Genomic DNA, 57,671 nt, shown 5'->3' on the forward strand with positions numbered 1-57,671 from the left:
TGGCGAGCGAACGCGGACCAGGCCAGTGCCTGGATGTGAGTTAGCAGAACGGTTTGGAAAGGCCGGCCATAGCGGGTGACAGCCCCGTATGCGAAAGCGAACATTCAGGACTTGAGTAGGGCGGGACACGTGTAATCCTGTCTGAACATGGGGGGACCACCCTCCAAGCCTAAATACTCGTGCATGACCGATAGTGAACCAGTACCGTGAGGGAAAGGTGAAAAGCACCCCGATGAGGGGAGTGAAACAGTACCTGAAACCGAATGCCTACAAGCAGTAGGAGGGTCCTTGAGGCCTGACTGCGTACCTCTTGCATAATGGGTCTGTGACTTAATCTGTCAAGCAAGCTTAAGCCGTTAGGTGTAGGCGCAGCGAAAGCGAGTCTGAATAGGGCGACAGAGTTTGACGGATTAGACCCGAAACCCGGCGATCTAGGCATGACCAGGATGAAGGTGGGGTAACACCCACTGGAGGTCCGAACCGATTAACGTTGAAAAGTTACCGGATGAGTTGTGTTTAGGGGTGAAAGGCCAATCAAGCCGGGAAATAGCTGGTTCTCCGCGAAAACTATTGAGGTAGTGCCTCGGACGAATACCAATGGGGGTAGAGCACTGGATGGGCTAGGGGGTCGCGAGATCTACCAAACCTAACCAAACTCCGAATACCATTGAGTACTATCCGGGAGACAGACGGCGGGTGCTAAGGTCCGTCGTCAAAAGGGAAACAGCCCTGACCTACAGCTAAGGTCCCCAAGTCACGTCTAAGTGGGAAAGCATGTGGGATTTCCAAAACAACCAGGAGGTTGGCTTAGAAGCAGCCATCCTTTAAAGAAAGCGTAACAGCTCACTGGTCTAAACAAGAGATCCTGCGGCGAAGATGTAACGGGGCTCAAGACGTGCACCGAAGCTTAGGGTGTGGATTTGTCCACGCGGTAGCGGAGCGTTCCGTAAGCCGGTGAAGCGGTCTGGTAATGGACCGTGGAGGTATCGGAAGTGCGAATGCAGACATGAGTAGCGATAAAGAGGGTGAGATGCCCTCTCGCCGAAAGCCCAAGGGTTCCTGCGCAAGGCTAATCCGCGCAGGGTGAGTCGGCCCCTAAGACGAGCCCGAAGGGGGTAGTCGATGGGAATCAGGTTAATATTCCTGAACCTGGTGGTGTGTGACGGATCTCGTGTGTTGTCATCCCTTAACGGATTGGGATGGCCTCGAAGAGGTTCCAGGAAATAGCCCCACCGTATAGACCGTACCCGAAACCGACACAGGTGGGCTGGTAGAGTATACCAAGGCGCTTGAGAGAAGTGTGCTGAAGGAACTCGGCAAATTGCCTCCGTACCTTCGGAAGAAGGAGGCCCTCACATTGCGCAAGCAGTATGAGGGGGCACAGGCCAGGGGGTAGCGACTGTTTAGCAAAAACACAGGGCTCTGCTAAGTCGGCTTCAAGACGACGTATAGGGTCTGACGCCTGCCCGGTGCCTGAAGGTTAAGTGGAGGGGTGCAAGCTCCGAAATGAAGCCCAGGTAAACGGCGGCCGTAACTATAACGGTCCTAAGGTAGCGAAATTCCTTGTCGGGTAAGTTCCGACCTGCACGAATGGCGTAACGACTTCCCCACTGTCTCCAGCACATGCTCAGCGAAATTGAATTCTCCGTGAAGATGCGGAGTACCCGCGGTTAGACGGAAAGACCCCGTGCACCTTTACTGCAGCTTCAGAGTGGCATTAGGAAAGAACTGTGTAGCATAGGTGGGAGGCTTTGAAGCATCGGCGCCAGCCGGTGTGGAGCCATAGGTGAAATACCACCCTGTTGTTTTCTGATGTCTAACCTCGCACCGTCATCCGGTGCAGGGACCCTCTGTGGCGGGTAGTTTGACTGGGGCGGTCGCCTCCCAAAGAGTAACGGAGGCGCGCGAAGGTTGGCTCAGGACGGTTGGAAACCGTCTGTTAGAGTGCAATGGCATAAGCCAGCCTGACTGCGAGACTGACAAGTCGAGCAGAGACGAAAGTCGGTCATAGTGATCCGGTGGTCCCTCGTGGAAGGGCCATCGCTCAACGGATAAAAGGTACGCCGGGGATAACAGGCTGATAACCCCCAAGAGCTCATATCGACGGGGTTGTTTGGCACCTCGATGTCGGCTCATCACATCCTGGGGCTGGAGCAGGTCCCAAGGGTTTGGCTGTTCGCCAATTAAAGTGGTACGTGAGCTGGGTTCAGAACGTCGCGAGACAGTTTGGTCCCTATCTGCCGTGGGCGTCGAAATTTGAGAGGAGTTGACCCTAGTACGAGAGGACCGGGTTGAACATACCTCTGGTGGACCTGTCATCGTGCCAACGGTGCAGCAGGGTAGCTATGTATGGACGGGATAACCGCTGAAAGCATCTAAGCGGGAAGCCTCCCTCGAGATAAGATTTCACAGAGCCGTGGAAGACCACCACGTTGATAGGCCGGATGTGGAAGTGCGGTAACGCATGGAGCTAACCGGTCCTAATTGCTCTATTCGCGCTTGAGAGTCTCACCATCAACGACAGCCCTGGGCTGTCCGGTTATGACTCCCAGCCTTCAAAACATCGATCACCCGAACACCGCAAAACATTGCGCTGGCTCCACAGCTTGGTGGCCATAGCGTCTGTGACCCACCCGATCCCATCCCGAACTCGGACGTGAAACCAGACTGCGCCGATGGTACTATCGCTTAAGCGATGGAAGAGTAGGGCGCCGCCAGGCTTTGAAGCCAGCGCAATCACACAACGGTGCATCCAGAACCCATTCACATAACGCCTCCAACAGAGGCTCGAAACGGCCGCCGATCGAAAGATCGGCGGCCGCTTTCGTCTTGAACGGCGCGCAGCAAAACGCTCCGGAAGACGCGCGACCCCGGCGCAAGGCCGGGGTGAACGGAATGCGGGCAACATTCTCCGCTCGTCGTCCGCTGCTCGGCTCACGACTCCGTCTTCGACAGCGTGCCGAGTCCGCTGGTGTCGCCCGACCGTGACGCCGATCCGGGTTGTCGGCACCGGGCGAACCACCCTAAGGAACGCACGATCAAAGCGAGGGGAGAGGCAGATGCAGCTTTCGCAGGGCGCCAACGCGCCGCTACCGTCGGGCATGCTCGATATCGCCGTGACGTTCGATGCGCGTCCGTCCGGGCTGGATGTCGACATTTCGGCCTATCTGCTCGACGCTTCGGGTAAGGTCCGCGGCGATACCGACATGATCTTCTACAACCAGCCGGCGAGCCCCGAGGGTGCCGTCCGCCTCGATCCCGCGAGCGGACGCTTCGCTGTCGACCTTGCACGCCTGCCGCCCGCCATCGAGCGGATCGCGATCTGCGTGGTGGTGGATGGCGGCTCGGCGGGCAGCCTGCGCGCGATCACGCTCGCGGTCGGCGGCGGCCCCTCTTTCCGTCACGAGGTGGCGGGCACCGCGGAGGCAGCGATCATCGTCGCGGATCTCTATCTGCGGCAGGGCCAGTGGAAGCTGCGCGCCGTGGGGCAGGGCTTTGCCGGCGGGCTCGCGCCGCTCGCGCGATCGTTCGGCATCGACGTGGCGGACGAGCCCGCCGCGGTCCCTGCGCCCCCGATTGCATCCCCCGCACCGCCCAAGGTCGATCTGCACAAGGCCAAGGTCGAACAGCGCCTCGTCACTCTCGAAAAGCAGGACAAGAAGCTCGTCAGCCTCGCGAAGGCCGCGGGCCTCAGCCTCGCCAAGCAGAAGGGCGCGGATCGGCCGGCCAGAGTGTGGCTGATCCTCGACGTCTCAGGCTCGATGCGCGGGCTGTTCAAGTCGGGCGCGGTCGATCGGCTGGCGCAGCGCGCGCTCGCCTACGGACTCAATCTCGATGACGATGGCGAGATCGGCGTGATCCTGTTTGATCATCGCGCGACGATGTTCGGCAACGTCAACGCCGGTAATTACAGGACGTTCGCGCAGGACATCCAGCAGCGCAAGGATGTCTGGGGCACGACCGACTATGGCAAGGCGATGCAGATGCTGCGCGAGACCGCGGCACGGGAAAGCGATTTCGGCCGGACCCCGGTCTACGTGATCTTCGTGACCGACGGCGGCACCGAGAACCGCAAGCTCGCCGAGGAGCAGATCAAGAGCGCCTCGTCGGAGGCGATCTTCTGGAAATTCATGGCGATCGGGCCGATGCCGGCCGGCGTCAAATCGGGCAGCCGCAAGCTGCCGCGCGGCTTCGACTTCCTCGCCTATCTCGACGACATGCCCGGCCGCGTGGTCGACAATGCCGATTTCTTCGCGGTCGAGGATCCCGACGGGCCGAGCGATGTCGAGTTTTTCGACTTGATGTCTACCGAATATGGCGGTTGGTTGGACGCCGCGGCGAAGGCGGGCGTGCTGAAGCGCTGACGTCGCGCGTCGATCCGCCGAAGCCATTCAGATCGGACCATCTTCTCCGATCCGGATCACATTCGCGTTGCGGCCAACCCACCGCGCCGCAATCGCGCTGGGCGAAGAACTGCACGTCGGCACGACGACAGTGCTGCCAAAGCGCCGGCGGAGCCCATAGCCCCGCGAACCCGCCGGAGCCTCTCGCGGCGTTGAGCCAGCGGCCGCCAAAATGGATGATTTCCATAGGGATGGACCGCGCCCGGCGGCTTGTGCGCCGCCACCGTCCATGAGAGCGTGCCGCGACGTTTCGGGGATGGGGGACCCTATGGAGAGGATGATTCGAGGACTGTTGATCGGCCTCGCAGCCAGCATGCTCCTGCCGGCGGCGGGGCAGGCGCAGCAATCGCAGCCGCTATCGGTGAAGCCGGGCAAGCCATTCACGCACAAGCATACAAAGCTGCAATTCCCGGCCGAACTCTATGGCATTCAGCGCACGCGTGCGTCGGCGCTTGAGGCCGACGAACTCGATGTTTCGGCCGCCTATGATAGGCAGGACGAGGCGATCACGCTCTATATCTATCGCGATATCAGCGGCGCGCTGCCCGTGTGGTTCGATCGCGCGACCTGGGCGATCGAGACGCGCCCGAAGGTCTATGGCACGTTGCGGCGCTCGGCGCGGCCGTTGCCGTTCGTTCCGCCGCGCCAATCGGCGGCGGCGGGATTGATCGCAACCTATGCCGCATCCGACTCGCCGTTCCGCAGCACTGGTGTCGCGCTGATGCCGCTCGATGGCTGGTTCGTGAAAATCCGCTATTCCTCCGCCAGCCTCGATGCGGATGCACTCGACACCCGGATGCGCGACCTGATCGCCGGCCTGAAATGGCCGAAGACGGTGCGGCCCGAATCAGCGGTCGCGCCGGTCGCGGCCTGCGCGGATACCCTCGCGTTCGATGGCGCGGCGGTGCCGCTTCCGGCAACGGCCGAGGCGGCCATGATCGGCAGCGTTTTCGCGATACCCGTGGCCGGGAAAGGCAAGGCGGCGGCGGCGCGGCAACCGGTCGTCTGGTGCCGGGACGACGGCGTGGAACCCAAGGGCATCGTCTATCGTCCGGACGGTGCGAAGGACGCCTATATGCTTGCCCCGTCCGATGCCGGGCGCGGCATCATGGTGGCGACCGATCCCTTGCAGCAGGTTCTGGCAAAGGACGGCCCGCCGGGCTGGTCGATCAAATTCCAGCATCTGTCGCGCACGCTCAATTATCGGCTCATGGATCGCCTGCCTGCGCCGACGCAGGTTATCGACCATGTGAACAAGACGCAGCCGATCTCCACCGTGACGACCTGGGGCAAGAATCGCAGCGTCCAGATCAATGCCGACGTGCTGGAGAAGAAATAGACGGGCACCGTACGCATCGCCAGCGCTTCCGCCGCGCGCAATCTCGTCCTAAAGCGCCCCGCCATGAACGATCCAACGACGATCCGCCGGCTTTATGGCCGCGCCAAGGGCCACAAGCTGCGCGAGGGACAGGCGCGGCTGGTGGAGGAATTTCTGCCGGCGCTGAGCGTGCCCGAGGAAGGCGCGCTGAACGCGTCGTTGCTCTTTGGCGACGATCGCCCGCTCCATTTCGAGATCGGCTTCGGCGCAGGCGAGCATCTCGCCTATCGCGCCGACCTGCTGCCCGATCACGGCTTCATCGGCTGCGAGCCCTTCCTCAATGGCGTGGTCGGTGCGCTGCTGCACATCCGCGACAAGCATCTGCCCAACGTGCGGCTGCACATGGGCGACGCGCTGGAGGTGCTGGAACGGCTGCCCGATGCGTCGCTGCGCTTCGTCTATCTGCTGCACCCCGATCCCTGGCCCAAGGCGCGCCACGCCAAGCGCCGGATGATGAACCACGGCCCGCTCGACCTGATCGCCGCCAAGCTGCAGCCCGGCGGCGAATTCCGGCTGGGCACCGACGACCCCACCTATTGCCGCTGGTCGATGATGGTCATGAACCAGCGCCGCGATTTCGAATGGCTGGCGGAGAAACCCGGCGACTTCCTCGTCCGCCCCGGCGGCTGGCCGCAGACGCGCTACGAGGCGAAGGCGCGGCGCGAGGGCCGCGAGGTCTGGTACTTCCGCTACCGGTGCACGGCGCACTGAGCGTCAGGAGCTGCGCGGACCGTCGCCGGGCGTCAAGCGACCAGCGACTCGGGTATTGCGGCTTCCGTCTCGTCGATCCAGCCGCCGCCCAGCACGCGCTCACCGCCGTAAAGCACCGCGGCCTGCCCGGGCGAAACGCCATATTCGGGCTGGTCGAAGATCACGCGATCGCCGTCTATCCGCGCCGGCACCGGCTTGGCGAGCGAGCGCACCTTGGCGGTGACGGGCCCTTCGTGCGGTCCGCCGATCCAGTTGAACCCCGAGATGCGCGCCGCGGTGACGGCCAGTGCACGGCGCGGCCCCACCACCACGCGGCGCGTATCCGGTTCGAGCCGCACGACGTAGAGCGGCTCGGCGAGACCGCCGATCTCCAGCCCGCGGCGCTGGCCGACGGTGAAGTGGATGAAGCCGCGATGCGCACCGAGCACGCGGCCCTCCAGATCGACGATCTCGCCCGCGGTTTCGGCATCGGGACGGACCTTGCGGACGATCGATGCATAATCGCCGTCGGGCACGAAGCAGATATCCTGGCTGTCCGGCTTGGCGGCGACGCCCAGGCCAAGCTCGGCGGCAATGCGCCTGACCTCGGGCTTGGGCATGCCGCCGAGCGGGAAGCGCAGATAGCCGAGCTGCTCGGTGGTGGTCGCGAACAGGAAATAGCTCTGGTCGCGGGCCGGATCGAGCGCGCGGTGCAATTCCGGGCCGGCGGCGCCCTCGACGCGGCGGACATAATGGCCGGTCGCGAGGCAATCGGCGCCAAGGTCCCGCGCCAAACGGAACAGATCCGTGAACTTCACGCCCATGTTGCAGCGAACGCAGGGAATCGGCGTGCGTCCGGCCATATATTCGTCGGCGAAATCGTCGATCACCGACTCGCGGAACGCGCTTTCATGGTCGAACACATAATGGGCGATGCCGAGCGTGTCGGCGACGGCGCGGGCATCGCGGATGTCCTGCCCGGCGCAGCAGCTGCCGGCGCGTTTGATCGCGGCGCCATGATCGTAAAGCTGCAAGGTAATGCCGATCGTCTCGGCGCCGGATCGCGCGGCGAGCGCCGCCACCACCGAGCTGTCGACGCCGCCGGACATGGCAACGACGATGCGCCGCGCGTCGAGCGGCCGGGCAAGCTGAAATTCGGGGGTCATGATCGCTGCCCTTTACCCCCGATCGACCCCTGGGTGCTAGTGCCGGTCTCGCACGCGAGTAAACGTCGTGTTTACCTGATGCTTCTATTGCCTTTTCCAAGCACCGGCGACGCGGCCGGGCACGCTGGCGGCCGCAGTCGACCGCCGTTCGAGGACGTCGATGAACGATAACCCCATTGTGCGCCCGGTGCAGATCGTGGGACCGCTGGGCGAGCCGCTGACGCTGGAGACCCTGCCGCCGCCCGGCACCAAGCGCTGGGTGGTCCGCCGCAAGGCGGAAGTGGTCGCGGCGGTGGCCGGCGGGCTGCTGACGGTCGACGAAGCCTGCGACCGCTATGGGTTGACGATCGAGGAGTTCGCCGGCTGGCAGCGCGCGGTCGATCGATCGGGTATGCCGGGCCTTCGCGTCACGCGCATCCAGCACTATAAATCGCTGTACGAGCGCCAGCAGAAGTACTGACCTCCAGCTGCGACGGACCCATGTTTTTATCCATGCGTCAAGTGTTGCAGGGTGCATGGCGGAACTTGCGCCGGTCTTGAGAGTCTATGCTCCGTACGCCGCCACGCGGGCGGCCGTTCAGGAGGCTAGACAATGAATCTCATTCTTTGGCTCGTGATTGGCGGTGTGATCGGTTGGCTCGCGAGCCTCATCATGCGCACCGATGCACAGCAGGGCATTTTCCTCAACATCATCGTCGGCATCGTTGGCGCCTTTATTGGTGGCCTGATCTTCAGCGGTGGCACGATCAACGCCTATAATTTCTCGCTGACCTCGCTCCTCGTCTCGCTGGTGGGCGCGGTCGTCTTGCTCGGCATCGTCAATCTTTTCCGTCGCGGTTCGCTGCGTTAACGCAGCATCCGTCGAACGGCAGCGAAAGGGGCCGCGCCGATGGCACGGCCCTTTTTCGTATGCGCACGGCTGTTCCCCGGCGCGCCGAATCGCTCTAGGCAGCGACATGTCCGCGATCGATCCCCTCCGCGCCAGCGCGCTTGGCGACATTCCCCATGGCTTTCTCGGCCGGCAGGGCGGGGTTTCCACCGGCGCCGTCGCCGGCCTGAACGTCGGCATCGGCAGCAGGGACGATCCGGCCGCAGTCGCCGAGAACCGCCGGCGTGCGGTGGCGGCGGTGCTGCCCGGCGCGGCGCTCGCCAGCGTCTACCAGATCCATTCCGCCGATGTCGTCACCGTCGCGGGCGGTATCGCCGACGACCGGCGGCCGCGCGCCGATGCACTCGTTACCGCGACGCCGGGTGTGCTGCTGGGCATCCTCACCGCCGATTGCGTGCCGGTGCTGCTGGCGGATGCCGTCGCCGGCGTGGTCGGTGCGGCGCATGTCGGCTGGCGCGGCGCGATCGGCGGCGTGACCGATGCGACGATCGCGGCGATGGTCGCGCTCGGTGCCAGTCGAAACCGGATCGCCGCTGCTACCGGCCCCTGCATCGGCCGCACCTCTTACGAGGTCGGCGACGAGTTCGTCGCACGCTTCGCCGAAGCCGATCCCGAGACGGATCGCTTCTTCGGCGCCGGCCGGCCCGGCCATGCCTGGTTCGACATCGAGGCCTATGTCGCGGCGCGACTCGCCGCGGCGGGTATCGGCCGCGTCGAAATGATGGGGCTCGATACCTGCCGCGACGAGGCGCGCTTCTACAGCTTTCGCCGCGCGACGTTGCGCGGCGAGCCCGATTATGGCCGGCAGATCAGTCTGATCGGCCTTTCCCGCTGACGTTCGTCGCGCCGGCCTCGGCAGGCGCGATGCATGCCGCTCTCGGCGTCTCACGGCGATCGGGCAAAGCGCCGGATCGCGCGGCGCGCCCGCCGATCCGAACGTGCGTCGTGACGGCACATTCGCTAGGCTCATAATATTGCTCAGTCCTGGAGAGGACCCTGATGACCGACAAGCCGAACGAAGCCGACCTGACCGGCGTGACGCCGCGCAAGAACCCCAAGCCGCCGATCGACGATATCGGCGGGCGGGCGCTCAAGCCGGCGACCCTCATGATGGGATATGGCTATGATCCGATGCTGTCCGAAGGATCGCTGAAGCCGCCGATCTTCCTGACCTCGACCTTCGTCTTCCCCAATGCCGCCGCGGGCAAGCGCCATTTCGAAGGGGTCACCGGCAAGCGCCCGGGCGGTGCCGAGGGTCTGGTCTATTCGCGGTTCAACGGCCCCAACCAGGAAATCCTCGAGGATCGGCTGGGCGTGTGGGAGGATGCCGAGGACGCGCTGACCTTCTCCTCGGGCATGTCGGCAATCGCCACGCTGTTCCTGTCGATGGTGCGGCCGGGCGACACGATCGTCCATTCGGGGCCGCTCTATGCCGCCACGGAAACGCTGATCGCGCGCGTGCTCGGCCGTTTCGGCATCCACTGGCTCGATTTCCCCGCCGGCGCGACGCAGGACGAGATCGAGGCGGTGCTCGGCAAGGCGGCATCGGGGCGGGTCGCGTTGATCTATCTCGAAAGCCCGGCCAATCCCACCAACGCGCTGGTCGACGTCGAGGCGGTGGTCGCGGCGCGCAAGACGGTGTTCGGCGATGCCGCGGAGCAGCCTCCGATCGCGATCGACAACACCTTCCTCGGGCCGCTCTGGCACAAGCCGCTGGCGCATGGCGCCGATCTGGTGGTCTATTCGCTCACCAAATATGCCGGTGGCCACAGCGATCTCGTCGCCGGCGGCGTGCTCGGCCGGAAGAGCCTGATCGATGTGATCCGCGCGATGCGCAACACGATCGGCACGATTACCGATCCCAACACTGCCTGGATGCTGCTGCGCAGCCTGGAGACGCTGGAACTGCGGATGACGCGTGCGGGCGAGAATGCCGCCAAGGTCTGCGCGTTCCTGCGCGACCATCCCAAGGTGGAGCGCGTCGGCTATCTCGGCTTCCTGCAGGATGAGCCCGGGCAGGAACGGCAGGCGGACATCTACCGCCGCCACTGCAGCGGCGCCGGCTCGACCTTTTCGCTGTTCCTGAAGGGCGGCGAAAAGGAGAGCTTCGCGTTCCTCGACGCGCTGCGCATCGCCAAGCTGGCGGTGAGCCTCGGCGGCACCGAGACCCTGGCGAGCCACCCCGCGGCGATGACGCACCTGTCCGTGCCCGACGCCCGCAAGCGCGCGCTGGGCATCACCGACAATCTGGTACGGATCTCGATCGGCGTCGAGGATGCGGACGATCTGATCGCCGACTTCGCGCAGGCCTTGGACAGGGTTTGATGCACGTCATCTCCTCCCCGTCGCCTGGCGTCGGGGAGGAGGCTGGTCAAAACCGCATATCCACCCCGAGCCGCACCGTACGCGGACGGAGCGGGGTGATCTGTTCCTCGCGGGTGTAGGTGAACGGGCTGCCGAGCGAAAACCGGTTGCCGACGGTGTCGAACAGGTTGCTGACCGTCAGCGACAGGCCGAACCGCTCCCAGCCGAGCCGGCCGAACAGCTGCGTATCGACATAATTGCCCTGCGCGATGTCGAGCCGCGGGCCGACGCCCAGTCGCGACTTGCCGACATAGCGCACCGAACCCGACAGCTTGAGGTCGAGGCTGTCGCCAAGCGCGGTGCGATACTCCGCGGCACCACGCGCGCCGACACGCGCGACGTTGGGCAGCGGTCCCGACGTCGAGGCGAACAGGCCGAGCGTGGGTTCGGTAACCCGGCTATCGTTGAAGAAGACCGCACCGTCGATCTGCAGCCCGGTCGCAACGCGCCAGCCGACCCGCGCGTCGACGCTGTAGATGCGGCCGTCGCCGATGTTGACGGTCGCGGGCAGGCCCTGATTGTCGATCAGGTCGGCCTGGATGTTCTTCCAGCGGGTGTAGGCGAAGGATAGGCTGGCGTGGATGCTGGTCAGCCCCGGCGCACCGTAGCGCATGCCGGTTTCCATCGTCGCAACCTCATCGTTGCGGTAGCGCTCGATATAATCGTCGCGGATCGCAAGGCCGCCGGGGCGGAAGCCTTCCTGGTAGCGGGCGTAGAGGATGATGTCGGTCATCGGCCGGACCGAAACCGAGACGGAGGGGAGGAAGCTGGACACGTTGCGCTCGGTGCTTGCCACGCGCGCCGCCAGCAGCTTTTCAATGGAGGCTTCCTGAAGGTCGAGGCCCTCGCCGGACAGGCGGACATGGTTGAAGCGCGCGCCGCCGGTCAGCGTCACGCCCGTCACCGGCTCCACCGAAACTTCGCCGAAGGCGGTCAGCTCGGTGGCGAGGTTGCGCACGCCGGTGCGCGGCATTTCCGCGCCGAGATCGCCGAACTGCCGGGTGATGCGCGCGCGGTTGCGGATCACGCTGCCACCGATCAGCCAGCCATAGCCGCCATCCATAGCGCGGCTGAGCCGCGCTTCGGCGGTCAGCAGCCGGGTGCGGTTGCTCTGGTCGAACGCGCGCGCGATGCCGTCCTCGGCGGTGCCCACCGGCAGCGGCAGGCTGTCGAGCGGGAAGCGCGCCGGCCAGCCGGCCATGGCGCTCGGCGTCTGCAAGGTCGCATCATAGGTCTCGTCGATGCGATGGCTGACGATACCGCCGGTCAAAGTGAAGCGCAGCAGATCCCATTCGCGCGCGATGGTGACGTCGCCGAGCAGGAAATCGTTGCGGAACGGCTGGGCGATGCCGCTACGGCGGCTGAGCGATGGGCCGCCGCGCGTGGCATATTGGCTGTCCGCGCCATCGATGCGCTGCCAGATGCCGCTGAGGTCGATCGTCCAGTCGTCCCCGATCTGTGCCCGCAGCGCGCCGCGCGCGCCATAGGTGCGCGTGCGATTGACATTGTCCACGCCGCGCTGAAGGTCGTCGATATAGCCGCCGTCGCTGGCGGCATAGCCGACGAAGCGGGCGCCGAGCTGGTCATAGACCAAAGGGATGTTGAGCATCGCCGAACCGTCGATGCTTTCCGCACCATGCGCCGTCGTCGACACGCCCGCCGAGGCCGAGCCCTGGAACAGTTCAAGCTGCGGCGCATTGCCGACGATGCGGATGATGCCGCCCAGCGATCCTGCGCCATAGAGCGTGCCCTGCGGCCCCTCGAGCACCTCGACGCTGCTGACGTCATACAGCCTGAGGTCGGGGTCCGGCGCATTATAGTTGAGCCGGGTATCACCGAAATATTGCCCCGAGGTCGCCTGCGTCGGCCCGGTGAAGCTCGAATCGGCGATGCCGCGGATGAACAGCTTGTTGCGCCCCGGGCCGATATGCGTCGAGGTGACGGTCGGCACCTGCGCGGCGAGCGCATCGCTGCCGCCGGCGGCGCCGTTTGCCTCGAACACACTGCCGGCAACCACCGTCGCGGTGCCGGGAAAGGCGGGAACGGAGACGTTGCGCTTGCTGGCGGTGACGACGAGGTCGGCGATCGGCGGCGTCGGCAGCGCCACTTCCTCGGCCGGCGCGCGCATCGACGCCGGGGCGGGCGGTGCCAGCGGCTGCAGGCGGCGGATGATCCGCCAGCTCGTGCCGTCGATCGGCACCGCCGCCGCGGTCGTGCCTTCCAGCATCCGCTGAAGCGCCTCGGCGGGCGCCATCCGCCCCTTCACCGCGCGGACGCGGCGGTTGGCGATCGAAGGGTCGGCGATGCCGATGCTGATGCCGGCCTGCTGGCCAAGCGCAATCGCCGCGTCGGCCAGCCGGCCCGCGGGGAGATCCACCGGCCGACGGCCGGGGGACGCATGCGCCGTGGTCGCGCCGGACAGCGCAACCGTGGCGGCAAGGACGAGCGCGAGGGGTTTCACGGCTTGTTCGTCAGCGTCCACCCTTGATCGTTGCGCTGCACATCGACCCCCAGCAGCGGCCCAAGCCTCGCGAACAGCCGGTCATTGCCGCCTTCCAGCGTGATCACGCCGGTGAACGGACGGCCGGCGACGGCGGGCGCTGCGGAGACGCGCATCCCGGTATTGCGCTGCAGGTCCGCGGCGACATCGGCGAGGCTGGCGCCGTCATAGAAAAGGCGCCCGCTGCGCCAGCCGGCGACGCTGTCGACCGCGACCTCACCCACCACCGGCGCGCGGCCATCGGTCACCCGCAACTGCCTGCCCGGCGGCAGGCGCACCGCTTCCGCGGCGGGATTGTAGATCACCAGACCCTCGGACACCGCCACTTCGGTCCGCCCGCCGCCGCGGCGCACGTTGAACGCGGTGCCGGCATCCTGCAACGTCGCGCCGCCCGCTTCGACCACGAACGGATCGCGCGTGTTGTGGACGACGAAGAAAGCGGCCTCGCCCGAGTCGAGCCGTGCGAAACGCGGGCGATCCCGATCGGTGACGAGTGTGGTGCCGCCGTTGATCGCGATGCGGCTGCCGTCGGCAAGCTCGATCGTCCGGCGCTGGCCGGGCTCGGTCCGCACCGTCTCCAGCGCGCCGCCGCCGGGCTGCAGCACCGCATAGGTGGTGACCGCCAGCAGCGATGCCGCGACCATGCCACCCAGCAGCCGGCGCCGCCCGATACGCGCGGGCTCGTCATTGGCCGGCTCGGGCAATGAAACGGGGGCGGCGGCAGGCGCCGCAACGGTCGCCAGCAACGCCGCCGCATCCTCGGCCGCGAGCAGCGCCCGTTCATAGGCGATGTTGTGCGCGGGATCCGCTTCCAGCCAGGCGATGAAGCCATCCCAGTCGGCGAAATCCGAGTCGCGCGTGCGCACGGCCCAGAGGGCCGCTTCGTCGCTGATGCGCTGATCGCTGATGTTCATCGCCATAACCTCGATGGCAGGACGCCACCGCCGCGCTCAACCCGCATCCCGCTGCTCCGGATTTTCCGAGTCCGCCTTGAGCATCGCAAGCGCGCGATAGGCTTTCTGCAGATGCTTTTCCACGGCGCTGAGACTGATCCCGGATTCGGTCGCGATGTCGCGCTGGCCGATGCCGTCGACGCGGTGCCGCCGGAAGATGGCGGAGGTGCGTTCGCCCAGCGCGTCGAGCGCGGCCTGGACGCGGCGCAGTTCGTCCCGCCCGGCGAGCACGCGCTCGGCCGAAGGCGTGTCGGACACGCCGGGTTCGGCGCCGTCCACCGCTTCGCCCCACGCGTCCTCGCGGGCGATGCGGCGGACCGCCGACCGGCGGCGATCGAGCATCAGATTGTCCGCGGCGCGATAGAGATAGGCCAGCGGCTCGGCGACGGGCACTGCGGGCGGGCCGCCTTCCAGCTTCAGCCACAGATCCTGCAGCAGATCCTCCGCCTCCTCACCCGCACCGCGCGCGCGCAAAAAGCGCAGCAGTGCCGGCCGCTGCGCCATGAACACGGCCTGCAGCCCCCCTCCGCTCATGCCGGCACCGATAAGAGATGAACGGAAACCATGACTGCCGTTACGCGATCCTGCCGAGGGGGTCGAGGCGGCGCCGGGCGGGGGCTGAGACCGCGGGCGGGGCCCGATCGTTGCGAAGCGGCGGCCCCTTTAGCCGATCCGGAAGCCGCCGCCTAGCCGCCCGGAACGACGTTCGTCGATCGCATTATACACGTAACATTTCGTTTCGGTTCGACACCGCCGCGTCATGCGCGGCTTACGGCACACCGGCAAGATGAGGCTGCGTTCGTTCGGAAGGGAGCCGGCGGCGCGATCGTCACTCGGAAAGATGGATCGACCGATGAATTCTGTACGCTTCCCGACCGCGCTGGCCGTGCTGCTGGCGCTGCTGCCCGCTGTCGCGTCGGCGCAGCCTGCTCCCCATCACCATCGTCACCGCCCGCCCCCGCCGCCCCCGGCGGTTGCGCATTGGGATCGCCATCATGTTGGCTGGTGGCGCGGCCATCCGTGGTTCGCTGCCTATCGCGGCCCGCGTCACGGTTACTATTTCGCTCCCGGGCATGGCTACTACGCCGTGCCCCGCGCCTATTGGGGGCGGCACTGGACGGTCGGCGTCGTCGTGCCCCCGCCGCTGCGCCGCTACACCGTTGTCGATCTGCGCTTCTACCGCCTCGCTGTGCCCCCGCGCGGGCACACATGGATCTATCTCGACACCAATATCGCGCTGATCCGCATTTCCAGCGGAGCGATCGTGCGGGTGGTGGATCATGTGTGGTGAGTAGCGCGCGGGCGGGGCGGGGAGCACTGGCTTCCCCGCCTGCCCCGCTTGGGCGCCACCGCGCACCAGAGCTGCGTTGCCGCGCTCGCGCAGCTCATCGTCATCCACATCATCCGCGCGCATCTGGAGGCGGGCGGGGTGGCGGTGAGCGGCTGGCTGCGCGGGCTCGCCGATCGGCGGCTCGCGCCCGTGCTCGATCTGATGCATCTCGCCGATCGCGCGCTGCGCAGCGGCGGCCAGACAGTGGCCGAGATCGGCCACATGCTGGGCTATGCTTCCGAAAGCGCGTTCGGCGCGGCGTTCAAGCGCGAGATGGGCGTGTCACCCCGCGCCTCGCTGAAGCTCAGTCGAGCTGGCTGACGTCGCGCACCGCGCCGCGGGCGGCGTTGGTGGTGAGCGCGGCATAGGCGCGCAGCGCCGCGGACACCTCGCGCTTGCGGCCGAACGGCTTCCACGCCTTGGCACCGCGCGCTTCCATCGCCGCGCGCCGCTCGGCGAGCGCCGCATCGTCGAGGTCGAGCCTGATGATGCGCGCCGGGATGTCGATCACGATCGGATCGCCGGTCTCGACCAGCGCGATCAGCCCGCCTTCTGCCGCTTCCGGCGAGACATGGCCGATCGAGAGGCCCGAGGTGCCGCCCGAGAAGCGGCCATCGGTGATCAGCGCGCACGCCTTGCCGAGGCCCTTCGATTTCAGATAGCTCGTCGGGTACAGCATTTCCTGCATGCCCGGCCCGCCCTTCGGCCCCTCATAGCGGATGACGACGACGTCGCCGGCCTCCACCTGGTTGCCGAGGATGCCGGCGACCGCCGCGTCCTGGCTTTCATAGACGCGCGCGCGGCCGTGGAAGACGAGGATCGAGTCGTCGACACCCGCGGTCTTCACGATGCAGCCCTCGGGCGCGAGGTTGCCGAACAGCACCGCAAGGCCGCCATCCTTGGAGAAGGGATGCTCGGCGGAGCGGATGACGCCCTTCTCGCGGTCGGTATCCAGATCCACCCAGCGCTCGGACTGGCTGAACGCGGTCTGCGTCGGCACGCCGCCCGGTGCCGCGCGATAGAAGTCGCGCACCTCGGTGCTGTTGGTGCGGCCGATGTCCCAGCGGGCCAGCGCGTCCGCCATCGTCGGCGCATGGACGGTGGGCAAGGTGGCGTCGATCAGCCCGCCGCGTTCCAGTTCGCCGAGGATCGCCATGATTCCGCCGGCGCGGTGGACATCCTCCATATGGACGTCCGACTTGGCGGGCGCGACCTTGCACAGGCAGGGCACGCGGCGGGAAAGCCGGTCGATATCCGCCATCGTGAAATCGACGCCGCCCTCGATCGCGGCGGCGAGGAGGTGAAGCACGGTGTTGGTCGAACCGCCCATCGCGATGTCGAGGCTCATCGCATTCTCGAACGCGCCGAAGCTGGCGATCGTGCGCGGCAGCGCGGTGGCGTCGTCCTGCTCGTACCACCGCTTGGCGAGATCGACGATCAGGTGGCCGGCCTCGCGGAACAGCTTCTCGCGATCGGCATGGGTGGCGAGCACCGATCCGTTGCCGGGCAGCGACAGGCCGAGCGCCTCGGTGAGGCAGTTCATCGAATTGGCGGTGAACATGCCCGAGCAGGACCCGCAGGTGGGGCAGGCGGCGCGTTCGACCGCCTTCACTTCCTCGTCGGTATAACTCTCGTCGGCGGCGACGACCATCGCATCGACCAGGTCGAGCGCCCGCTTCTCGCCCTTCAACACGACCTTGCCGGCCTCCATCGGCCCGCCCGAGACGAACACGACGGGGATGTTGATCCGCATCGCCGCCATCAGCATGCCGGGCGTGATCTTGTCGCAGTTGGAGATGCAGACGATCGCGTCCGCGCAATGCGCGTTGACCATATATTCGACGCTGTCGGCGATCAGCTCGCGGCTCGGCAGCGAATAGAGCATGCCGCCATGGCCCATCGCGATGCCGTCATCGACGGCGATCGTGTTGAACTCCTTGGCGACGCCGCCCGCCGCCTCGATCTCGCGCGCAACGAGCTGGCCGAGATCCTTCAGATGGACATGGCCGGGCACGAACTGGGTGAAGCTGTTGGCCACGGCGATGATCGGCTTGCCGAAATCCTCATCCTTCATCCCCGTCGCGCGCCAGAGCCCGCGGGCACCCGCCATGTTGCGGCCGTGGGTGGTGGTGCGGGAACGATAGGCGGGCATGACGGACTTCCTTGGAGGCTGGGCCTGCGGCCGGATCACAGAGTGTCGAATCACTCGACGCCGCGCGCAGGAGCCCGCACGCGGAATCCGCGCCTTTTGGACCCCGTCGAATGCGACTGCAAGCCGCCCGGACCCAAGCAAGTCTTGGGTTCCGCGAAGCTGGGGCCGAACGCCGCCATCCGCCGTTGACAGCGCGCACGCTTCTGCCTATTCGGCGCGCCTCCGACATTGCCCTGTCGTCTAATGGTAAGACTACGGACTCTGACTCCGTCAATCGAGGTTCGAATCCTCGCGGGGCATCCATCGTTCCCACATCGATAAATGTGATCGCCTTGTGGCGATGATCCTGGATGGTGGGGAGGTGTGGTTTCGATCCACTCCCCGAAGGGCCGCATTTACAGTGCGACTGCCGGAGCCACCGGCTTTACCTCCCCGAACAGATGATGGCGGAGCGCGGAGGAGATGAACCCCAAACCGTGACGGCTCCCCTCGCTTAGCAGGCGGAGGCTGCACCTTGCAGCTTCGCGCTCCTGAACATGGCGGAGGGTGAAGGAGTCGAACCCTTAACCGTTAGGTTAGCCCGGTTTTCGAGACCGGTTGCACACCACTGCGCGCCACCCTCCTGAGACGGGTGGACGCGCGCCAACCGTCAATATCGCAGTGCGATACTTGACGAGGACAGAAGGTGGCGGTTCGCGTTCATGGCCGGCGAATTATCATCAACTGCATGAGCTGTGATCGTGTCCCACCGGGTGGTGTAGGTTCGCCGGCGTTGTGACGGCGATCTCCGGCGAGGCCGGATTGATCAGGCAGCCACGGCGGGCATGCTGACGAGAGGGTTATCGCTCAACGGAGCGACGCTTTCCAGCGTCATGTACCGGGCGCGCTGTACAGCCCACTCGTCGTTCTGTTCGAGCAGGATGGCGCCGACCAGGCGAGTGATGGCGTCCTCGTTCGGGAAGATGCCGACGACGTTGGTGCGCCGCTTGATCTCGCCGTTGAGCCGCTCGATGGGATTGGTCGAGTGCAGTTTGGCGCGATGCTGCGGCGGGAAAGTCATGTAGGCGAGCACGTCCTGCTCGGTGTCATCCATGAAGGTGGCGAGCTTGGGCACGGTTGGCCGCAGTTGGTCGGCGACCTTGCGCCACTGGACGCTGGCGGTTTCGGCGGTCTCCTGGGCGAAGGCGGTGGCGATGAACGCCGACACCACCCTGCGCCCGCTCTTGCCGGCATGGGCCAGGGCGTTGCGGGCGAAGTGGACGCGGCAGCGTTGCCAGGTCGCGTTGAACAGCTTGGAGACCGACGCCTTGATGCCCTCGTGGGCATCGGAGACGACGAGCTTGACGCCACGCAGGCCGCGTCGCGCAAGGCTGCGCAGGAAGGCCGTCCAGAACACCTCGGCTTCGGACGAGCCGATCGCCATGCCAAGGACTTCGCGCCGGCCGTCGCCGTTGACACCGACCGCGATGATCACCGCGACCGAGACGATCCGCCCGGCCTGACGGACCTTGAGATAGGTGGCGTCGATCCAGAGATAGGGCCAGTCGCCCTCGATCGGCCGGTCGAGGAAGGCCTTCACCCGATCGTCGATCTCTTCGCACAGCCGGCTGACCTGGCTCCTGGAGATGCCGCTCATCCCCATCGCTTTCACCAGATCGTCGACCGAGCGCGTCGAGATCCCTCCGCCTGCTTTCCAACGATGCTACGCATCGCCGGAACCTTGGCAGGCTCCGCCCTGGATATAGGCTTCCTGGATCACCGCGGTCAGCGCCTTCTCGGCCATCCGTCGCGGCTCGAGGAAGCCGGGGAAATAGCTGCCCTTGCGCAGCTTGGGGATGCGCAGCTCGACGGTGCCGGCGCGGGTCTCCCAATCGCGCTCGCGGTAGCCGTTGCGTTGGGCGAGACGTTCCGTGCTCTTCTCGCCATAGCCGGCACCTGTCAGCCCGCTTACCTCCAGATCCATCAGCCGCTGGGCCGCAAAGCCGATCATCTCGCGCAGGAAGTCGGCATCCGCGCTCTTCCCCAGCAGCGCCTGAACGTTCATCTTGTCGTCGGTCATCGGGATCTCCGTCGGTTCGAGTGTCGCAACCCAAACCTATCCGAAGATCACCGATGGCCACCCGCAAAGCTGACCGGCTGCTACAGCGCTGTTCGCAAGCGCGCAGCCGGTCAGCTTTGCTACCGACGAGCTACACCACCAACTGGGACACGATCTGAGCTGTCGAGAAGCCGCTGCTGGAAATACGCAACCGCAACCCATCAGAGAGACGTCTCGTATTGGCGAACACGTGCCGCCGTCGCGGCTCTGCGACAAGCGGCAGCGGTATTCAGCCGTAGCGGACGCCGTGCCGCGGCGTCTCAATATGGTCAGTATGGCCGCGAGCGCGTGTCCGCGGTGGCGCCATCGACAGGGTCTTCGCCCGCCATGGCCTGCCACGCCTTGCGGGCGCCGTATTGGACGACCCAGCCCAGCGCAAATGTTGCGACGATCGGCACGACGCCACGAATCACGGTCTCCGCGACGCTGCCGACGATCGCACCCTTGATTCCGCTGTCACCATCCTGGCGGTCGATTGCAGCGCCGATCAGGGCACCGAGTAGATTGGCCATCGTTCGTCTCCTTCGCTCGGCGAGCGGATGATTGCCGGATGCCGGACGCGCGTGTCGCGTGCCGAACCCAGGCCGCCGCAGCCGCCATCGGCTTTGGGAAACCCTCGATCGCTAAAGAAGCTCCATCATCGGCGATATTGCTCCGGCTCGCATCACCGTTGCGGCGCATCGGCAATCGACAGGCGGCGGCTGCCGTCGGTCAGGCCATCCGCCGCCACCTTGCCGCACCGCCTCCCACAGGATACGCTTGCAACCAAGTACCGGCGGGATCTGTCCCGTTGGAGAGCAGAAGTGATGCACGGCATGGAAAAGCCCTGGGCTCCAGCGCCGCGTTTTGCCGGCGGCGGGTCGGCGGCAGCGGTAAAGTCGCCGGCGGTGCCGGCGGCGGCTCCGGTTTCGATGGGGCGGCGAACCTACGCCGCGCTCGATCTCGGCACCAACAATTGCAGGCTGCTGATCGCACGTCCGGCGAAGGACGGGTTCGTGGTGGTCGATGCCTTTTCGCGAATCGTCAGGCTGGGCGAGGGGCTGGCGGCCACCGGTCGCCTGTCCGACGCGGCGATGGATCGCGCCGTCGCGGCGCTTTCGATCTGCGCGGACAAGCTGCGGCGGCGGCACGTCCATCTCGCGCGCTCGGTTGCGACCGAGGCCTGCCGACAGGCCAAAAATGGCCCCGAATTCGTCGAGCGGGTGCGGCGGGAGACCGGCATCGCGCTGGGCGTGATCAGCGCCGAGGAAGAGGCGCGGCTGGCGGTGCTCGGCTGCCATGCGCTGCTGGAACCGGGCGAGGGGCAGGCGCTGGTGTTCGACATCGGCGGCGGCTCGACCGAACTGGTGCTGATCGATCCGCGCACGCCGGTGCCGACCGTACTCGACTGGTTCAGTGCGCCGTGGGGCGTCGTCTCGCTGACCGAGAGCGAGCCCTGCACGTCGGACGCGCGCGAGGATCGGCTGGCGGCCTATGGGCGCATGCGCGACCGGGTTCGCGCCAGTTTCTCGCGCTTCGCGCCGCGCCTCCCGCGCTATGAGGATGGCCGTGACCCGGGCCGGCTGCTCGGCACCAGCGGCACGGTAACGACGCTGGCCAGCCTGCATCTCGGCCTCTCAAGCTATGACCGCGCGGCGGTGGACGGGCTGATCGTCCCCGCGGAGGCGATGCGGACGATCAGCGGGCGGCTGGCGGGCATGGGCGCGAAGGAACGTGCAACCTTGCCCTGTATCGGGCAGGAGCGTGCCGACCTGGTCGTTGCAGGGTGCGCGATCCTCGACGAGATCCTCGCAATCTGGCCGGCGCACCGGCTGGGGGTCGCGGATCGCGGCATAAGAGAAGGCATATTAAGGTCATTGATGGCGAACGACGGTAACGCGGCATGAGCAGGGGCGGGGGGATGGGGCGCCAGCGCGTCCGCACCGCGCGCGGCCGCAGCGCGCAATCGACGCGCTGGCTCGAACGCCAGCTCAACGATCCCTATGTGCGCAAGGCCAGGGCGGAGGGCTATCGCAGCCGCGCCGCCTACAAGCTGATCGAGCTCGACGAGCGGTTCAACCTGCTGCGCGGCGCGCATCGCGTGCTCGATCTCGGCATCGCGCCGGGCGGATGGTCGCAGGTGGTGCGCAAGCGCCTCCCCAAGGCGCGGGTGGTGGGCATCGATCTGCTGCCGACCGATCCGATCGACGGCGTCGAGATCATGCAGCTCGATTTCATGGCGGACACTGCACCGGCCCTGCTCTCCGAGGCGCTGGGCGGCCCCGCCGACCTGGTGCTGTCGGACATGGCCGCGAACACCGTCGGCCATCCGCAGACCGACCATCTTCGCACGATGGCGCTGGTCGAGGCGGCGGCGGCGTTCTGCGCGGAGATTCTCGCACCCGGCGGCGCGTTCGTCGCCAAGGTGTTCGCGGGCGGCACCGATCATGCGCTGCTCGCGCAGCTCAAGCGTGACTTCACGACGGTGAAGCACGCCAAGCCGCCCGCAAGCCGCAAGGACAGTTCCGAATGGTATGTCATCGCGCAGGGCTTCAAGGGCCGGCCCGGGCCGGACACGGCCGACGCATAGACCGGCCATGGGGGGCGCGAGACGGCCATTGCCGTCGGCTTCAATTCGTGATGTTATCTCATTCCACAACAGGTGGGAGAGACGATATGCGTGCACGCGCTGTGGCTTCGGACCAATTCGCCCCGATCGGCGGAATCAACACCACACCCTTGATCGACGTGATGCTGGTGCTGCTGGTGATGTTCATCATCATCATGCCGCGCGCCACGCATGAGGTGCCGATGAACCTGCCGCAGGGAACGGGCGCCGCCGACGACGCCCCGATCCATCAACTGGAAATCGACGCGGCGGGTGCGCTGCGGTGGGACGGCAGCGCGATCACGCTCGACGCGTTGCCGGCGAAGCTCGCGGCGATGAAAGCCGATCCGGCCGGTCCGAAGCTGATGATGCGAACCGACGGCGAAACGCCCTATCTGCGCTTCGACCAGACCTTGTCGGTGGTCGACAAGGCCGGCATCGACCGGCTCGGCTTCCTTGGCAATGAACGCTTCGCCGAGGCGATTGATTGAGTGAACGAAGCGGCGGCGGGACTGGTTACCCGCCGTCCTTCGCCACCTTCAGCCGCAGCGCAGATTGCCGCGATCGATCTCGCGACCGATGAGCGCGCCTATGCCGGCACCGGCGATCGTGCCGCCCGAGCGATCGTACCCGCGATCCGCGCTTCGACCGAGCAACGCGCCCAGAGCCGCACCGGCGATCAGCCCGGTCGTGCCATTCGACCGGCGGCAGTAATAGCGTCCGTCACGGCCGCGCCAATAGCCTCCGCCATAGCCGACGCCGTAATAGCCGCGGCGATAGCCATAACCGCCGTAATAAGGCCGGCCATAGTATCGACCCCGATTGTAGTAGCGACGGTCGCGCCAGCGGTCGTTGCGCCACCCGTCGCGATAGCCACGGCGGTAACTGCGATAGTCGCGCCGATCACGGCGATAATCGCGCCGATAGTCCCTGCGGTCCCGCCGCCAGTCGCGGCGATCGCCGCGCCAGTGACGGTCGCGGCTCTGCTGATAATATCCCCTCGATGGAGGGTCGGCGAGTGCCGGCGTCGCCGGCACCGCCATCACCGCAATCAACGCAGCGATGAATGTCTTGCGCATGATCCTACTCCTTCGCACGCATGACGGAACAACGGCGACACTTTGCGACAGGTTGCATGAACCTGAAACTACGGCACGTTCAGGCAATGGAAGGGGAACGGGCGCCGATTCTGCTTGTTGGTGCCCCGCAGCAGAAAGGAATGCATCATGGCAGCGCCCGAAGATATCGACGATAAAACCCCGGAAACCAACAGCGAGCAGGCCGACGAAGGCCAGGCGCAGGATGTGACCGAGGATGCGCGCTTCGTGGATACCGACCTTTCGGAAGAGAGCGAGCATGGCGGCCGGCCGAATCCCGGCGCGCTGATTCCCGACGACACGCCCGATCTGGTCGACAGGATGAACGAGATGGTCCGCAGCGGCCGCATCGACAATGACGCCTACGCCGGCGAGCCGCAGCATGACGATGAAGAGGATATCCTCGGCGAGACCGATGACGAGGATGAGGATTGATCACCTCCGATCGGCGATGAAGCGAACCGCCGTCGGCCGGCTCAGAAAAGCCGGTCGATGGCGTGCAGCGTCAGCCCCACCAGCCCGCCGACCAGCGTGCCGTTGACGCGGATATATTGCAGGTCCCGCCCCACTGCGTTCTCCAGCCGGTTGGTGATCGTCTGTGCGTCCCAGCCCCGCACCGTGTCCGACACCAGCCGGACGATGCCGTCGCCATAGCTGGCGGTCGCGCCCACCGCGGCGCGGCGCGCGAAGCGGTTGATCGTGCGACCGAGTTCGGCGTCATGCTGCAGCGTCATGCCAAGCTGGCGCAGCGCCTCGCCCAGCCGGCCGGCAAGCACCGCATCGGGATCGCGGACCGCGTTGAGCATCGCCTGTCGCGCCTGTTCCCACAGCCCGTCGATCCAGCGCTGCATCGCCGGATTGGCGATCATCTCTTCCTTGATCGCGGCGATTCGCTCCCGAAGCGCCGGATCGTGCTGCAGGTCATGGGCGAGGTCGGCCAGCGCATCCTCGGCGCGGACGCGCAGCGGATGGCCCTGTTGCTCGCTCATTTCGGTCAGCAGGCGCTTCAACCCGTCGACGATCGCGTTGGACAATTTCTCGTCCAGCCCGGTCCAGCGCATGATCGATCCGGCACGGTCATGAACCATGTCGCGGATCAGATGCTCGTTGGCGTCGAGCGCGCGCGACGCCCAGCGGACCAACCCGTCGAGCAGCGGCACATGGCGGTCGTCGGCAATCGCCGCAGCCAGCGCCTGACCGAGCACCGGCGCGGCGTCGAAGGCGCGCAGGCGCTGCGCGAGCATCGCGCGGACCATGCCGCCAAGCCGCTCCTGATCCAGCGCTTCGAGCATGTCGGCGGCAAGCCGCGATGCGCCGCGGCGCAGCCGGCCTTCGCCCCCGGTATCGGGATCGGCGAGGAAACGCCCAGCGGCGGCGGCGACATCCACCTTGGCCATGCGCCGCGCGACCACCGAGGGCGTGAGGAAGTTGTCCTTGAGGAACAGCGCCAGCGTATCGCCGATGCGGTCCTTGTTGCGCGGGATGATCGCGGTATGCGGAATCGGCAGGCCGAGCGGGTGGCGGAACAACGCGGTCACCGCGAACCAATCGGCGAGGCCGCCGACCATCGCCGCCTCGGCAAACGCACGGACGAAGCCCCAGGCCGGGTGGCCGCCCTCCACGCTTCGGGCGGCGATGTAGATCGCCGCCATCAGCACGAGCAGGCCGGTCGCCACCGCGCGCATCCGCGTGAATCCGCCCTGGGCGATGCCGCGCGGTTCGGGACGGGGGGACAGGGGCGGGGTCACGCGGTCAAGAATGAACCGCGCGCGAAATGGTTCACTCCGCCGGCTGCGCTTGCGGCGTCCCCTCGCCGCCATTGGTGAACAGCCGCCGCAGCTTCGGCCCCAGCCAGTTCTCGAACCCGACCGCCAGGCTGAACCCTGCCGGCACGATCACCAGCGTGAGGAAGGTCGACAGGATCAGCCCGCCGATCACGAAGATGCCCATCGGCGCGCGCCAGCTGCCATCGCCCGACAGGCTGAGCGCGATCGGCAGCATGCCGGCGACCATCGCGACGGTGGTCATCACGATCGGCTGCGCACGCTTGTGGCCGGCATCGTTGATCGCGTCCCTCTTGGGCACGCCTGCCGCCATTTCCTCGAGCGCGAAATCGACGAGCAGGATCGAGTTCTTGGCGACGATGCCGAGCAGCATCAGGAAGCCGATCATCACCGGCATCGACAGCGGGTTGCCGGTGATGTGCAGCGCGAGCAGGCCGCCCAGCGGCGCGAGCGCCAGCGACCCCATGTTCACCAGCGGCGGCAGCACCCGCTTGTAGAGCAGCACCAGCACCGCGAAGACCAGGAAGATGCCCGATGCCAGCGCGATGAAGAAATTGTTCAGCATCTCCGCCTGGAACTTGGCATCGCCCAGCTTGGCTTGCTCTACGCCCTGCGGCAGGTTGGCAACCGCCGGGAGGGCGTCGATCTTGGGCTGCGCATCGCCGCTGACGAGCCCGGGCGCGAGATCGGCACCGATCGAGATGCGGCGTTCCTGGTTGTAGCGGCGGATCGCGCTCGGGCCGGCGCCGAAGCCGATGTCGGCCACCACCTTCAGCGGCACCGATCCGCCGTTTGCGGTCGGCACCGGCAGGTTCTCGATCGTCGAGAGGCTGCGGCGGCTGTCTTCCGCCAGCGCGACCCGGATCGGGATCTGCCGGTCGGACAGCGAGAATTTGGCGACGTTCTGGTCGATGTCGCCCAAGGTCGCGATGCGGATCGTCTGGCTGAGCGCGGAGGTGGTCACGCCGAGGTCGGCGGCGAGATCGAGCCGCGGCCTGATCGTGATCTCGGGGCGCTGGACGTCGCCGTTGATCCGCGGCGCGCGAACCTCACGCAAGGTGCCTAGCTGCTCGACCACCTTGAGCGCGTGGGCATAGAGCTTCTCGGGATCGCTGCCCACCAGCGTGATGTTGAGATCGCGGCCGTTGAAGCCGCCCTGCGACTGGAAGTTGACGCGGGCATCGGGAATGTCGGCGAGCAGCGGCGCCGTCTCGCGTTCGAACTGCACGCTCGTCCGCTTCCGATCCTTGTGCAGGGTCAGGAAGATGTTGGCCTCGCCCACCTCCTCGATGTCGGCGAAGGCGGCCGCAACCTCGGGCTGCTTGCGCAGCAGCGCGGAGACGGTGTTGGCGGTGTCCAGCGTCTGCTTGAGCGTCGAGCCCGGCGGCATCTCGATCGACACCTGGCTGTAGTCGGTGTTGATCGTGGGCTGGAACGTCATCGGCAGTGTGGCGACCGCGAACCCGGTCGCCACCAGCGCGCCGACGCCGATCCCCATCGTCGCCCAGCGCCGCCGCAGCGTCCAGCCGAGCACCGCCATATAGACGTCCATCAGGCGGCCCTCACCGTGGCTGGCGGTGCCGTGCGCCTTCAGGAAATAGGCCGCGACCATCGGCGTGATCATGCGCGCGACGGCAAGGCTCATCAGCACCGCGACGACGACGGTGAGGCCGAAATTCTTGAAGAACTGGCCGGAGATGCCGGGCATCAGGCCGACCGGCAGGAACACCGCGACGATCGACATCGTCGTCGCGAGCACCGCCAGGCCGATTTCGTCGGCGGCGTCGATCGAGGCCTGATAGGCGGATTTGCCCATGCGCATGTGGCGCACGATATTCTCGATCTCCACGATCGCGTCGTCCACCAGCACGCCGGCGACGAGGCTGAGCGCGAGCAGGCTGATGCCGTTCAGCGACAGCCCCATCAGGTCCATGAACCAGAAGGCGGGGATCGCGGAGAGCGGGATGGCGAGCGCGGAGATCACCGTCGCGCGCCAGTCGCGCAGGAACAGGAACACGACGAGCACCGCCAGGATGGCGCCTTCCCACATCGCGCTCATCGCCGAATGATATTGGCTCTTCACATAGTCGACGGTGGTGAAGAGCTGGGTGAACCTGACCTTGGGGTTCTCCTTGCGGAGCTTGTCGATCACCTTCATCGCATTGTCGTAGACGGTGACGTCGGAGAAGCCCTTCGACTTGATGATCGCGAAGCTCAGCACCTGGCGGCCGTTCATCGTCGAGAGCGCGCGCTGCTCGGCGTAGAGATCGCGCACGTCGGCGATGTCCTTGAGCTTGACCGTCCGTCCGCCGCCGATCGCGATCTGCCGCTCCCCCAGCGCATAGGCGTTCTCGGCATTGCCCAGCACGCGCACCGATTGTTCCGAACCGGCGATCTCGGCGCGGCCGCCGGCGGCGTTGAGGTTCACCTGGCGCAGTTGCGCGTTGACCTCCACCGCGGTGATGCCGAACGATTGCAGCTTGGCGGGATCGAGGATGATGCGGATCTCGCGGCTGACGCCGCCGCCGCGGCGCACCTGCGCCATGCCCTCGACGTTGAGCAGCCGCTTGGCGATGGTGTCGTCAACGAACCAGCTCAGTTCCTCCAGCGTCATGTCGACGGCTTCCACCGACATATAGGCCAGCGGCCCGCCGGAGATGTCGATGCGGACGACCTGCGGTTCGAGGATGCCGTCGGGCAGGTCGCCGCGGACGCGCGACACCGCCTCGCGCACGTCGTTGACGGCGCGGTCGATCGGGGTGCCGATCACGAACTGGACGGTGGTGTTCGAGGTGCCCTCGCTGACGTACGAGGTGATCTCGTCGACGCCGGTGATGCCGCGCACCGCTGCCTCGATCCGCTGGGTCACCTGCGTTTCCAGCTCGGTGGGCGCCGCGCCGGGCTGGCTGATGATGATCTGCGCCGCGGGGAATTCGATGTCGGGATTGTCGTTCACGTCCATCCGCATGAACGCGACGATGCCCGCCAGCGTCAGCGCGACGAACAGCACGATCGGCGGAACCGGGTTCCGGATCGACCAGGCGGAGATGTTACGAAAGTTCATGATCGACCGCCTTTGCCCCGCCCGTCGTTCTTCAGCCTGCCGCCTTCGCGCGGACCGGTTCCACCTTGTCGCCCGGATTGAGGAAGGCGCCCGCGGAAAGCACCACCTTCTCCGTCCCGCTCAGCCCCGACAGGACGGCGATGCCGGTGTCGGTGACGCCGCCCGTGGTTACGTCGCGCCGGGCAACCGTGTTGTCCGGATTGACGATATAGACGTAATTGCCTTTCGGGTCGCTCAGCACCGCCGATTCCGGCAGCAGCGGTGCCTCGGTGGAACCGCTGCTGATCGAGGCATGCGCGAAACCGCCCGGACGCAGCGCCTGATTGTAGGGCAGCGCGATACGCACGGTACCCTGCCGGGTCTGCTGATCGATGATCGGCGCGAGCTGCCAGATCCGGCCTGTGTAGCGGGTGGTGGTGCCGACGGGGGTGACCGTTGCGGCAAGCCCCACCGAAATGCGCGCGAGATCGCCCTCGGCAAGCCGCGCGAGCAATTCCATTTCGCCGCCCTTCGCCATGCGGAACAGCGCGCCCGATCCGGAGCTGACGACCATGCCGGGTTCGGTCGCGCGCGTCAGCACGAGGCCGGCGGCAGGCGCGCGGATGTCGAGGCGGCCGGTGCGCGCGCGGGATTCGCCGAGCTGCGCGCGGGCGACGCGGACGCGGGCGACCTCGGCATCGCGCGTCGCGGTCAGCCGGTCGACGTCGGCGGTGGAGATGAAGCCGCGCTTCACCAGCCGCTCGGCGCGTTCGAGATTGGCTTGGGCGAGGCGCGCATTGGCATCCGCCACCGAGACCGAGGCGGCGAGCTGGCTGTTCTGCTGGGCGAGCACCGCCCGGTCGATCGTGGCGAGGACCTGGCCTGCGGCGACCCACTGGCCGGGCTCGACATAGACTGCGGTGACCATGCCGCCTTCGCCCTGCACGCCCACCGGCATCTCGCGGCGCGCGGCCAGCGTGCCGGTGGTGGAGATCATGCGATCGACGGTCTGGCGGCCGGGAACGACGACGGTGACGGTCGGCACCTGCTTGGCGTTCGACTTTTCCGCCGCGCCATCCTTCTTGCCGGTGAAGATCATGACGGCCGCGATCACGGCAATCACCACCACCAATGCCGCGACGATCCAGGGCCAGCGGCGACGCGGCCGCGGGCCTGCATCGACAGCATCGTCGCCACCGACCCCACGGTCGAAACTCCGCTCGAAATTCATGCCTCTCACTTTCCGCCCTGTAAAACCGGATGGCGTGCGACCATCGGCGACTGTGTTACCTTAATAACTCACCGGTCTCAAGCCGCGATCGAGCCCGCCATATACCGGCGCCCACGGGCGGCTTGCCCTCGACTGCAGGGGCGCTCAAGCGTCGCTCGACGAACGACGGGCTTTTCGGCAAACGGCATGCCGGAACCGGGCCGCGCCGGGGCGCGTTGGCGGACCGAGCCGGTGAATCCTGTCGAATCGGGGTGCTGGTGAGCGCGGGTCGCGCCGTCACAGGCGGCCAGCATCGTTCGCATGCTCCGGCTGAACGCCGGCAAACGAGCATGTTCAGAAAGGATGCAGCACGCCGGCGCCACAGCGGGCCGGTGATCGCAAAGGGGCCCGTCCGGGTCGAAACCGAAGGAAGTCATGCCATGAAGTCCATCTCTTCCGCCTTGTTCGCACCCTTGCTGTTCGGGGTCGCTGCGGCGTCGCTGGGCGCCGTTCCGGCGGCGGCGCAGACGGTCAATCTTCCGATCCAGACGATTTCGGGAACGCGGCTCGACGTGTCGGCGCGCGGTGCAGTGACCCGCGTGCCCGATCTCGCGACGATCAGCGCGGGCGTCGTCACCCAGGCGGTGACGGCGGATGCCGCGATGCGCGACAATGCGACCAGGATGGCTGGGGTGCTCGCCGCGCTCAAGAAAGCGGGCATCGCCGAGCGCGATGTCGCCACCGCGACGCTCAGCCTCAACCCGCAATATCGCTATGCCGAGAACCAGCCGCCGGTGATCACCGGATACCAGGCCTCGAACAGCGTCACGATCCGCTTTCGTGATCTGACGAAGGCGGGCTCGATCCTCGACGCGCTGGTCCGCCAGGGCGCCAACCAGATCAATGGTCCGAGCCTGTCGATCGACAAGCCCGAGGCGGCGCTGGACGAGGCGCGCCGCGCCGCGATCAAGGACGCGCGCGCCCGCGCCGAGCTTTACGCCACCGCGGCAGGGCTGCGCGTGAAGCGCATCCTGACGATCAGCGAATCGGCCGATTATGGTCCGCCGGTGCCGATGTATGCCGCGCGCGCGATGAAGGCCGAAGCCGCCGACACCCAGGTGGTTCCGGGCGAGCAGGACGTGAGCGTGGTCGTCAACGTCAGCTTCGAGTTGGAATAGGGCTCAGAACCCGGCGGGGTGCGGCCAGCCGGGGGCGGTGAGCGCGAGCGCCTTGAACAGCGTTCCCATCGCATCGTCTCCGGTCAGCCGGGCGCGGGCGGCGGCGATCTCCGCTGCCCGCCCCGGCTGCGCCCGCGACAGCGCTGCGCTGCGCGCGGCGATGCCGAGCGCCTCCAGCCACGCGCCCTGGCCGACGACGGTACTCGCCGAAACGCCCGCGCTGCGCGCGGCCTCGGCCAGCGATGCGAAATCGACATGCGCGGTCAGGTCGCGTTCGCCAGGCGCCTCGAACGGGTCGGCGAACCGGTGCGCGCTCAGCGCCTGCAGCGTGTCTCCCACCGCCGGCCCTTCATAGCCATAGTCGATCGCGATCAGCGCGCCGCCCTGCGCCGCCAGCCGCCGCGCCAGCGCGTCGATGATCGCCACCGCGGCGGGGCAGGATTCGACGATGCTGCCCTCGGCCGCGCCCGTCAGACCGGCGGGCACCGCGCCATCGAACGGCACCGTGCCCGGCAGCGGCACGAAGCGTCCGTCACGGCGGTCGACCATCAGTTCGCGCCAGCCGGCGGCGGTGCGCATCAGCTGGCGAATCGGCAGCGCATCGAAGAATTCGTTGGCGACGATCAGCAGCGGCCGGTCGTCCGGCAGGCTTGCCACCGTCTCGTGCCAGATCGCGTCGGGCAGTCGGCTGCGCTGCGCGGCGATCAAGGTCGGGCTGGTTTCGACGAGATGGACGGGAGGCGTGAGACCGGCGGTGCGCGCGGCCCGCAGCGCGTCCACCGCCAGCGTGCCGCGCCCCGGCCCCAGCTCCACATAATGCGCCGCCGGTCGGCCGGCGCGATCCCACAGGTCGGCAAGCCACAGTCCGGTCAGCTCACCGAACATCTGGCTGATCTCGGGCGCGGTGGTGAAGTCGCCGGCAACGCCCAGGGGATCGCGCGTCGCGTAATAATGGGTGTTGGCGGCGGCCATGAACTGCGCGACCGGGATCGGCCCGGCCATGTCGATCATCCGCGCCAGCCGGTCGGCCAGCGACGCGCCGCTCTTCGCGCTCATCGCTGGCCGTTCAGGCGACGCTCGTCGTTCCGGCGACGGGCTCGACGCGCTTGCGCCGGCCCTTGGCGGTGACGATCAGGAAGATGCCGCCAAGCACCATCGGCACGCACAAGGTCTGCCCCATCGAAAGGCCCCAGGAGAGATTCTCCAGCCCCGCATCGGGCTGGCGGAAATATTCGACGAAGAAACGGAACGCGCCATAGCCGGTCAGGAAGATGCCGGTGAGCTTGCCCGGCTGGTAGCGCGCATCGGTCTTCCAGAAGCACAGCGCGAGGATCAGGAACAGCAGGACGCCCTCGAGGCCCGCCTCGTACAGCTGGCTGGGGTGGCGCGGGATCGGGCCGCCATCGGGGAAGACGATCGCCCACGGCACGTCGGTGGGGCCGCGGCCCCACAGCTCGCCGTTCACGAAATTGGCGAGGCGGCCGAAGAACAGCCCGAAGGGCGCGCAGCAGGCGACATAATCATGCACCCGCAGCCAATCGAGCTTCTGCCGCCACGACATCCAGATGATCGCCAGGGTGACGCCGAGCACGCCGCCATGGAACGACATGCCGCCTTCCCACAGCTTGAGCACCTCCAGCGGATAGACCAGCATTGCCGGCTTGTAGAACAGCACATAGCCCAGCCGCCCGCCGAGGATGATGCCCAGCGTCGCGTAGAACACGAAATCATCGGCGTGGCGCCGCGTCATCGGCGCGCCGGGCTGCGCGAGCAGCTTCAGCAGATACCACCAGCCGATGACGATGCCGGCGATATAGGCCAGCGAATACCATTTGATCTGGAAGAAGCCGAGATCGAGCGCCACCTTGCTGAGCCCCAGCGATTCGAACTGCAGGGCGGAACTGGCGGCGGCGGTGAGCGACAGGATCAAGGCTTTTCCCTTCGATTTCGCGCCTTCATAGTGGCGGCAAACGACAAGACCAAGAGGAAGGAGAGGGACATGCCTTCTGCGCTCGACCTGCGGATCGAGGCGGCAGCCGCCGCGTTGACCGCCGCCGACGGCCCCTTGCCGGTGGCGACGGTTCCGTCGCGCTTCGGCCCGGCGCTGCCGGTGATCGCCGCGGCGCCGCCCACGCTCGGCGCCTATTTCGCGCATTTCTGCAACCTCCATGGCGACGCGGATTTCCTCGTCAGCGGCGAGGAGCGGGTGAGCTTCGCCGCGGCTTACGCCGCCGCGACCCGCGCCGCGCATGCGCTGGCGGGGCGTTTCGGGGTGCGCAAGGGCGATCGCGTGGCGATCGCGGCGCGCAACGGCAGCGCCTGGATTATCCTCTATATGGCAACCGTGATGGCGGGCGGCGTCGCGACCCTGCTCAACGCCTGGTGGCAGGGCGACGAACTGGCCGATGCGATCGCCGATTCGGGCGCCGTGCTGCTGATCGCCGATCCGGCGCGCGCCGGCCGCATCGCCGATGCCGGCCGCACCGCGCCGGCGACCGTCCTCATCGACATGGCGTTGCCGCTCGATGCGGCCCTCGCGCCGCTGTTCGACGGGCCGGATTTCGCGGCTGTCGCGCTGCCCATGCTCGCGCCGGAGGATGATGCAACGATCCTGTTCACGTCGGGCTCCACCGGGCGTAGCCGCGGCGCGATCAGCGACCATCGCGCGGTGGTGCAGGCGACCTTCTCCTATCTCGCGCAGACGTTGATCGTGCTGCAGATCGCGACCGAGGATGGCGACGCGCCGACCAGGCCGCCAGCCACCTTGCTCAACCTGCCGCTGTTCCATGTCACCGCCGAGGTGCCGGTGATGCTGCAGAGCTTCGCGCTCGGCCGCAAGCTGGTGCTGATGCCGCGGTGGGACGCGGCGGAGGCGATGCGGCTGATCGAGGCGGAGCGGATCACCTATTTCGTCGGCGTGCCGCTGATGAGCTTCGAGATCATGACGCACCCCGACCGGCATCGCTACGACCTCTCGTCATGCCGTGATTTCGCCGCCGGCGGCGCGGCGCGGCCACCCGAACATGTCGGCCGGATCGCGCGCGAGATCGCCGGCGCGCGCCCGCTGATCGGCTATGGGCTGACCGAGACCAACGCCGTCGGCTGCGGCAATTTCCGCAGCAACTACCTGGAAAAGCCGCAGAGCACCGGTCGTGCGTCGCGGCCGCTGGTCGACATGGCGATCCTCGACGATGCCGGCCGGCCGGTGCCGCAGGGGCATCGCGGCGAGGTGTGCTTCCGCACGATCTGCAACATCCGCGGCTATTGGGGGGACGAACCGGCGACCGCGGCACTGTTCACCCGGGACGGCTATCTGCGCACCGGCGACATCGGCTTCGTCGATCCCGACGGCTATCTGTTCATCGTCGACCGCAAGAAGGACATCATCATCCGCGGCGGCGAGAATGTGAGCTGCCAGGAGGTGGAAGCGGCGCTTTACGGGCATCCCGATGTCGCCGAGGTGGCGGTGTTCGCGGTGGCGGACGAACGGCTGGGCGAGGCGCCGGCGGCGGCGGTGCATCTGCGCGAAGGCGCGACCATCGATGCGGCGGGGCTGATCGCCTTCCTCGAACCGCGCCTCGCGGCATTCAAGATCCCGTGCCGGATCTGGATCGAGGCGGATCCGTTGCCGCGCCTCGGCACCGAGAAGATCGATCGTGTGAAGCTGAAGGCGCGCTACGCATCGGTCACCGCCTGATTGCCCGGACAAGCCGCTTCACCTGTCCGGCGCATGCGCCTATCGGGCGGCGATGACCTGTCTTTCCCGCTGCCGCGCATGACGATCGATCGCCGTCGGCTGCTGATCGGTGGCGGGGCCGGGGCAGGGCTGCTCGTCGGCTGGCTTGCCTGGCCGCGGCGCTATCCGCCCAACCTCGTGGCGGGCCCGGGAGAGGCCGTCTTCAATGCGTGGCTGAAGATCGGCGTCGACGGCCGCGTGATGGTGGCGGTGCCGCAGGCCGAATTCGGGCAGGGCAGCTACACCAGCCTTGCCCAGATCGTCGCCGACGAACTGGGGGCGGACTGGCGCACGGTCGGCGTGGAGGCCGCGCCGCTCAATCCGCTCTACGCCAATCCGCTGCTCGCCACCCAGTTCGGGCTGGTGCCCGGCGCGGAACGTGTGGCGCGGATAAGCACTGCGGCGGCGGAGGAATATGCCGAGACGCTGGCGGAGCGCGACCTGCTGATGCTCTCCGGCGCGGGCACCACCATCCGCGCGTTCGAGGCGCGGTGCCGGGCGGCGGGCGCCGGCGCGCGGGCGCTGCTCTGTAAGGCGGCCGCGAAGCGCTGGAAGGTCGACTGGCAGGCCTGCGATACGATCGACGGATTCGTCGTGCGTGGCGAGGATCGCATCCGCTTCGCCGATCTCGCCGCCGAGGCGGCGGCGCTCGATCTGCCCGATCCGATCCCGCTGAGGGCGGGAGAGGAGAATCGCCTGACGGGCAAGTCGGTGCCGCGCATCGACCTGCCCGCGAAAGTCGATGGCTCCGCCAATTATGCCGGAGACATCCGGCTGCCGGGGCTGGTGCACTGCGCGGTGCGCCGGGGCCCGCGCGGCGACACGCGGCTGCGGGCGATCGACAGGGCGGCGGGCGAACGCATCACCGGTGTGCTCGCCGTGGTGGAGCATGAGCGCTGGGTGGCGGCAGCGGGCACCAACTGGTGGGCGGCGAACCGCGCGCTCGATGCGATGCGGCCGCGCTTCGAAACGCGCGGGGCCATGGCGAACGGCGGTGCGATCGAGGCCGCGTTGGCGACCGCGCTTGGCGGTGCGGGCCACCGCATCGCCGCCGGGGGCGATCTTTCGGCAGCCTTTGCCGGCCACCCGGTGCTGACCGGCCAGTATCGTGCGATGCTGGCCGTACATGCCGCCGCCGAGCCGCCATCCGCCACCGCCGAACTGGCCGATGGCACGTTGCGGCTGTGGATCGCGACGCAGGCACCAATGGCTGTCCGCCGCGCCGCCGCCATGGCGGCCGGGCTCGCCGAGGCGGCGGTGATCGTCCACCCGACCTTGGGCGCCGGCGGCTTCGGCGATGGCTATGAGGTAGAACTGGCTGCCCAGGCGGCCCATCTGGCGCTGCAGCTCAAACGGCCCGTGCAACTGCGCTGGTCGCGGGTCGAAGCGCTTCTGCAGGACAATTATCGCCCCGCCGCCGCGGCACGGATGGCGGCGCGCGTCGATGTTCGCGGCCGCATCCTCGGCTGGCAGGCGAAGATCGCCATCCCGGCGGCGGCGCGCCAGTTGCGCGCGCGCATGGCGGGCATGCCGGCGCACGATGCGCTCGTCGAGGCGCGGACCGAGGCCGATGCGCTCGCGATCGAGGGGGCGGTCCCGCCCTATGCGGTCGGGGCCTTTGCGATCGATCATCATCCGGCGGATATCGGCGTGCCGGCGGGCTATTGGCGCGGGGGCGGCCATGCGCTGACCAGCTTCTTCACCGAATGCTTCATCGACGAGCTGGCGCGGGCGCGCGGGCTGGATCCGTTCGATTTCCGCCTGCCGCTGCTGGGGGCGCAACGGCGCCTCGCGCATTGCCTCTCCACCGCCGCTGCGCTCGGCGGATGGGATGGGGGCGGCGCGGGATCGCGCCACGGCATTGCCTGCCACGCGATGCGCGGCAGCCATGTCGCGGTGTTTGCGGAAGCGCGTCTCGAAGGCGCGCGGCGGATCAGGGTGGACCGGCTGATCGCGGTGGTCGATTGCGGGCGGGTGATCCATCCCGATCTTGTCCGCCAGCAGATCGAAAGCGGGCTGGTGACCGGCATGGCGGATGCGCTGGGCATGGCGACCGATATCGAGGGCGGGCTGGCGACGGCACGGCGGCTGCGCGATCTCGCGATGCCGCGGCTGGCGGACATGCCGGACATTCAGGTGGAAATTGTAGCGAGCAATGCGGCGCCCGGCGGTGTCAGTGATATCGTCGCGCCGGTGGTGGCGCCGGCGATCGCCAACGCGCTTCGCGCCGCGACCGGGCGACGCGCGCGGACGCTGCCGCTGATCATGATGGAGGATACGGAATGACGGTGCGCAGGATCGGTGTGCTGCTGACCAATCTGGGCACCCCCGACGCGCCGGAAACGGCGGCGGTGAAGCGCTATCTCCGCCAATTCCTGTCCGACCGCCGCGTCGTCGAGATCCCGCCGATCGCATGGCAGCCGATCCTGCGCGGCATCATTCTCAACACGCGCCCTGCCAAATCCGCGCGTGCCTATCGGGAGGTGTGGACCGAAGCCGGCTCGCCGCTGGCCGCGATCACGCGCGCGCAGGCCGAAGCGCTGCAGGCGATGTTCGGCGATGCGGTGATCGTCGACTGGGCGATGCGCTACGGCAATCCGCCGATCGCCGCGCGGATCGATGCGCTGATCGCGAAAGGGTGTGACCGGATCCTGCTCGCGCCGCTCTATCCGCAATATTGCGCGGCGACCACCGCGACCGCGAACGACGACGCGTTCCGCGCGCTTGCAGCGCTGCGCTTTCAGCCGGCGGTGCGCACCTTGCCGCCCTGGTATGACGATCCGGCCTACATCGCCGCGCTCGCTGCATCGGTGGAACAGGATCTCTCCGCGCTCGACTTCGCACCGGATCTGATCCTTGCCAGCTTCCACGGGATGCCGCAGCGAACGCTGGAACTGGGGGATCCCTATTATCACCAGTGCGTCGAGACGACGCGCCTGCTGGCGGCGGCGCTCGGCCGGCCGGTCGAGATCGCGTTCCAGTCGCGCTTCGGCCCCGCGAAATGGCTGGAGCCCGCGACCGATGCGACGCTGGAGGCGCTGCCGGCCCGCGGCGTCCGCCGCGTGGCCGTGCTCTGCCCGGGCTTCGTCGCGGACTGCCTCGAAACGCTGGAGGAGATTGCGCTGCGCGGACGCGACGGCTTTCTGGAGGCGGGCGGCGAGCGCTTCGCCTATCTCGCGTGCATGAATGACAACCAGTTCGGAATGAATTTATTACACGCAGTGGTGCGGCGTCAGCTTGAAGGCTGGATTGGTCCTTCGTAGAGCCGCCCTTGTTGGGGGATACCGAACGCGCGGCGACGGCGGACCGGCCGTTTTCCGCGCAGCATGCAGGAGGCAGACTGATGGCCAAAGTCGCGATCGTAACTGGTGGAACCCGCGGCATCGGCGAGGCGATCAGCCTCGCGCTCAAGGATGCGGGCGTGACCGTCGCCGCCAACTACGCCGGCAACGAGGAAAAGGCGAAGGCCTTCACCGAAAAGACCGGAATCGCTTCCTACAAATGGGACGTGGGCGATTATGACGCCTGCCAGGAAGGCGTGAAGCAGGTCCAGGCCGATCTCGGCCACGTCGATATTCTCGTCAACAATGCGGGCATCACCCGGGATGGCACGATCCTGAAGATGACCTACGAGATGTGGGACGATGTGATGCGGATCAACCTCGGCGGCTGCTTCAACATGAGCAAGGCCGTGTTCCCCGGCATGCGCGAACGCAAATGGGGCCGCATCGTCAACATCGGCTCGATCAACGGCCAGGCCGGTCAATATGGCCAGGTCAACTATGCCGCCGCCAAGTCGGGCATCCATGGCTTCACCAAGGCACTGGCACAGGAAGGCGCGCGCGCCGGTGTGACCGTCAACGCGCTCGCCCCCGGCTATATCGATACCGACATGGTCGCGGCGGTGCCCGCCGACGTGCTCGAGAAGATCGTCGCCAAGATCCCCGTCGGCCGCCTCGGCCAGGCGCATGAGATCGCGCGCGGCGTTGCCTTTCTCTGCTCCGACGATGCCGGCTTCATCACCGGCACCACGCTGTCGCTCAACGGCGGCCAGCACATGTATTGAGGCATTTGGGGGCGCGCACGGCAGTGCCGTGCCCCCTTGCCCGCCGGCGTCCGATGTCAGGCACAGCCACCGCGCCGTTCGGGCGAACGCCCTTGTGCGCAGACGCATTCGCGCCGTGCCGCGCCGTAACCGCGCAACGCCGCCAGCCCGCTAGGCGCCTGGGGTGTCCCTCATGACCGACCCCGACTGGCGAGGCCCGATCAAGCGATCGGTCACGATCGCGGGGCATCAGACCTCGATCAGCCTGGAACCGATTTTCTGGACGGCGTTGCGCGATGCCGCCGAGGCGGAATCGCTCCCGCTCAACGCGCTGATCGCGCGCATCGATGCCGAACGCATCCGCGCCGACGATCCGCCGAACCTCGGCAGCGCGATCCGCATCTGGCTCTTCAGGAAGGCGAACGGCTCGCAATAAGAGCTTGACTGTTTGCGAATAACTATCAATAGCGGTGTCAGGCCTTACAGGCTTCTGACCCTGATCGGGGTGGATGGCGAGCCCCGCGTCGAATGGCTGGCGACGCGCTCGCTGCCATCCATACAGCCCCAAGGGTATTGGGGCGGTCGGCATCCTGGGCCGACCGCCCCATTTTTTTATCGGTGGACCCCGCCCTGAAAGCATCTGCGAATATCAGCCGCGGCCCTGCATGGTGCCGCGTGGGTGGTGTGTCGCGAGCCGACCGCCTGCTGCGAACGAGCAGCTTGAATGCAAAAGCGATCCAGTTGCATTAGCTGGATTGACAAGGTTGCGAGTCACTATCAATAGCGCCCCTACGTCGATAGAAACAGTATGACGAAGGGGGAAGACATGCTTCGATCCGAACTTTGGGCATCCGTGTCCGCTGGCGCGACACCGGCCTTGCTCGCCTTGTCCTGCGCCGCGCTCGCCGCACCCGCGCATGCCGAAGAAGCGGCCGCCGCGCCCCAGCAGACCGAGCAGGATCGTGAAAACTCCATCGTCGTCGACGGTGAGCGCGAGCGCGAAGTCACGTCGCCCAAGGCGACCGCGCCGCTGCTCGATACGCCGCAGACGATCACCGTGATCTCCGCCCAGACGATCCAGAAGCAGAACCTGCTGACCCTGCGCGACGCGCTGTCGACGGTGCCGGGGATCACCTTCGGCGCCGGCGAAGGCGGCGGCGGTTATGGCGACTCGATCAACCTGCGCGGCTATTCCGCCAACAACGACATCACGATCGACGGCATCCGCGACAGCGCGCAATATACGCGCTCCGATCCGTTCAACCTGCAGCAGATCGAAGTCTATAACGGCGCCAACAGCGTCAACAACGGCTCGGGTTCGCTCGGCGGCACGATCAACCTCGCCTCCAAGACGCCGACCGCGGAAAACCTCACGGTGATCCAGGCGGGCATCGGCACCGACAATTATTATCGCGGTACGGTCGATTCGAACATCGTCGTGAACGAGCTCATCGCGGTGCGCCTCAACGCGATGTACCATCATAACGACATTCCCGGCCGTGACGTCGAGAAGAACGAACGCTGGGGCGTCGCGCCATCGATCACGATCGGCGTCGATGGACCCACCAGCCTGACCCTGGCCTACGTCCACCAGTCGGACGACAACGTGCCGGTCTATGGCGTGCCCTATTATGCGGTTGCCGGCGGCCCGCTGCAGGGCGTCGACGACAGCAGCTATTTCGGCATCGAGAATCTCGACGAGCAGAAGCTGCGGCTCGATCGCGTGACCGCAACGTTCAGCCATGAATTCAACGACAACATCACGATCCGCAACCTGACCCGCTACCAGCGCGTCTACCAGCCGACCGTGACCAGCGCGCCGCAGGGCACCTATTGCCTTGCCAACGGCCAGACGCCGCTGGGCGCCGCCTGCACCGCGCCGGGCTTCTACACGCCCAGCGGCCCGCGCGGGCTGGTGCGCGACCAGACCAACGATCTTCTCTACGATCAGGTCGACCTGCGCGTCGTTTCGGGTTCGGCGGAGGGCATCCGCAACACCTTCGTGATCGGCGCCTCCTACGCGCAGGAGGATTACAAGATCGAGAATGCGCAGCTCCTGCGCAATCCCGGCGGCGCGATGCCCAACCCGGCGCAGCCCAACATCTCGATCGCCGATCCCAACACGGTGTGGACGGGGCCGGTGAACCGGATCGTCACCGGCCGGTCCTACGGCGATACGCGCAACATGGCGATCTACGGCTTCGACACGCTCGAGCTGAACCAGATGTTCGAGGTCAATGTCGGCCTGCGCTACGAGGATGTCCGCACCATCTTCCGCGCCGATACCGTGACGACGCCGGCGACGGGTTCGGTCTACGCCCGCGGTGCCGACCAGATCAGCGACGAGAGCCTGTTCTCCTATCGCGGCGGCCTCGTGTTCAAGCCGGTGCCCAACGCCAGCCTCTACGTTTCCTACGCCAACTCGAAAACGCCGTCGTCGGCGACGGTGCGTGCCGGCTGCGGCACCAATTGCGACGTCGCCCCGGAAAAGGGCCGCAGCTATGAAGTGGGCGGCAAGCTCGACCTCTTCGGCCGCAAGCTGCAGCTTACTGCCGCGCTGTTCCGCAACGAGCGCAGCAATTACCGTATCGCCTCCAACGATCCGATCGCGCCGACCATCCAGGTGCTCGACGGGGAGTCGCGCGTCGATGGTATCGCGTTGGGCGCTTCGGGCAACATCACGCCAAACTGGACGGTGTTTGCCAACTACACCTACCTCGACTCGTCGATCCGCCAAAGCGTGTCGGACTTCTGCCTCGCCAATCCGGGGGCGATGAACTGCGGCAACGACGCCGCCAACCCCGATCCGCAGCGGGGCAACGATCTGATCCAGACACCCAAGCATGCGGGCAGCCTGTTCACCACCTACAGCTTTCCGTTCGGGCTGCAGATCGGTTACGGCTTCACCTACCAGGGCAGCTTCGCGCTCAACCAGTCGACTTTGGCCGCTGCCACGCAGTTCCGCTCCAAGGACTGGATAACGCACCGGGCGTTTGCGTCCTACGCGCTGGCCAAGGGCATCACCGCACAGGTCAACGTCCAGAACTTCACCAACGAGCGCTACTTCACCAGCATCCGCAACAATGGCTGGGCGGCGCCGGCCGAGGACCGCTCGGCGGTGGCGAGCATCTACTACAGCTTCTGACACGATAACGGGAGCGGCCGGCACATAGCGCCGCTGCTCCCTCTACGTATGCGACGTTCAGCCGCAAATTGCGGCGAGCGCCGGGGATATCAGTTCCGCAGGCCGCGGCTGCCGGACGAGCATGCGCACCGCCAGCCCGCGCTTTTCCGCCAGCGCCATGCCCGCCGCCGGCCCCAGCACGGTCAGCGCGGTCGCCCAGGCATCGGCATATATGCAATGCGGATGAAGCACGGTGACCGAAGCGACGCCATTGGCCACGGGCATGCCCGTGCGCGGATCGATGCTGTGGGCATAGCGCTGGCCGTCATGCGCGAACCAGCGGCGATAATCGCCCGACGTCGCGATCGACAGGCCGTGCAATGCCACACGCAGCGGCGTCGCGTCGGCGAAATCCGGATGCGGCTCGGCATCGACCCACCAGGGCTGGCCGTCGTCGCGGATGCCGGCGCCGTTCAGTTCGCCGCCGATCTCGACCAGCCGGTGGCCGATACCGATCCGCCCGAGCGTATCGGCTACGGCATCGACCGCATAGCCCTTGCCGATCCCCGAGAAGTCGAGGGTGACGTCGGCGGTGCGGCGCGCGAACTGGCCGCGCCGTTCGATCGCCCGCCAGCCGCGCGGCGCGAGCAGCGCGGCGATCCGGCGCGGTTCGGGGGGCGTGGCGTGGCGGCCTTCGGGGCCGAACCCCCAGGCAGCCGCCAGCCGCCCGATCGCGGGATCGAAGGCCCCGGCGCTGGCATGCGCCACCTCCAGCCCGGCGGCGAGGACGCGGTCGAGCGCCGGCATCAGCGCCTGCCAGGTGCCCGGGGCACTGCGATTGAAGCGGTTGATCTCGGTATCGGATCGCCAATGGCTCAGCTCGTCGACGATCCGGGCGAGCGTGGCCTCGATCGCGGCCTGGACATCGGCTGCGTCCATCCGGTTCTCGAGATAGGCCCTGACGGACCAGCGCGTCCCCATCGTTTCGCCGGCAAGCGCCGTGACCGGCCCGGTGGGGCGGTCGGCGAACGCGCGCGGCGAAACGATCGGGGGAATCGCGATCCTGGGTTCGGGCCGCGATCCGGGCGTCAGGGCGCCAGAACCTCCAGCGTCGTCACATAGGTCATCCGCCGTTCGGTCGCCCCCGGCAACGTCGTCGCCTTGTCGGAGGTGCTCGCGTTCAGCCAGTACATGCCGGGCTGCGCCCAGTTGACCTGCACCTTGCCCTGCGCGTCGGTCTTGAGGTCCATCTGGCCGAGATCGCTGCGGTAGCGGATGCCGCCGGGGATGACGGTGACCGTCAGGCCCGCGACCGGCTTGCCGTCGACCAGGAACTGGAAGGTGGCGGCCTCGCCCGCGACGAGATCGTTGGGATGCGTCACCGGCACCAGCTCCAGCCCCCTGCCGGTCGGCTTGAGCACGGTATCGGTGGGGGCGCCGACCGTCACGAAGATCTCGTTGCGGTTCGCGGTTTGCATCAGCTTCACGTCGGTCGCGCCCGCGGGGATCGCCCCCGCCAGCTTGTCCGCTCCCAGGCCGCGCGGCAGGCGCTTTTGCTCGCCGTTGATCTTGTAGGAACCGAACACGCCCTCCCCGCCCGACACGATCTTGTAGGTGCCAGGCTTGGTCAGGTGGACGTCGAAGGTCGAGCGATAGCGCCCGGTCGAGCCGTTCTCGATCGGCACCTCGGTGCCGTCGGGCGCGACCGCCTTCACAGCGTTCAGCCGCATCGGCTGATGCTCGAAATAGAAGAGGTCGTTGGAAACGGCGGCATCCACCGTCACCCAGACGTCATTGCCCGACAGCACCGTCGCCGAGGGCAGCATCCATTGCCGGTGCGCCTGCAGCGCCACCGGCGTGACGAAGGCGGTACCCGCAGCGATCAGCGCCAGCGTCCGCATCATCCCCGTCTTCATCTTCCGCTCCATTTCCAGCTTCCCTTCCCGCTCACTTGACCTTGACGATGACCGCGCCGAGCTCGGTCGTGCCCGCGGCGCGCAGCACCTGTCCGGGCTTGATCGGCCAGGTGAAGGGCACCCGCACCAGTTCACGGCCGCCCACCTCGCGGGCAGCCTCCACCACCAGCGTGTAGCTGCCCGGCGCGATCGGCCCGAAGGGCGCGCGCGCGGCGGGGAAGGCGATGGTCTGGACGCCGGGTGCGCGCGTGGCACCGGTCACGCCATCCGCCGGGAAGCTCATCGTCCGGCCCGAGGCGCGCCACCACTGGCGCACGTCGCGCAGCCATTTGGTGCCCTCGTTGTTGCGCATGTCATAATCGTACCAGACCGCGACGGTCCTGGCGGGCGCGCCCTGCTTTTCCAGCCACATCGCGACATAGGGGCGGTGATATTCCGCCACCGTCAGCCGGGGGATGGTGACGGCGATCTCCACCGTCTGCGCCGCGGCCGGCACCGCGAGGCCGGCGGCCCCTGCGGCGAGTGCCGGCCCGGTGACGATGATCCGGTGTGCGATCTGCATGTCTCGACCCCCCTAGTGAATGAAGATGATGGCGATGAGCGCCGGGATGGCGAGGCCGGCGGCGACCAGCGGCCAGGTGCTCGGCCGCCTGGCGGCATGGAGTTGCAGCAGCACCAGCCCGGTGAGCGCGAAGACCAGGCAGGCGCCGGCGAAGATGTCGATGAACCATTTCCACGCGGTGCCGGCGTTGCGGCCCTTGTGCAGGTCGTTGAGGTAGGAAATCCAGCCGCGGTCGGTCGCCTCGCTGGTGACGTCGCCGGTGGCGCGGTCGATGGAGACCCAGCCGTCGCCGCCGGGGCGTGGCAGCGGCACATAGATTTCGGCGGCGGACCATTCGGCATCGCCTGCCGGCCGCTGGCCATAACGGTCGGATACCCACTGCGCGACCGCGTCTGGCAGCGGCTTCCTGGCATCGGTCTCGTCCGGATCGCCGGTCGCGACCGCGGGGCGCAGCGGCGCGGGCAAAGCGGCCGTCTGTTCGGTCACGACGGGCGCCGCCTCGATCTCGGCGGCATGGTTCAGCGTGAAACCGGTGATCGCGAACAGCAGCAGCCCGACCAGGCTGATCGCCGAACTGATCCAGTGCCATGTATGGAGTTGCTTGAGCCAGTAAGCCTTGCGGGTGCGCGACTTCCTGCCCTGATCCGGCGCCTTCGTACTGCTCATCAGGGGCTCAGCGATTCCCATGCGGTTGATGGGGCCGCTATATCGAGAACGATTCGCAGTTTCAATCCAATGCGCGCGCCAAATCGCCCCGCATGCCGCGGACGGATCAAATCCGCGGACGCCATGGCGGCGGTACGTCACCGGCGCGTGGCCGGTGACGCGGATTTCGATTACTGGCGCGTGCCGATCATCGGAAAGCTCCCGAACGCACCGATCGAAACGGTGCCCTTCAGGCTGTCACCCTCGATCGTCGCGGTGCAATCCAGCGTCATCGGGAAGGGTGAGGTCATCTCCATCTTCCAGCTCAGCTGGTTGCCGTCGACCTTGCCGTCGATGACGTCGAGCGAGCCCAGGTCACCCGCGTTGGTGCCGGTGAAGCTGCTGCCGTCGCTGATGACGGTGAACACCGACTTCTGTTCGCCCAGCGGGGACTTGGTGATGCAATCATAGGCGCCGTCGAGCGACATGGTCTGTTCTCCTGCGAGGCGGCCATGGTGCCGCGATCGGGTCTTATAGGGGGAGGGATGGGGGCGGAAGGGGGGAGAAGAAGGGGCGGAGTGCGCCCTTCGTCTCCCCGCTCCTGCTACTTCCCCTGGATTTCGACCACCTCGACCGGCAGGCCGAGACCATCGAGTTGCGGCTTCACCTTGGCGGCATCGCCCACCACAACCCAGATGAAGCGGTCCGGCTTGATCGCGGCGCGCGCGGCGGCGTCCATCTGCGCAGCAGTCATGCCACGATATTTGCCCGCCAGCGTGTCGTAATAATCGTCCGAACGGCCGTAGAGGTCGTTGGCCTGCATCGCGCCGAGCACCGCGGCGGAGGTTTCGAAGCTGCCCGGCAGCTCGCGGGTCAGGCCGTTGATCGTGCGCTCATGCTCTTCGGGCCGCACGCCGTCCGCGCCCAGGAACTTGGTGAGCTGTTCGCGCAACGCCTTGATCGCGTCGCCGGTGCGATCGGCCTGCACGGGCGCGCGGATGGCATACATCGGCTCGCCCACCAGCCGCGTCACGCCGCCGGCCACGCCATAGGACCAGCCCTTGGTCTCGCGCAGATCCATGTTCATCCGCGACAGGAAGCTGCCGCCGAGCACGTCGTTGGCGGCGTTGAGCAGGTCGAGATCGTCGGTGCCCTTGCCCGGCAGCAATTCGCCGGCATAAATCATCGACTGCGGCGAATCCGGCCGGTTGACCAGCACGATGCGCGGCTCCGCGGCTGGCGGCGCAGCCCCGACATTCTTGGTGCCCGCGGCGCCGACGCCCCTCCAGCTTCCGAAGCTCTTCTCCAGCACCGCCTTCACCTCGGCGATCGGCCGATCGCTGGTCACGAAGATCTTGACTTTCTCGGGGCGGATCCAGGCGTTGTGGAAGGCGACGAGTTCGTCGCGCGTGACCGCTGCGACCGCCTTGGGATCGCCGGTGCCGGTGAAGGGAATGCCGTAGGGATGCTGCGCGCCGTACAGCAGCGGCGGCAAGGTGCGCAGCGCCAGCGCGCGCGGCTCGGTCATCTCCTGCGCGATACCGGCGAGCTGCTGGCCGCGCAGCCGTTCGACCTCCGCCGGGGCGAAGGCCGGGTTGCGGACGATGTCCGCGAACAGGTCGAGCGAGCCCGCGAGATTGGCGGAGAGCGACGACATGGTCAGCGTGGTGCGATCCATCGACGCCCGCGGGCTGAACGACGCGCCCAGCCGCTCGAGTTGCTCGGCAATCTGCACCGAGTTGCGCGTCTTGGTCCCTTCGTCGAGCAGCGACAGCATCAGCGCCTGCGTCCCCAGCCGCGCCTTGGGATCGGCGGCGTTGCCGGCATCGAAGCTCAACGACACCCAGCTCATCGGCACCGCGGTGCGATGCGCGTAGATGAGTTCGACGCCGTTGGACAGGCGGGTGCGCTCCACGGCCGGGAACTGCAGGTCGGCGATCGTGCCGACCTCGGGCAGCTTGGAACGGTCGACCGCGGCCACCGGCGCACGGCCGGCACCGGCTTCCCGCGATCCGCGCGTATCCGCGGCGGCGGCCGGGATCTTGGGCGGCGGCGCCAGCGGCTTCTCGCTCGCCGCGGGCACGCGGTAATAGGAGGGCGCGAAGGACGAGGGCTTCTTGTCCGCGGCCTCCTCATAGGCACCGCGCTCGCCGGGGCTGACCGTCAGCGCATAGACCGGGCGCGACAGCCATTTCTGCAGCGCCGCCTTGACCGTCGCGGGGCTGGTCGCGCCATAAGCGGCGAGGTTCTTCTTATAAAAGCCGGGATCGTTGGAATAGAGCAGGCCCTGCGCCAGCGCGGTCGCCTTGCCCCCGAATCCGCCCACCGATTCCAGCCCGCCGATGCGGCCGGCGACCTCGGTGGTGGCAACGCGGTTCACCTCGTCCGCCGTCGGCCCGTTGCGGATATAGTCGGCGAGGATCGTGTCGAGGCGCTTCTCCACCGCGGCCGCATCGACGCCGGGCCTCACGTCCACGGTGATCTCGAACATGCTCATCTGCGCGAACTGCTGCAGGCTGGCGGTGACGCCGACCGCGAGCTTCTCTTCCCGCACCAGGATGTTGTCGAGGCGCGAACTGGCAAGGCCGCCGAGCACGGCTGCGCCGATGTCGAGCGGCACCGTATCCGCGTCGTTGAGGCCGGGCACGATCCAGTCCCGGTAGATGCGCGTGGTTGCGACGCGGTCCTTCATCTCCTCGCGCACCGGCGCGGGCAATGTCGGCACCGGCGCATTCACCGCGCCCTGTTGTGGACCCTTGGCGATATCGCCGAAATATTTCTCCACCAGCGGGCGCGCCGTCTTCGCGTCGATGTCGCCGGCGAGCACGAGGATCGCGTTGTTGGGGCCATAATGCTGGCGGAACCAGTTCTTCACATCCTCGAGGCTGGCGCCGTCGAGGTCGGCCATGGAGCCGATCGTCGAATGGCGATAGGGATGGCCTTCGGGGAACAGCGCGGCGAGCTGGGCATATTCGACGAGGCCATAGGGCTGGTTGTCGCCCTGGCGCTTCTCGTTCTGGACGACGCCGCGCTGGTTATCCAGCTTCTCCTGCGTCACCGCGCCGAGAAGATGGCCCATGCGGTCGCTTTCGAGGAACAGCGCGCGCTCCAGCGCGGGCGTCGGCACCGTCTCGAAATAGTTGGTGCGGTCGAACCAGGTGGTGCCGTTGAAGTCGGTGGCGCCCACCTGCTGCAGCGGCTCGAAGAAGTCGCCCGGCGCATTCTCCGACCCGTTGAACATCAGGTGCTCGAACAGGTGCGCGAAGCCGGTCTTGCCGTTGGGCTCATGCTTGGAGCCGACATCGTACCACACCGAAACGGCCACGATCGGCGCCTTGCGATCGGTATGGACGAGCACCTTGAGCCCGTTGGGCAAGGTGAACGCCTCATAGGGGATGTTCACCGCCTGCGCGAGCTGGCTGACCGGCGCCTGCGCAACCACGGGGGTCATGGCGCTGGTGCCGAGCAACAATACAGGTGCGAGCAGCAAGGCTGCAGCGGTACGACGCATGGAGGGGTTCCTTCTGAAAGGCAGCCAAGGGCAATGTCCGCAGCATAGCGGCGATGGTTACGCACGCAACGATCGGCGCGGGCACCGGTTGCGGATGTAGCTGCGACGGGCATTGACGACAGTCAGCCGGGCGTGGCGCGAACTCCCGCAATCGCCGTTCGACCAACAGCGTTCTTGAGTCGACGAAGGCCATTGCGGTGGGCGGGCGGGCCCGATTTACAACAAATTCGCGCCCACCCCTTCTTGTTGTATATTTGCAACACTACATGTCGTCCGTCAGGAGGGAGGCTATATGAACCTCGAAAAATTTACCGACCGGGCGAAGGGTTTCCTTCAATCGGCCCAGACCGTGGCGATCCGCATGAGCCATCAGCGGATCAGCCCCGAACATCTGCTCAAGGCGCTGCTCGAGGATGAGCAGGGCATGGCATCCGGTCTGATCCGCGCCGCGGGCGGTTCGCCCGAGACCGCGGTGCGTGAGACCGATGCGGCGCTGGCGCGTGTCCCATCCGTTTCGGGTGGCGGCGCGCAGGCGACGCCCGGGCTCGACAACGATCTCGTGCGCGTGCTCGACCAGGCCGAACAGGTCGCGCAGAAGGCCGGTGATTCCTATGTCACGGTCGAGCGGCTGCTGCTGGCGCTCGCGCTGGCACCGGCCAGCACCGCGGGCAAGGCGCTGGCCGCCGCGGGCGTGAAGCCCGAGGCGCTGAACGCCGCGATCAACCAGATCCGCAAGGGCCGCACCGCCGACACCGCGGGCGCGGAGGATCGCTACGACGCGCTCAAGAAATTCGCGCGCGACCTCACCGAGGCGGCGCGCGACGGCAAGCTCGACCCGGTCATCGGCCGCGACGAGGAGATCCGCCGTACCATCCAGATCCTCGCCCGGCGCACCAAGAACAACCCGGTGCTGATCGGCGAACCCGGCGTCGGCAAGACCGCGATCGCCGAGGGGCTGGCGCTGCGCATCGCCAATGGCGACGTGCCCGACGGCATCAAGGATCGTACCTTGATGGCGCTCGACATGGGCAGCCTGATCGCCGGCGCGAAATATCGCGGCGAGTTCGAGGAGCGGCTGAAGGGCGTACTCGACGAGGTGAAGGCCGGCGAGGGCGACATCATCCTGTTCATCGACGAGATGCACACGCTGGTCGGTGCGGGCAAGTCCGAGGGCGCGATGGACGCCAGCAACCTGCTCAAGCCTGCGCTCGCACGTGGCGAGCTGCACTGCATCGGCGCGACCACGCTCGACGAGTATCGCAAGCATGTCGAGAAGGATCCGGCGCTGCAGCGGCGCTTCCAGCCGGTGTTCGTCGGCGAGCCGACGGTGGAGGATACGATCTCGATCCTGCGCGGGCTGAAGGAGAAATATGAGCTGCACCATGGCGTGCGGATCACCGATAGCGCGCTGGTGTCCGCCGCGACGCTCTCCAACCGCTACATCACCGATCGCTTCCTGCCGGACAAGGCGATCGACCTGATGGACGAGGCGGCGAGCCGCCTGCGGATGGAGGTCGAATCCAAGCCCGAGGAGATCGAGAATCTCGATCGCCGCATCATCCAGCTCAAGATCGAGCGCGAGGCGCTCAAGAAGGAAAGCGACGACGCCTCGCGCGATCGCCTCGCCAACCTCGAGGGCGAGCTCGCCAATCTGGAGCAGCAATCGGCCGAACTCACCACCCGCTGGCAGGCGGAAAAGGAGAAGATCAACGCCGAGGCCAAGCTCAAGGAGCAACTCGACGCCGCGCGCGTCCAGCTGGAGCAGGCGCAGCGCCAGGGCGATCTCGGCAAGGCGGGTGAACTCAGCTACGGGGTGATCCCGGGGTTGGAGAAGCAGCTCGCCGAAGCGGAGAATGCCGCGGCCGGCGCGATGCTGCGCGAGGAGGTGACCGCCGAGGACATCGCCTCGGTGGTCAGCCGCTGGACGGGCATTCCGGTCGACAAGATGCTGGAGGGCGAGCGCGAGAAGCTGCTCGCGATGGAGCAGATGCTGGGCAAGCGCGTGATAGGGCAGGCCGACGCGGTCTCCGCGGTGAGCCGCGCGGTGCGGCGCGCCCGCGCCGGCCTGCAGGATCCCAACCGGCCGCTCGGCAGTTTCCTGTTCCTCGGGCCAACGGGTGTCGGCAAGACCGAATTGACCAAGGCGCTCGCCGGCTTCCTGTTCGACGACGACAGCGCGATGGTGCGCATCGACATGAGCGAGTTCATGGAGAAGCACGCGGTCGCGCGGCTGATCGGTGCCCCGCCGGGCTATGTCGGCTATGAGGAAGGCGGCGTGCTGACCGAGGCGGTCCGGCGGCGGCCCTATCAGGTCGTGCTGTTCGACGAGGTCGAGAAGGCACATGGCGACGTGTTCAACGTGTTGCTGCAGGTGCTGGACGACGGACGGCTGACCGATGGCCAGGGCCGCACCGTGGACTTCTCGAACACGCTGATCGTGCTGACCTCCAACCTCGGCAGCCAATATCTGGCGAATGTGCCGGACGGCGCGAGCGCGGCGAGCGTCGAGCCGGAGGTCATGGACGTCGTCCGGGCGCATTTCCGTCCGGAATTCCTCAACCGGCTGGACGAGATCATCCTGTTCCACCGGCTTGCGGCGGACCATATGGGCCCGATCGTCGACATCCAGATCGATCGCGTCGGCAAGCTGCTGAAGGATCGCAAGATCCGCCTCGACCTGACCGACGCCGCGCGCGCCTGGCTCGGCCGGGTCGGCTATGATCCGGTCTATGGTGCGCGGCCCTTGAAGCGGGCAGTGCAGAAATATCTGCAGGATCCGCTCGCCGACCTGATCCTGCGCGGTGACGTGCGGGATGGCGGCACGGTCCATGTGGACGAGGGCGACGGCGCGCTGTTGCTGACGCCGGAATAGAGATGGGAAGGGCGGTGCGACGGGTCGGACCGCCCTTTTCTCATGCGGATGCACCCGCCGGCGCGTCGACCCAGTCGGGCGCGGGTTCGTCGAGATCATAATATTCGAAGATCAGATGGATGCGGTCGGTCGGCCCGCGATTTTCGACCGAATGCACGCCCATATTGTTGACCTCGGCGGCCTCGCCCTCGGGCAGGTGGAAATGCGCGCCATCGACGATGAAGCTGACATCGGGGTTGGTCAGTAGCGGCACATGCACCTTGTGCGGCCATTTCGCCGCCGGATTGGCGTCGCGATGCGGCTGGATGACGCCGCCCGCCCACATCCGCGCCAGCATCACGCGCGGATACGCGCCGCGGGTATAGCCATAATCCGCCGTCGCTTGCGCCAGCACCGGTTCGAGCAGGGGGCGCCATTCCGCCCACAGCGGGCGATCATAGGATTGGCGCCAGTCGCGATAGCTGGAGACGAAGCGGAAGACGATGTGGCGGGTGACGTCCAGCGCTTCGAAGCGGTTGGGCTTGTCGGCATTTTCGGCATCCCACAGCGCCTCGGGGATGGCGGATACCGCGGCGGTGAGCGCGGTGGTATCGACGGGGCCGAGCCGGCGGATCGAGGCGGTTTCGAGAGAAGCGCGGGTAAGTGATTGATGTCGGAGAGATATCGCTATCAACATCGATGATAGTTGCATCCGGGTATTTTACTGCGGCAACGATACGTTGCTCGGTATCATCTCAGTTAAAAGACGCCTTTCCTTTTCACTGATCTGTGTTAATTTGCCGATGCAGCTTCGGAGGCGGTTCTCACTGTACGTGCCCAGGGGTGACATGGCGCATAGCGCCAGGCCTCGATGCATTGGTTGTGAAACGGGCCTTGAAATCGAAATGAATCTTGCCCGGCTTAACTTATGTAATGGGCTTCGCCCTCAAATCTTGGTTGGTAGCGATGTTACCGTGACAACAAGGTAATGCAGGAAGGGACCTGGAATAATGGGGATGCAAACGATCCTGTCACCGCAGGATTGCTCCAGGCTGATGAAGCTGGCCAGCGTGTTGGCGGCGCGCCGCAACATTAGCTCGGCGGAAGCCGTCAACCTCATCGAAGCGGCGCTTATGGAGGCGGAGGCGGCACCGCGGAGGCGGTCGATTGCCGATTTCGCGACGGGCATGCTCGCGGTGCGAAGCAGGCGCAACGAAGCGATCGGTGCGGATATTTTTCGCGATCCGGCGTGGGATATGATGCTGGATCTGCTCGCGGCCGCGCATCAGGGGCGGCAGGTGTCGGTGTCGAGCCTGTGTTACGCGTCGGGCGTGCCGAATTCGACGGCGCTGCGGCACATCGAGCACCTGGACCAGCTTGGCCTGGTTGAGCGGACGCCGGATCCCGAGGATCATCGGCGCGCCTTCATTCGCGCGACCGACGCGGCGATCGAAAGCATGTCCGGGTTGCTTGCGCGCATGCAGGATGCCGCGATCGGCGTCGAACGCACCCGGCCGCATCCCACCGAGATCCAGCCCGCGCCGGGCGAGCCTGCCCCGATCCAGTGCGATGCGGCGATGCTGCAGGTGGCGATCACGGGCGGCCGGGCCTGAGATCCGCTGCCGGGCGCGACCCGGCCCGATGACGTGACATTTCCCCGACGCATAGGGTGCGCCCAAACCTGGGCAAGGCGCGCGCGCTTTTCCGCCAAGGCCCGTTCCCTCGACCGAACCGCGGATGAACGACGGAGCCACAATCCGTTCAGCGGCGTTGTGCGACCAACGCTCCACATCTTGGCCCATAATCTTGGGGGAGTGGGGCGAACTGGAGGGATTGGTTGCCAATGTCGAGGCTCCGTCACCATCTGCGCGCAACCGTCGCGCTATCTGCCGCGCTCGCGGCAGCGCTCACGCTTGCCGGCTGCAATACGGAGCCGGCGACGATCGAAGACCAGCTCGCACTGGCCAACGAATCGCTGCCGGCTCTGCCCAAATCCTTGCCGCTCGAAGCCGGCGCGCCGTCGGCACCGCTCGTCGCGGCGCCCGCCGCGGAGGCGTTGCCGGCACCCGCGCAGCCCATCGCTTACGGTCGCGTGGCGGAAGCCGGCGACGGCTATGGCTATATCGATCGGGCGACGGCCTTCGTCGATGCCATCGGCGATGCGCCGCCCGACTATGCGTATGCCGATTCGGGCGATGTGGAGCCCTGGGCATGGGAAGGCGAGGACGACTCGGTCTATTTCGCGGAGCCGGTCGATGATGGCTATCGCGGATATTTCTACGAGGCCGGCGCGGACGAGCCTTATCTCGTGCGCGATCCCGATTACAGCTATGGCTATGATGATGGCCGCCTGGTCGCGGTCTACGACAGCTATGGGCAGGCGCTGCCCTACGATCGCTGGCCGCGCAACGACTATGCCGGGCGCTATTATGCACGCGGTCGCGACCTTTATCGTCTTTCGCACCAGCGGGAGCGTCGCGGCGTCTATGCCGGGCGCTGGGCGGAACGCCGCCGGGTGCTGGCGGAGGATCGCCGGCGCTGGCAGCAGACCCGCCGCGAGAATGCGGCGTGGCAGCGCTATCACGCGGCACGGGCCGATCGCATCGACCGCCATTGGCGCGACGAGCGCGTGCTGCGTCAGGCCGAGGCACGACGCTATGATGCGTGGGCGGCGCGCGATTTCCGCGGCGACCGGCCTACGCTCATCGCCGCCGCGGCGCGCGACGACCGCAACAATGCGCTGATCGAACGCCGGGCCGAACAGGAGCGGCGCTATGCCGAACGCCAGCGCCTGCTGGTGGAGCGGCGCCAGCAACAGGTTGCGGCGCAACGGCAGAACGCCCAGCGGCAACAGCGCGAGGCGCTGGCCGGACGGCGCGACACCATTCGCGATCAGCAGCGGGATCGCATCCAAGCGATGCAGCAGCAGCGCGCCGCCGAGCAGCGCCAGCGACAGGCCGAAGCGCGGCAGGCGCAGCAGCAGCAGCGTCGGGCCACCCAGCAGGATCGCCAGCAGGCGCAGCGCCAGGCGCAGGTCGATCGCCAGCAGGCGCTACGGCAGGAACAGCTTCGCGATCGCCAGCAGGCGCAACGGAAGGCGCAGGTCGACGGGCAGCAGGCCCAGCGTGAGGCGCAGGTCCGACAGCGCGCCGAAGCGCAACGCCAGCAGCAGGCGCAACGCGCCGAGGCCAGCCGCCAAGCGCAGCAGCAGCAACGCGCTGCTGCAACCGCGCAGCGCCAGCGGCAACAGGCGGACGCGCAGGCCGCGGCGCGGCGGCAGGCTTCCGAGCAGCGCCAGCAGGCGGTGCGCGCCCAGGCGGAGCAACGCGCATCTGCCGCGCGCGCACAGACGCAGGAACGCGCTCGCGTGCAGCAGCAGGCGCGAGCGGAGCAACAACGTGCCCAGCAACAGGCGCGCGCCGAACAAGCGCAACAGGCTCGGGCAGAGCAGCAGCGCTCCCAGCAGCAGGCGCGGGCGGAGCAACAGCGTGCCCAGCAGCAGGCGCGTGCCGAACAAGCGCAACAGGCTCGGGCAGAGCAGCAGCGCTCCCAGCAGCAGGCACGTGCGGAGCAGCAACGTGCCCAGCAACAGGCGCGTGCCGAACAGGCGCAGCAGGCGCGCGCGCAGGCCCAGCAGGCCCGTGCCGAGGCCCAGGCACGAGCGCGCCAGGCGCGTCAGGCGCCGAACTAGGCGCTGTCGAAAGCCGCTGGCGGCAACCGAAGGGGCGCCTGCACCACGTGCAGGCGCCTTTTTCGCGTTACTGCCCGGCGGGGCCGGCGCCGGGCTGCGGCCGTGTTTCGGCGAGGCCGGTCAGCCGCAGGAACTCCGGCGGAGGGCGATGTCAGCCGCCTCCCCGCTCGCGCGCCACCTCGCGCCAACCGATGTCGCGGCGGCAGAAGCCGGTCGGGAAGTCGATCGCATCGACCGCGCGATAGGCCGTGGCCTGCGCCGCCGCCACGGTCGCGCCGGTCGCTGTGACCGCGAGCACGCGGCCGCCGCTTGCGGTCAGCGCGCCACCATAGAGCGCGGTGCCGGCGTGGAACACCTTGGCGCCGTCCGCCTCGGCGGCAGCGATGCCCTCGATCGTGCCGCCCTTGGCCGGCGTGCCGGGATAGCCATTGGCCGCCATCACCACCGTCAGCGCCGCATCGGCGATCATCCGCGGCGGCTCGGCGCCCGCCAGCCGGCCCTCGGCGACGGCGCGCAGCAGCACCAGCAGGTCGCCGTCGAAGCGCATCATCAGCACCTGGCATTCGGGATCGCCGAAGCGGACATTATATTCGATCAGCTTGGGGCCGGTTGCGGTGAGCATCAGCCCGGCGAACAGCACGCCGCCGCACGGCGTGCCTTCCGCCGCCATCGTCCTGACGGTCGGCTCGATGATGTCCGCCATCACCTGCGCCTCGATCTCGGGCGTCAGCACGCTGGCCGGGCTGTAAGCGCCCATGCCGCCGGTGTTGGGGCCGACATCGCCATCGCCGACGCGCTTGTGATCCTGCGCCGAGCCGAAGCGCAGCGCGGAGACGCCATCGGTCAGCGCGAAGAAGCTGATCTCTTCGCCTTCGAGAAACTCTTCGATCACCACCTCGGCACCTGCCTCGCCAAAGGCGCCGCCGAAGATGGTGCGGCATGCCTCTTCCGCCTCTTGGGACGTGGCGGCGATGATCACGCCCTTGCCTGCGGCGAGGCCATCGGCCTTCACCACCACCGGCAGCGCGAACTGCGGCAGCGCGGCGAGCGCTTCGTCCAGCGCGGCGGCGCGGACATAGCTGGCGGTGGGGATGTTGGCGCGGTCGCACAGCGCCTTGGTGAAGCTCTTGGAGCCTTCGAGCTGCGCCGCCGCCCTGCCGGGGCCGAACACCGCGATGCCGGCGGTGCGCAGATCGTCCGCAACGCCGGCGACCAGTGGTGCCTCCGGCCCGACGATGACGAGGCCGATGTCCTGCTCGGCGCAGAAAGCGGTTACCGCGGCCCCGTCGGTCGGCTCGAGCGTGACGATCGTCGCATGGTCGGCGATGCCGGGGTTGCCCGGCGCGGCGAACAGCGTATCGAGCAGCGGCGATTGCGTGAGCCGCCAGGCCAGCGCATGTTCGCGCCCGCCCGACCCAAGCAGCAGGACATTCATGGTCGACCCCTTTTTTCCCGACGAAACCGGGCGGCTGTTAGCCGAGGTACCGCCGGGCGACAACGCAGCGCCGCTCAGCGTCAGCGAACTCTCGCAAAGCCTGAAGCGCGTCGTCGAGGATCGGTTCGGCCATGTGCGCCTCCGCGGCGAGATTTCCGGGTGGAAGCGCGCCGCCTCCGGCCACGCCTATCTGGCGCTCAAGGACGATCGCGCGGTGATCGATGCGGTGATCTGGAAGGGCAGCGCCAGCGGCCTCGCCTTCTCGCCGCAGGATGGCGTGGAGGTGATCGCCAGCGGGCGGCTGACCACCTATCCCGGCCGCTCCAAATATCAGATCATCATCGATCGCATGGAACTGGCCGGCGAAGGCGCGCTGATGGCGCTGCTGGAAAAGCTGAAGGCCAAGCTGGCGGGCGAGGGGCTGTTCGATCGCGATCGCAAACGGCCGCTGCCCTTCCTGCCGCGCGTGATCGGCGTCGTCACCTCGCCCACGGGTGCGGTGATCCGCGACATCCTCCACCGGCTGGAGGATCGCTGCCCCACCCACGTGCTGGTCTGGCCGGTGCAGGTGCAGGGCGAGGGTGCCGCCGCGCAGGTGGCGGCGGCGGTGCGCGGGTTCGATGCGATCCAGCCGGGCGGACCGGTGCCGCGCCCCGATCTCGTCATCGTCGCGCGGGGTGGCGGTTCGATCGAGGACCTGTGGGCGTTCAACGAGGAGGTTGTCGTCCGCGCGGTCGCCGCCTGCTCGATCCCGACAATCTCGGCGGTCGGCCATGAGACCGACACCACCTTGTGCGACCATGCGGCCGACGTCCGCGCGCCGACGCCCACCGCCGCCGCGGAGATCGCGGTGCCGGTGCGCGCGGAGCTGCGCCAGCAATTGCGCGAGATGGGGCTGCGGACCGAGCGGTGCGCGCGGCGCTATCACCAACTCGGGCGGGAACGGCTGACCGCGCTGGCGCGGCTGCTGCCGACGCCGGATCGGCTGCTCCAGCCGCAGCGCCAGCGCGTCGACGATCTGGGAGACCGGCTGCGGCGCGGGCTCGGCCGGCGGCTGGCGGATGCGCGCGGGGAGTTGGCGCGCGCATCGGGCGCGCTGCGGCCGGCGATGCTCGACCAGCGGCTCGACCGCGCGCGCGAGCGGCTGAATGCCACGTGGCGGCTGGTCCAGTCGCTCAACCCGGAAAAGCCGCTCGAGCGCGGCTATGTGTTCGTCACCCGCCGGGCAGGCGGTGCGGTGGTCAAGGATTCGACCGACGCGCGCGCCGCGGGCGCGCTCGTGCTGCACTTCGCCGACGGCCCCGTCGATGCGAAGGTTGAGCGGCCGGGGAGC

The 57,671-nt window shown here is 67.3% G+C and carries 44 protein-coding genes, 2 tRNA genes, 2 rRNA genes and 1 pseudogene (2 of these 49 running past the window's edge); 27 read left to right on the forward strand and 22 right to left on the reverse strand.

The features are described from left to right. From NX02_RS25135 to trmB, 5 genes are all read left to right on the forward strand, one after another. Window positions 1-2,504 (forward strand): 23S ribosomal RNA (locus tag NX02_RS25135) (it extends 286 nt beyond the left edge of the window). Between the two features lie 101 nt (window positions 2,505-2,605). Beyond that, window positions 2,606-2,720 (forward strand): 5S ribosomal RNA (rrf, locus tag NX02_RS25140). A 339-nt stretch (window positions 2,721-3,059) separates the two neighbouring features. Continuing rightward, window positions 3,060-4,364: a VWA domain-containing protein gene (locus NX02_RS30995; protein WP_025294925.1), complete on the forward strand. Its 1,305-nt coding sequence runs from the start codon at window positions 3,060-3,062 to the stop codon at window positions 4,362-4,364. Between the two features lie 316 nt (window positions 4,365-4,680). Then, a complete protein-coding gene (locus NX02_RS25150; protein WP_158014180.1) occupies window positions 4,681-5,742 on the forward strand; it encodes a hypothetical protein in 1,062 nt (353 codons plus the stop codon). A 63-nt stretch (window positions 5,743-5,805) separates the two neighbouring features. Then, window positions 5,806-6,492 carry a tRNA (guanine(46)-N(7))-methyltransferase TrmB gene (trmB, locus tag NX02_RS25155; protein WP_025294927.1) on the forward strand — a complete coding sequence of 229 codons (687 nt, stop codon included), beginning with the start codon at window positions 5,806-5,808 and terminating at the stop codon, window positions 6,490-6,492. A 32-nt stretch (window positions 6,493-6,524) separates the two neighbouring features. Here trmB and mnmA read toward each other — a convergent pair whose 3' ends face one another. Further along, complete coding sequence (gene mnmA / locus NX02_RS25160) at window positions 6,525-7,637, reverse strand: tRNA 2-thiouridine(34) synthase MnmA (RefSeq protein WP_025294928.1); 1,113 nt, start codon at window positions 7,635-7,637, stop codon at window positions 6,525-6,527. A gap of 160 nt (window positions 7,638-7,797) precedes the next feature. On the opposite strand from mnmA, the gene sciP reads away from it, so the two are divergent. From sciP to NX02_RS25180, 4 genes are all read left to right on the forward strand, one after another. Further along, the gene (sciP, locus tag NX02_RS25165; RefSeq protein ID WP_025294929.1) at window positions 7,798-8,097 is read left to right on the forward strand and encodes a CtrA inhibitor SciP; all 300 of its coding nucleotides are present in this window, start codon (window positions 7,798-7,800) and stop codon (window positions 8,095-8,097) included. A 132-nt stretch (window positions 8,098-8,229) separates the two neighbouring features. Then, window positions 8,230-8,487, forward strand: a complete 258-nt coding sequence (locus tag NX02_RS25170; protein ID WP_025294930.1) for a GlsB/YeaQ/YmgE family stress response membrane protein — start codon at window positions 8,230-8,232, stop codon at window positions 8,485-8,487. Window positions 8,488-8,593: 106 nt separating this feature from the next. Beyond that, window positions 8,594-9,361, forward strand: coding sequence for a peptidoglycan editing factor PgeF (gene pgeF, locus NX02_RS25175; protein WP_025294931.1), 768 nt, complete (start codon window positions 8,594-8,596; stop codon window positions 9,359-9,361). Between the two features lie 164 nt (window positions 9,362-9,525). Further along, a complete protein-coding gene (locus NX02_RS25180; protein ID WP_025294932.1) occupies window positions 9,526-10,851 on the forward strand; it encodes a cystathionine gamma-synthase family protein in 1,326 nt (441 codons plus the stop codon). A 46-nt stretch (window positions 10,852-10,897) separates the two neighbouring features. On the opposite strand, the gene NX02_RS25185 is transcribed toward NX02_RS25180, so the two are convergent. From NX02_RS25185 to NX02_RS25195, 3 genes are read right to left on the reverse strand one after another with little or no spacing between them, the layout of a single operon-like run. After that, entirely contained in the window at window positions 10,898-13,351 is a 2,454-nt protein-coding gene (locus NX02_RS25185) for a TonB-dependent receptor (protein ID WP_025294933.1), read from the reverse strand. Continuing rightward, window positions 13,348-14,304, reverse strand: a complete 957-nt coding sequence (locus NX02_RS25190; RefSeq protein WP_039998088.1) for a FecR family protein — start codon at window positions 14,302-14,304, stop codon at window positions 13,348-13,350. The genes NX02_RS25185 and NX02_RS25190 overlap by 4 nt, the downstream gene beginning before the upstream one ends. Window positions 14,305-14,340: 36 nt before the next feature. Beyond that, window positions 14,341-14,877, reverse strand: a complete 537-nt coding sequence (locus tag NX02_RS25195) for an RNA polymerase sigma factor (protein WP_025294935.1) — start codon at window positions 14,875-14,877, stop codon at window positions 14,341-14,343. Between the two features lie 319 nt (window positions 14,878-15,196). Between NX02_RS25195 and NX02_RS31825 the strand changes: the two genes are divergently transcribed. Continuing rightward, window positions 15,197-15,634, forward strand: coding sequence for an RcnB family protein (locus tag NX02_RS31825; protein WP_025294936.1), 438 nt, complete (start codon window positions 15,197-15,199; stop codon window positions 15,632-15,634). 48 nt (window positions 15,635-15,682) lie between these two features. Continuing rightward, the gene (locus NX02_RS25205) at window positions 15,683-15,994 is read left to right on the forward strand and encodes a helix-turn-helix domain-containing protein (RefSeq protein WP_025294937.1); all 312 of its coding nucleotides are present in this window, start codon (window positions 15,683-15,685) and stop codon (window positions 15,992-15,994) included. On the opposite strand, the gene ilvD is transcribed toward NX02_RS25205, so the two are convergent. Further along, window positions 15,978-17,825, reverse strand: coding sequence for a dihydroxy-acid dehydratase (gene ilvD / locus NX02_RS25210; protein ID WP_025294938.1), 1,848 nt, complete (start codon window positions 17,823-17,825; stop codon window positions 15,978-15,980). The genes NX02_RS25205 and ilvD overlap by 17 nt on opposite strands. Window positions 17,826-18,054: 229 nt before the next feature. On the opposite strand from ilvD, the gene NX02_RS25215 reads away from it, so the two are divergent. Further along, window positions 18,055-18,128 (forward strand) — tRNA-Gln (locus NX02_RS25215). A 48-nt stretch (window positions 18,129-18,176) separates the two neighbouring features. Here the strand turns inward: NX02_RS25215 and NX02_RS32845 are convergent. From NX02_RS32845 to NX02_RS25230, 3 genes and pseudogenes are all read right to left on the reverse strand, one after another. Then, window positions 18,177-18,259: transfer RNA gene (locus NX02_RS32845), tRNA-Tyr, on the reverse strand. A gap of 371 nt (window positions 18,260-18,630) precedes the next feature. After that, window positions 18,631-19,884: pseudogene (locus NX02_RS25225) on the reverse strand (IS256 family transposase). Window positions 19,885-20,192: 308 nt separating this feature from the next. Continuing rightward, window positions 20,193-20,435 carry a hypothetical protein gene (locus NX02_RS25230; protein WP_025294939.1) on the reverse strand — a complete coding sequence of 81 codons (243 nt, stop codon included), beginning with the start codon at window positions 20,433-20,435 and terminating at the stop codon, window positions 20,193-20,195. A 303-nt stretch (window positions 20,436-20,738) separates the two neighbouring features. On the opposite strand from NX02_RS25230, the gene NX02_RS25235 reads away from it, so the two are divergent. From NX02_RS25235 to NX02_RS25245, 3 genes are all read left to right on the forward strand, one after another. Continuing rightward, window positions 20,739-21,809 carry a Ppx/GppA phosphatase family protein gene (locus tag NX02_RS25235; protein WP_025294940.1) on the forward strand — a complete coding sequence of 357 codons (1,071 nt, stop codon included), beginning with the start codon at window positions 20,739-20,741 and terminating at the stop codon, window positions 21,807-21,809. Next, a complete protein-coding gene (locus NX02_RS25240; protein WP_025294941.1) occupies window positions 21,806-22,492 on the forward strand; it encodes an RlmE family RNA methyltransferase in 687 nt (228 codons plus the stop codon). The genes NX02_RS25235 and NX02_RS25240 overlap by 4 nt, the downstream gene beginning before the upstream one ends. Before the next feature lie 86 nt (window positions 22,493-22,578). Then, on the forward strand, window positions 22,579-23,001 hold the full coding sequence (locus tag NX02_RS25245; protein ID WP_025294942.1) for an ExbD/TolR family protein: 423 nt from the start codon (window positions 22,579-22,581) through the stop codon (window positions 22,999-23,001). A 48-nt stretch (window positions 23,002-23,049) separates the two neighbouring features. On the opposite strand, the gene NX02_RS25250 is transcribed toward NX02_RS25245, so the two are convergent. After that, the gene (locus NX02_RS25250) at window positions 23,050-23,589 is read right to left on the reverse strand and encodes a glycine zipper 2TM domain-containing protein (RefSeq protein ID WP_025294943.1); all 540 of its coding nucleotides are present in this window, start codon (window positions 23,587-23,589) and stop codon (window positions 23,050-23,052) included. Window positions 23,590-23,736: 147 nt separating this feature from the next. Between NX02_RS25250 and NX02_RS25255 the strand changes: the two genes are divergently transcribed. Beyond that, on the forward strand, window positions 23,737-24,042 hold the full coding sequence (locus NX02_RS25255) for a hypothetical protein (protein ID WP_025294944.1): 306 nt from the start codon (window positions 23,737-23,739) through the stop codon (window positions 24,040-24,042). A 41-nt stretch (window positions 24,043-24,083) separates the two neighbouring features. Here NX02_RS25255 and NX02_RS25260 read toward each other — a convergent pair whose 3' ends face one another. The 3 genes from NX02_RS25260 to NX02_RS25270 all read right to left on the reverse strand — a co-directional run bounded on the left by NX02_RS25260 (window position 24,084) and on the right by NX02_RS25270 (window position 29,665). Beyond that, window positions 24,084-25,292 carry a DUF445 domain-containing protein gene (locus tag NX02_RS25260; RefSeq protein WP_025294945.1) on the reverse strand — a complete coding sequence of 403 codons (1,209 nt, stop codon included), beginning with the start codon at window positions 25,290-25,292 and terminating at the stop codon, window positions 24,084-24,086. A 94-nt stretch (window positions 25,293-25,386) separates the two neighbouring features. Then, window positions 25,387-28,455 (reverse strand): efflux RND transporter permease subunit, encoded by a 3,069-nt coding sequence (locus NX02_RS25265; protein WP_025294946.1) that lies wholly within the window; start codon window positions 28,453-28,455, stop codon window positions 25,387-25,389. A gap of 31 nt (window positions 28,456-28,486) precedes the next feature. Then, window positions 28,487-29,665 (reverse strand): efflux RND transporter periplasmic adaptor subunit, encoded by a 1,179-nt coding sequence (locus NX02_RS25270; RefSeq protein WP_025294947.1) that lies wholly within the window; start codon window positions 29,663-29,665, stop codon window positions 28,487-28,489. Between the two features lie 419 nt (window positions 29,666-30,084). Between NX02_RS25270 and NX02_RS25275 the strand changes: the two genes are divergently transcribed. After that, window positions 30,085-30,822 (forward strand): SIMPL domain-containing protein, encoded by a 738-nt coding sequence (locus tag NX02_RS25275; protein ID WP_025294948.1) that lies wholly within the window; start codon window positions 30,085-30,087, stop codon window positions 30,820-30,822. A 3-nt stretch (window positions 30,823-30,825) separates the two neighbouring features. On the opposite strand, the gene NX02_RS25280 is transcribed toward NX02_RS25275, so the two are convergent. Both NX02_RS25280 and lgt read right to left on the reverse strand, forming a co-directional pair. Beyond that, on the reverse strand, window positions 30,826-31,878 hold the full coding sequence (locus NX02_RS25280) for a class I SAM-dependent methyltransferase (RefSeq protein ID WP_025294949.1): 1,053 nt from the start codon (window positions 31,876-31,878) through the stop codon (window positions 30,826-30,828). A 10-nt stretch (window positions 31,879-31,888) separates the two neighbouring features. Further along, window positions 31,889-32,752 carry a prolipoprotein diacylglyceryl transferase gene (gene lgt, locus NX02_RS25285; RefSeq protein WP_025294950.1) on the reverse strand — a complete coding sequence of 288 codons (864 nt, stop codon included), beginning with the start codon at window positions 32,750-32,752 and terminating at the stop codon, window positions 31,889-31,891. A gap of 69 nt (window positions 32,753-32,821) precedes the next feature. Here lgt and NX02_RS25290 point away from each other — a divergent pair, with 69 nt between their 5' ends. The 6 genes from NX02_RS25290 (at window position 32,822) to NX02_RS25315 (ending at window position 41,748) form a co-directional block, all read left to right on the forward strand. Then, window positions 32,822-34,519 (forward strand): class I adenylate-forming enzyme family protein, encoded by a 1,698-nt coding sequence (locus NX02_RS25290; RefSeq protein ID WP_025294951.1) that lies wholly within the window; start codon window positions 32,822-32,824, stop codon window positions 34,517-34,519. Window positions 34,520-34,597: 78 nt separating this feature from the next. After that, window positions 34,598-36,844, forward strand: a complete 2,247-nt coding sequence (locus NX02_RS25295) for a molybdopterin cofactor-binding domain-containing protein (RefSeq protein WP_025294952.1) — start codon at window positions 34,598-34,600, stop codon at window positions 36,842-36,844. Continuing rightward, window positions 36,841-37,821, forward strand: a complete 981-nt coding sequence (gene hemH / locus NX02_RS25300; protein WP_025294953.1) for a ferrochelatase — start codon at window positions 36,841-36,843, stop codon at window positions 37,819-37,821. The genes NX02_RS25295 and hemH overlap by 4 nt, the downstream gene beginning before the upstream one ends. 80 nt (window positions 37,822-37,901) lie before the next feature. Further along, on the forward strand, window positions 37,902-38,624 hold the full coding sequence (phbB, locus tag NX02_RS25305; protein ID WP_025294954.1) for an acetoacetyl-CoA reductase: 723 nt from the start codon (window positions 37,902-37,904) through the stop codon (window positions 38,622-38,624). 172 nt (window positions 38,625-38,796) lie between these two features. Next, the gene (locus tag NX02_RS25310; protein ID WP_047099857.1) at window positions 38,797-39,039 is read left to right on the forward strand and encodes a ribbon-helix-helix domain-containing protein; all 243 of its coding nucleotides are present in this window, start codon (window positions 38,797-38,799) and stop codon (window positions 39,037-39,039) included. A gap of 372 nt (window positions 39,040-39,411) precedes the next feature. Next, entirely contained in the window at window positions 39,412-41,748 is a 2,337-nt protein-coding gene (locus tag NX02_RS25315; RefSeq protein WP_245648697.1) for a TonB-dependent receptor, read from the forward strand. Between the two features lie 57 nt (window positions 41,749-41,805). Here NX02_RS25315 and NX02_RS25320 read toward each other — a convergent pair whose 3' ends face one another. The 6 genes from NX02_RS25320 to NX02_RS25345 all read right to left on the reverse strand — a co-directional run bounded on the left by NX02_RS25320 (window position 41,806) and on the right by NX02_RS25345 (window position 48,361). Next, window positions 41,806-42,708: an FAD:protein FMN transferase gene (locus NX02_RS25320; protein ID WP_025294957.1), complete on the reverse strand. Its 903-nt coding sequence runs from the start codon at window positions 42,706-42,708 to the stop codon at window positions 41,806-41,808. Between the two features lie 107 nt (window positions 42,709-42,815). Next, window positions 42,816-43,628, reverse strand: coding sequence for a DUF4198 domain-containing protein (locus tag NX02_RS25325; RefSeq protein WP_025294958.1), 813 nt, complete (start codon window positions 43,626-43,628; stop codon window positions 42,816-42,818). A gap of 46 nt (window positions 43,629-43,674) precedes the next feature. Next, complete coding sequence (locus NX02_RS25330) at window positions 43,675-44,205, reverse strand: DUF2271 domain-containing protein (protein ID WP_025294959.1); 531 nt, start codon at window positions 44,203-44,205, stop codon at window positions 43,675-43,677. A gap of 12 nt (window positions 44,206-44,217) precedes the next feature. After that, window positions 44,218-44,871 (reverse strand): PepSY-associated TM helix domain-containing protein, encoded by a 654-nt coding sequence (locus NX02_RS25335; protein WP_025294960.1) that lies wholly within the window; start codon window positions 44,869-44,871, stop codon window positions 44,218-44,220. 170 nt (window positions 44,872-45,041) lie between these two features. After that, window positions 45,042-45,338: a hypothetical protein gene (locus tag NX02_RS25340; RefSeq protein WP_025294961.1), complete on the reverse strand. Its 297-nt coding sequence runs from the start codon at window positions 45,336-45,338 to the stop codon at window positions 45,042-45,044. Between the two features lie 116 nt (window positions 45,339-45,454). Further along, entirely contained in the window at window positions 45,455-48,361 is a 2,907-nt protein-coding gene (locus NX02_RS25345) for a M16 family metallopeptidase (RefSeq protein ID WP_025294962.1), read from the reverse strand. A gap of 292 nt (window positions 48,362-48,653) precedes the next feature. On the opposite strand from NX02_RS25345, the gene clpB reads away from it, so the two are divergent. Beyond that, the gene (gene clpB, locus NX02_RS25350) at window positions 48,654-51,233 is read left to right on the forward strand and encodes an ATP-dependent chaperone ClpB (protein ID WP_025294963.1); all 2,580 of its coding nucleotides are present in this window, start codon (window positions 48,654-48,656) and stop codon (window positions 51,231-51,233) included. A 40-nt stretch (window positions 51,234-51,273) separates the two neighbouring features. Here the strand turns inward: clpB and NX02_RS25355 are convergent, their stop codons facing one another. Continuing rightward, a complete protein-coding gene (locus NX02_RS25355; protein ID WP_025294964.1) occupies window positions 51,274-51,909 on the reverse strand; it encodes an aspartyl/asparaginyl beta-hydroxylase domain-containing protein in 636 nt (211 codons plus the stop codon). Window positions 51,910-52,228: 319 nt separating this feature from the next. Here NX02_RS25355 and NX02_RS31000 point away from each other — a divergent pair, with 319 nt between their 5' ends. Continuing rightward, window positions 52,229-52,825: a winged helix DNA-binding protein gene (locus NX02_RS31000; RefSeq protein WP_162232724.1), complete on the forward strand. Its 597-nt coding sequence runs from the start codon at window positions 52,229-52,231 to the stop codon at window positions 52,823-52,825. A gap of 230 nt (window positions 52,826-53,055) precedes the next feature. Beyond that, window positions 53,056-54,903: a hypothetical protein gene (locus NX02_RS31005; RefSeq protein WP_025294966.1), complete on the forward strand. Its 1,848-nt coding sequence runs from the start codon at window positions 53,056-53,058 to the stop codon at window positions 54,901-54,903. 151 nt (window positions 54,904-55,054) lie between these two features. Here NX02_RS31005 and purD read toward each other — a convergent pair whose 3' ends face one another. Beyond that, window positions 55,055-56,338: a phosphoribosylamine--glycine ligase gene (gene purD, locus NX02_RS25370; protein WP_025294967.1), complete on the reverse strand. Its 1,284-nt coding sequence runs from the start codon at window positions 56,336-56,338 to the stop codon at window positions 55,055-55,057. Between purD and xseA the strand changes: the two genes are divergently transcribed. Beyond that, window positions 56,337-57,671: the 5' portion of an exodeoxyribonuclease VII large subunit gene (gene xseA, locus NX02_RS25375; RefSeq protein WP_025294968.1), read on the forward strand. Its footprint extends 45 nt past the window's final position; the window shows 1,335 of its 1,380 coding nt (coding positions 1-1,335); it begins with the start codon at window positions 56,337-56,339; its stop codon lies beyond the right edge, outside the window. The two genes, purD and xseA, sit on opposite strands and share 2 nt — an antisense overlap.

Source organism: Sphingomonas sanxanigenens DSM 19645 = NX02, assembly GCF_000512205.2.
GTDB lineage: Bacteria > Pseudomonadota > Alphaproteobacteria > Sphingomonadales > Sphingomonadaceae > Sphingomonas_D > Sphingomonas_D sanxanigenens.

Coding starts and splice junctions, on each gene's coding strand:
- NX02_RS25190 (WP_039998088.1), bottom strand. CDS start 14,304: ATGAACATCAGCGATCAGCGCATCAGCGACGAAGCGGCCCTCTGGGCC.
- NX02_RS25150 (WP_158014180.1), top strand. CDS start 4,681: ATGATTCGAGGACTGTTGATCGGCCTCGCAGCCAGCATGCTCCTGCCG.
- NX02_RS25270 (WP_025294947.1), bottom strand. CDS start 29,665: ATGAATTTCGAGCGGAGTTTCGACCGTGGGGTCGGTGGCGACGATGCT.
- NX02_RS31825 (WP_025294936.1), top strand. CDS start 15,197: ATGAATTCTGTACGCTTCCCGACCGCGCTGGCCGTGCTGCTGGCGCTG.
- pgeF (WP_025294931.1), top strand. CDS start 8,594: ATGTCCGCGATCGATCCCCTCCGCGCCAGCGCGCTTGGCGACATTCCC.
- ilvD (WP_025294938.1), bottom strand. CDS start 17,825: ATGCCCGCCTATCGTTCCCGCACCACCACCCACGGCCGCAACATGGCG.
- NX02_RS31005 (WP_025294966.1), top strand. CDS start 53,056: ATGTCGAGGCTCCGTCACCATCTGCGCGCAACCGTCGCGCTATCTGCC.
- NX02_RS25355 (WP_025294964.1), bottom strand. CDS start 51,909: ATGTTGATAGCGATATCTCTCCGACATCAATCACTTACCCGCGCTTCT.
- NX02_RS25260 (WP_025294945.1), bottom strand. CDS start 25,292: ATGCGCGCGGTGGCGACCGGCCTGCTCGTGCTGATGGCGGCGATCTAC.
- NX02_RS25310 (WP_047099857.1), top strand. CDS start 38,797: ATGACCGACCCCGACTGGCGAGGCCCGATCAAGCGATCGGTCACGATC.
- NX02_RS25345 (WP_025294962.1), bottom strand. CDS start 48,361: ATGCGTCGTACCGCTGCAGCCTTGCTGCTCGCACCTGTATTGTTGCTC.
- NX02_RS25330 (WP_025294959.1), bottom strand. CDS start 44,205: ATGCAGATCGCACACCGGATCATCGTCACCGGGCCGGCACTCGCCGCA.
- NX02_RS25170 (WP_025294930.1), top strand. CDS start 8,230: ATGAATCTCATTCTTTGGCTCGTGATTGGCGGTGTGATCGGTTGGCTC.
- NX02_RS25340 (WP_025294961.1), bottom strand. CDS start 45,338: ATGTCGCTCGACGGCGCCTATGATTGCATCACCAAGTCCCCGCTGGGC.
- sciP (WP_025294929.1), top strand. CDS start 7,798: ATGAACGATAACCCCATTGTGCGCCCGGTGCAGATCGTGGGACCGCTG.
- NX02_RS25275 (WP_025294948.1), top strand. CDS start 30,085: ATGAAGTCCATCTCTTCCGCCTTGTTCGCACCCTTGCTGTTCGGGGTC.
- NX02_RS31000 (WP_162232724.1), top strand. CDS start 52,229: ATGCAAACGATCCTGTCACCGCAGGATTGCTCCAGGCTGATGAAGCTG.
- NX02_RS25290 (WP_025294951.1), top strand. CDS start 32,822: ATGCCTTCTGCGCTCGACCTGCGGATCGAGGCGGCAGCCGCCGCGTTG.
- clpB (WP_025294963.1), top strand. CDS start 48,654: ATGAACCTCGAAAAATTTACCGACCGGGCGAAGGGTTTCCTTCAATCG.
- purD (WP_025294967.1), bottom strand. CDS start 56,338: ATGAATGTCCTGCTGCTTGGGTCGGGCGGGCGCGAACATGCGCTGGCC.
- NX02_RS25250 (WP_025294943.1), bottom strand. CDS start 23,589: ATGCGCAAGACATTCATCGCTGCGTTGATTGCGGTGATGGCGGTGCCG.
- NX02_RS25235 (WP_025294940.1), top strand. CDS start 20,739: ATGGAAAAGCCCTGGGCTCCAGCGCCGCGTTTTGCCGGCGGCGGGTCG.
- mnmA (WP_025294928.1), bottom strand. CDS start 7,637: ATGACCCCCGAATTTCAGCTTGCCCGGCCGCTCGACGCGCGGCGCATC.
- NX02_RS25335 (WP_025294960.1), bottom strand. CDS start 44,871: ATGAGCAGTACGAAGGCGCCGGATCAGGGCAGGAAGTCGCGCACCCGC.
- NX02_RS25320 (WP_025294957.1), bottom strand. CDS start 42,708: ATGGGGACGCGCTGGTCCGTCAGGGCCTATCTCGAGAACCGGATGGAC.
- hemH (WP_025294953.1), top strand. CDS start 36,841: ATGACGGTGCGCAGGATCGGTGTGCTGCTGACCAATCTGGGCACCCCC.
- NX02_RS25255 (WP_025294944.1), top strand. CDS start 23,737: ATGGCAGCGCCCGAAGATATCGACGATAAAACCCCGGAAACCAACAGC.
- NX02_RS25315 (WP_245648697.1), top strand. CDS start 39,412: ATGACGAAGGGGGAAGACATGCTTCGATCCGAACTTTGGGCATCCGTG.
- trmB (WP_025294927.1), top strand. CDS start 5,806: ATGAACGATCCAACGACGATCCGCCGGCTTTATGGCCGCGCCAAGGGC.
- NX02_RS25325 (WP_025294958.1), bottom strand. CDS start 43,628: ATGCGGACGCTGGCGCTGATCGCTGCGGGTACCGCCTTCGTCACGCCG.
- NX02_RS30995 (WP_025294925.1), top strand. CDS start 3,060: ATGCAGCTTTCGCAGGGCGCCAACGCGCCGCTACCGTCGGGCATGCTC.
- NX02_RS25280 (WP_025294949.1), bottom strand. CDS start 31,878: ATGAGCGCGAAGAGCGGCGCGTCGCTGGCCGACCGGCTGGCGCGGATG.
- NX02_RS25230 (WP_025294939.1), bottom strand. CDS start 20,435: ATGGCCAATCTACTCGGTGCCCTGATCGGCGCTGCAATCGACCGCCAG.
- NX02_RS25245 (WP_025294942.1), top strand. CDS start 22,579: ATGCGTGCACGCGCTGTGGCTTCGGACCAATTCGCCCCGATCGGCGGA.
- NX02_RS25240 (WP_025294941.1), top strand. CDS start 21,806: ATGAGCAGGGGCGGGGGGATGGGGCGCCAGCGCGTCCGCACCGCGCGC.
- NX02_RS25295 (WP_025294952.1), top strand. CDS start 34,598: ATGACGATCGATCGCCGTCGGCTGCTGATCGGTGGCGGGGCCGGGGCA.
- NX02_RS25180 (WP_025294932.1), top strand. CDS start 9,526: ATGACCGACAAGCCGAACGAAGCCGACCTGACCGGCGTGACGCCGCGC.
- NX02_RS25195 (WP_025294935.1), bottom strand. CDS start 14,877: ATGAGCGGAGGGGGGCTGCAGGCCGTGTTCATGGCGCAGCGGCCGGCA.
- NX02_RS25265 (WP_025294946.1), bottom strand. CDS start 28,455: ATGAACTTTCGTAACATCTCCGCCTGGTCGATCCGGAACCCGGTTCCG.
- phbB (WP_025294954.1), top strand. CDS start 37,902: ATGGCCAAAGTCGCGATCGTAACTGGTGGAACCCGCGGCATCGGCGAG.